The sequence below is a fragment of the Agromyces luteolus genome, from assembly GCF_009729855.1.
GTDB lineage: Bacteria > Actinomycetota > Actinomycetes > Actinomycetales > Microbacteriaceae > Agromyces > Agromyces luteolus.
This window is the reverse complement of record NZ_WODA01000007.1, coordinates 113,961-169,997: the sequence shown is the minus strand read 5'-3', so window position 1 is coordinate 169,997 and position 56,037 is coordinate 113,961. Positions and strand designations below refer to the sequence as shown.

Genomic DNA, 56,037 nt, shown 5'->3' with positions numbered 1-56,037 from the left:
CGTCGTCGGCGAGCGCACGGCGGAGCCCCTCGTTGATGGCCTTGCCGAAGGTGATGGTCGTCATCGGGCGCCCTCCGCGCTCTCGTCGAACATCGCCAGGTACCGCGCGTAGCGGTCGCGCTGGCGCTCGAGGTGGCTGTTCGGCTCGGCGTACACGTGGTCGAACACGCTCATGGGCTCCGGGTCGGGGATCGCGGTGATCCCGGCGCGCAGCTCGGCCGCGGCGCGGTCGGCGGCGGCCTTCGCGTCGGCGTCGACGGCCTCCATGTCGGCGCCGGATGCCGCGAGGAAGGCGTGCAACCGCGTGATCGGGTCGCGCTCGCGCCACTCGGCGAGGTCGTCGTCGGTGCGGTAGCGCTTCGGGTCGTCGGCCGTGGTGTGCGGGCCCATGCGGTAGGTGACGGCCTCGATGAACGCGGGGCCCTCGCCGCGGCGGGCGCGGTCGAGCGCCCAGCGGGTGACCGCGAGCACGGCGAGCACGTCGTTGCCGTCGACCCGGATGCCGGGCATGCCGAAGCCGTCGGCGCGGCGCGCGAGCGGCTGCTTCGACTGCAGGCCGACGGGCTCGGAGATCGCCCACCCGTTGTTCTGGCAGAAGAACACGACGGGCGCGTCGAAGCTCGAGGCGAACACGAGCGCCTCGTTGACGTCGCCCTCGCTCGTCGCGCCGTCGCCGAAGTACGCGATCGAGGCGGCGCTCGAGGCCTCCCACTTCGCGCCCATCGCCCAGCCGACGGCGTGCAGCGACTGCGCGCCGATGATGATGTTGGGGATCGCCATCCGCTTCTCGTACGGGTCCCACCCGGACGCCGCCGCGCCGCGCCAGACGCTCAGCAGCTCGTCGGGGCGGACACCGCGGAGCCATGCGATGGCGTGCTCGCGGTAGCTGGAGAACACGAAGTCGTCGTCGTGCAGGGCGCGCGCCGAGCCGATCTGCGCGGCCTCCTGTCCGGCGAGCGGGGGCCACAGGGCGAGCTCGCCCTGGCGCTGCAGGGCGGTGGCCTCGGCGTCGAGCCGGCGGACCACGACCATCTCGCGGTGCAGGTCGACCAGGGCATCGACGTCGACGTCGGCGACCCACGGATCGAACTCGGGGTTCGCGTGGCGACGGCCGGTCGCGTCGAGGAGTCGGACGAGGTCGTCGGGGCGGGTCAGCAGCCCGGTCGCCTCTCGGTCGGAAGGGGTCATCGTCGAACCTCCGTGTCGGCTCGGCCGCCTTGTGGGCAGCCTCGCACCGGCGCCGATGCCGGGTACTCGAAGGGTACGACGATCTGGCATTCGGCTCAAGCAACGATGATCGTGTTGAGCATGTTGCATGGTGACAGGCCGGATGTCGGTGCTAACGTGTGGCGGTATGACCGGCTACGACCCCGTCGACCGCGCACTGCTCAGGGCCCTCGCGGCCGATCCGCGGGCGACGGTCGTCGCTCTCGCCGAACGGCTGCGGATGAGCCGGAACACGGTCCAGGCGCGCATGGCGCGGCTCGAGGCATCCGGCGCCTTCCTCTCGTTCGAGCGGAGCATCGACCCGAGCCCGCTCGGCTACCCGCTCGAGGCGTTCGTCGCGGTGCACGCGCGGCAGAAGGTGCTCTCCGAGGTGGTCGCGGCGCTCGCCGAGATCCCCGAGGTGATCCAGGCGCACGGCCTCTCGGGGCAGATCGACCTGCTCGTGCGGGTCGTGTGCCGCGACGCGCACGACCTGTTCCGCATCGACGAGGAGATCCTCGCGATCGAGGGGGTCGAGCGCACCGAGACCTCGCTCGCGATGGGTGAGCTGATCCCCTACCGCGTGGGGCCGTTGCTCGACCGCTGACGCCTGCAAAGAAATCGCTGCAAAGAAACTCTTGCAAAGAGATCTTTGCAGAGATACCTTTGCATCATGGACGAGCAGACGAACGACGGCGAGCAGACGAACGACGGTGAGCGCACGAACGACCTCGAATCGTGGCCGAGCAGCACCCGGCACCCGGGCATCGACCACGTGCTCTCGTCCGAGAGCCTGAAGAGCCTGGCGCATCCGCTCAGGGTGCAGATCTACGACGAGCTCTCGACCTACGGCCCGTTCACGGCCAGCGGGCTCGCCGAGCGACTCGGCGAATCGAGCGGCGCGACGAGCTACCACCTCCGGCAGCTCGCCAAGGCCGGCCTCGTGCAGGAGGTCGAGGGTCGCGGCACGGGTCGCGAGCGCTGGTGGGAACGGCGGCCGGGCTCGATCGCGATCCCCGACGCGCGCAGCCTCCCACCGGGCAGCGCCGATCGGCTCGCGGTCAAGCTGGTCGAAGACGAGTGGTTCCGCTCGCGCGAGCAGAACTTCCGCGAGTTCCTGACCACGGGCGAGGAGGTGTTCGGCAGTGACTGGCTCGACATCGCGACCTCCGACACGATCAACCTCAAGCTCACGCCCGAGCAGCTGCACGGACTCGTGACCGACATCGACGTCGTGCTGAAGAAGTACATCGACGCCTACAAGAAGACGCCGTCGCCCGGGTCGCGTCCCGTGCAGATTCACATCAACGCCTTCCCCCTGGTTCGCGGGCAGGCGACCGACATCGACGGAGCGGAGGGATGATGAACACGCTCACCGTCTCCCCCGCGTCGGGCCGGCTCTCCGACCTGGCCGTGCGCACGGGCCTCGCGCTCGCGCGATGGGGTCGACGCCGCACCATCCGGCGCACCGATCGCGAGCGGATGCTTCGCGCCATCGCCGAGCGGTCGGCCGCGCGCGACGCGCACGCGGAGAACGCCCGCGCCCACTCGGCGGCACGCCTGACGCTCATGTGACCCGCACCCGAGCTGCGCCCGCGAATCGCTCGCACCGCTCGGGTTTGGATCGTCGCGCCTCACGTGTCAGGGTGTACTGCCCGAACACCCCCGCGAAGGAGCACCATGGCACGCCGACGTCCCCTGCAGCTCGACGGCCGGCTCGCCGTCGTCACCGGAGCCGGGAGCGGGATGGGCCGGGCTTCGGCCGAGCTGCTCGCCGGGCGAGGGTGCGCCCTGGCACTCGTCGACCGCGACGCGGCGGCGCTCGAGGGGCTCGCGAGCGCGCTGCGCGCCCGCGGCGCGTCCGCCAGCACCCACGTGATCGACCTCGCCGACCTCGGCGCGGTCGCCGCCCTCCCCGACGCGGTCGCCGCGGCCCACGATCGCGCCCCGAGCATCCTCCTCAACTGCGCGGGCGTCTCGATGCTCGGCAGCTTCGAGCAGGCGACGCTCGAGGAGTTCCGCTGGGTCGTCGACGTCAACCTGTGGGGCACGGTCGCGATGACGAAGGCCTTCCTCCCCGCCCTCATCGCGGCAGGCGACGCGCACGTCGCCAACGTGTCGAGCCTCTACGGTCTCGCCGCGCCGGCCGGCCGAGTGCCCTACGTCACGTCGAAGTTCGCCGTGCGGGGGTTCACCGACGCGCTCCGACACGAGCTCGAGGCGACGGATGTCTCGGTCTCGGCGATCTACCCCGGCGGCGTGCAGACCGGCATCATCCACCACGCCCGCGTCGCCGCCGCCGTCGCGCCGGGCGCCGCAGCCCGCGCCGCCGACGCGCAGGCGGCCCTGTACCGCACGACGCCGGCTCAGGCGGCCGAGCGGATCGTGGACGGCATCGTGCGGCGCCGCCCGCGCGTGTTCATCGGCCGCGACTCGCGACTCAGCGACCTCGTCACGCGCGTCGCACCCGTCGGGTACTGGAACGTCATGCGCGGCATCGTCGCGGCCGCGGCCGACACCCGCTCGTAGCCACCCGCGACCGAGGACCGGCGAGACGACGGATGCCCGCCCCGACGAATCGGGACGGGCATCCGGTGCCGGGATCGAGCGCTTACGCGTCGACGCCCTCGGCGGGAGCCTCGGCGTGCTCGCCGGTCGCGGCGCGGCCGTTGGTGTCGGCCTCCTCCGCGATGACGGGCGCGAGCGAGAGCTTGCCGCGGTCGTCGACCTTGGTGATCTCGACGAGGATCTTCTGGCCGACGCCGAGGACGTCCTCGACGTTCTCGACGCGCTTGCCGCCGGCGAGCTTGCGCACCTCGGAGATGTGCAGCAGGCCGTCCTTGCCGGGCAGCAGCGAGATGAAGGCGCCGAAGGCGGCGATCTTCACGACCGTGCCGAGGAACTGCTCGCCGACCTCGGGGTTGGTCGGGTTGGCGATCGCGTTCACCGCGGCACGGGCGGCCTCGGCCGTTGGGCCGTCGGTCGCGCCGATGTAGACGGTGCCGTCCTCCTCGATCGAGATCTCGGCGCCCGTGTCGTCCTGGATGCCGTTGATCGTCTTGCCCTTGGGGCCGATGAGCTCGCCGATCTTGTCGACCGGGATCTGCACGCTGATGACGCGCGGCGCGGTGGGCGCCATCTCGTCGGGGCCGTCGATGGCGGCGTTCAGCACCTGCAGGATCGTGGTGCGCGCCTCCTTCGCCTGGGTCAGCGCGCCCGCGAGCACCGAGGCGGGGATGCCGTCGAGCTTGGTGTCGAGCTGGATCGCCGTGACGAACTCCGACGTGCCGGCGACCTTGAAGTCCATGTCGCCGAGCGCGTCCTCCGCGCCGAGGATGTCGGTGAGCGCCGCGTAGCGGGTCTCACCGTCGACGGTGTCGGAGATGAGGCCCATCGCGATGCCCGCGACCGGCGCGCGCAGGGGCACGCCGGCGTTCAGGAGCGACAGCGTCGAGGCGCAGACCGAGCCCATCGAGGTCGAGCCGTTCGAGCCGAGCGCCTCGGAGACCTGGCGGATGGCATAGGGGAACTCCTCGCGCGTCGGCAGCACCGGCACGAGCGCACGCTCGGCGAGCGCGCCGTGGCCGATCTCGCGGCGCTTGGGCGAACCCACACGACCCGTCTCACCCGTCGAGTACGGCGGGAAGTTGTAGTTGTGCATGTAGCGCTTCTTGGTGACCGGGCTCAGCGAGTCGATCTGCTGCTCGAGCTTCAGCATGTTCAGCGTGGTGACGCCGAGGATCTGGGTCTCGCCGCGCTGGAAGATGGCGGAGCCGTGCACGCGCGGGATGACCTGGACCTCGGCGTCGAGCGGACGGATGTCGGCCAGGCCGCGGCCGTCGATGCGGACGCCCTCCGACAGCACGCGCGAGCGGACCACGAGCTTCGTGACCGACTTGTACGCGGCCGACACCTCGCCGTTGGCCGACTCGGGCAGCTCGCCCGCCTCGACCTTGGCGGCGACGGCCTCCTTGACGCGCGACTTGAGCGCGTCGTCGGCGTCCTGGCGCTCGACCTTGCCGGCGATCTGGTAGACGCCCTTGAGCTCGTCGTAGGCGAGCCCGGCGACGGCGTCGTAGGTCTCGCTCTGGTAGGGCGGGAACGTCGGGTAGTCGGCGGTGGGCTTCGCGGCGGTCGACGCGACCGACTGCTGCGCCTCGACGAGCTGCTTGATGAACGGCTTCGACGCCTCGATGCCCTGCGCGATCACGGTCTCGTCGGGCTTCACGGCACCGGCCTGGATGAGGTTCCACGCGTTGTCGGTGGCCTCCGCCTCGATCATCATGATCGCGACGTCCTGCGAGCCGTCGGCCTCGGTCACGACACGGCCGGCGACGACCATGCTGAAGACCGCGTCCTCGAGCTGCGAGTGCTTCGGGAACGCCACCCACTGGCCGTCGATGAGGGCCACGCGCACGCCGCCGACCGGGCCCGAGAAGGGCAGGCCGGACAGCTGCGTCGAGAGCGACGCCGCGTTGATGGCGAGCACGTCGTAGAGCTCGTCGGGCTCGATCGCCAGGACGGTCACGACGACCTGGACCTCGTTGCGCAGGCCCTCGACGAACGAGGGGCGCAGCGGACGGTCGATGAGGCGGCAGGTGAGGATCGCCTCGGTCGAGGGGCGGCCCTCGCGGCGGAAGAACGAGCCGGGGATGCGCCCCGCGGCGTACATGCGCTCCTCGACGTCGATCGTGAGCGGGAAGAAGTCGAAGTGCTCCTTCGGCTGCTTCGACACCGAGGTCGCCGAGAGCAGCATGGTCTCGTCGTCGATGTACGCGGCGGCCGAGCCCTGCGCCTGCTGCGCGAGGCGACCGGTCTCGAACCGGATGATGCGGGTGCCGAAGCGACCGTTGTCGATGGTCGTCTCGGCGAACGTGATTTCAGGACCTTCCAAGAGGTCTCTCTCCTTTGTTTCGGCTCGCACGCCCGTGTGGCGCGCGAGGTGAACACGGAGCAGGGAACAGGCAGATCTCAGCGCGTCGATGACCCGCCAGCGCTGGCCACCAGTAGAAGTCCACCAAGCTCTCGCTTGGTAAGCCACCACAGGGGACCAGCTTCCTGCCGGCCTGCTCCGGAGCGCCCGACAGCGGGCGCGAGCTCATGTTGATTTGAGCGGATGCCGCTCGGGCATCCTCGCCGAGCCTACCAGCCCGGCGTGTCGCGACCTAGCGGCGGCGGGTGCGGTGCCGGCGAGCGGATGCCGCGCCGCCGGCCGGTCACGCCCGCATTCCGCGCCGCGCGCGCTCGTCGGTGCGGCCCGGGATCTGCACCAGCTCGTCGTGCTTGGCGACGCGTCCGTCGCCCGCCGTGCGGCCGAGGAGCCGTCGTCCGGCCCACGGCACCGCGTGCCGGACCAGCCATTCGGCGTTCGGCAGCGGCGGCGCGTCGGGTTCGTCCGCATCTCCGTGGAGCACGGCGTCGAGCCCGGCGAGGGCCGCGGCATCCGGCACCCCCAGGACGTCGGCCGCCGCGTACGCGAGCGCGCGGTGCCCAGAGGAGTTGAGGTGCACGCGATCCTCCGCCCACATGCCGCGCGCCGTGAGCCCGCTGTGCGTCGAGGCGTCGAGGACCATGGCGCCGGCGTCATCGGCCCGTGCGACGAGCCGCTCGGCGAAGCGCTCGAACGACCCCCGCACCGACCCGAGCCGTGCGTGAGCCGGGAGGAACGGCGTCACCAGGAGCACGTCGCACCCGGACGCACGGAGCCCGTCGACGGCGTCGCCGACGCGATCGGCGAGCACGTCGGCGCGAGCGCCGACCCGGACCAGGTCGTTGCCCCCGATCAGCACGGTGACGAGGTCGGCCCCGAGCTCGACGGCGCGGGGCAGCTGGGATTCGACGGCGTCGACGACGCGCCGGCTCCGGACGGCGAGGTTCGCGTAGCCGATGCCGTCGCCCGACTGCGCGAGCAGCATCGCGAGCCGGTCCGCCCAGCCGCGGTACCCCCCCGCGGCCATGCGCGACGAGTCGCAGAGGCCCTCGGTGACGGAGTCGCCGACGGCCACGAACCGCCGCCAGGTCGGGCGGGAACGGGGCGCATCCGCCTCGCGCCGGGGCATCCGCTCGTCGCCGTCGGGTTCGCCCGACCCGTCCGCGCCGGCGGCGAGCGTCGCCGCCGTCGACGGCCGGATCCGCTCGACCACCGACGACGCGATGCCGACGTGGGGGCCCGAGCGTCCGACCCGGTGGAGCTCCCGCGCGTGCTCGTAGTGGCCGAGCAGCTCGTCGCCGAGCGCCGACCAGCTCCGGCCCGCGACGCCCTCGCGGGCGGCGCGACCGAACGCGCGGCGCTTCGCGTCGTCGCCGGCGAGGTCGCGCACGCGAGCCGCTAGCTCGTCGAGGTCGCCGGGCCGGTAGAGCCATCCGTCGCGGCTGGAGGTCACGAGGTCGAGCGGGCCGCCGCGGCCCGTGGCGACGACCGGCACCCCGCTCGCGAGCGCCTCCTGGACGGTCTGGCAGAACGTCTCGCTCTCACCCGGGTGGACGAACACGTCGAGGCTCGCCATCGCCTCGGCGAGCGCGTCGCCGCCGAGGAAGCCCGTGAACGCGGCATCCGGGAGCATCGCCTCGAGCATCGGCCGCGCGGGTCCGTCGCCGATCACGACCAGGCGGACGCCCTCGACCGCGGACAGCGCGCGGAGGTCCTCGACCTGCTTCTCGGGCGCGAGCCGGCCGACGTAGCCGACGAGCACCTCGTCGTCGGCCGCGTGGCGGCGTCGCCACTCGGGTGAGCGCCGCTCCGGTCGGAAGCGATCGGTGTCGACGCCGCGGGCCCAGCGCCGGAGGCGCTCCACGCCGTACCCCTCGAGTTGCGAGATCGCCGCGGAGGAGGGCGCGAGCGTGAGCGTGGCGCGCCGGTGCAGGCGGCCGACGTGGTTCGCGAGCATCGGGGCGGCCCCCGGCAGCCGGTAGCGCTCGGCATAGGCCGGGACATCCGTCTGGTAGACCGCGACGCTCGGCACGCCGATGCGCTCGGCGGCCACCACGCCCTGCCAGCCGAGCACGAACGGCGAGGCGAGGTGGAGGACGTCGGGCGCGAACTCGGCCAGCGTGCCGGCGAGGCGGCGGGCGCCCGCGAAGGTCACGCGGACCTCGGGGTAGCCGGGCATCGGCACGGAGCGGAGGAACTCCGCGCGAGCGCCGTGCAGCCCGTGTTCGACGGGGCCGGACCGGGGGGCGAGGACGAGCGCCTCGTGACCCTGCCGCTCGAGGTGCCCGAGCACCTGCAGCAGGGAGTGCGTGACGCCGTTCATGTGCGGGAGGAACGACTCGGCGAGCAGTGCGACTCTCACGCGGCCAGCATGGGGCGGGCTGCGCGCGCGACGCGAACCGAGACGCCGTCGTCCGCCGAGGGTTCACCGAGGCGACGGATGCCGTTCGCGCACCGGTCGCGAACGGGTCAACCCCTCGCGGCGCCGGGCGCACCGGCGCATGATGGGATCCGGGCGCATGCTCCGATGCGCCCGGGATCGTTCGAGGAGGAACGCCATGTCATCGGTCGCACGAGTCACCACCATCACCGCCTTCTCCGAGACGAGCTTCGAGGACGCCGTCGCGGTCGGCATCGCCCGCTCCGTCGAGACGCTCCGCGGCGTGAAGGGCGCGTGGGTGAAGGAGCAGAAGGTCAAGGTCGAGGGCGGCAGCGTCGTCGAGTGGTCGGTCACGCTCGAGGTCACGTTCGTGCTCGACGACTGACCGGGAGCGGACACCGCTGCGGGCCGGGGCGGACGGCAGGTGCCGTCCGCCCCGGCCCGCGGCGTGCGCGGCGGTCAGGGCGCGCTGAAGGTGCCCTTCAGCGTCGCCTGCCGTTCACCCGATGCGGCTAGACACGCCGGTGTGGACAGCGAGTGGATCGTCGCGGTGGCGGGGTCGGCGTGGCTGTTCCCCGTGCTGTTCGCGCTCGTCGTGGGCGACGCGTTCCTCGTCGTGCTGCCGAGCGAGACGGCCGTCGTGGCGCTCGGCGCGATCGCCGGCGCGACCGGGAACCCGGCGCTTCCCCTCGTCATCGCCACCGCGGCCGTCGGCGCACTCGTCGGCGACCTCGCGTGCTACGCGATCGGGCGCTGGGTCGGCGTCGATCGCTGGGCCTGGCAGCGGCGACCGCGCGTCGCGGCGGCGATCGACAGGGTCCGCGCGACGGTCGAGCGTCGCACGGCGGTCCTCGTCTTCACCGCGCGGTACATCCCGTTCGCACGCATCGCCGTGAACCTCGCGGCGGGCGCCGCGCGGATCCCGCTGGCGCGCTACGCGCCGCTCGCGGCGGCCGCCGGCATCGGCTGGGCGCTCTACAACGTCGCGGTCGGCGGGCTCGTCGGCGCCGCGCTCGGCGACCGGCCGCTGCTCGCGATCGCCGTGTCGGTCGCGGTGGCGATCACGCTCGGGCTCGCGGTCGATGCGTCGATCCGGTTGGTCTCCGCCCGCCGTCGCGAGTGAGTGCGGCAGACGCGGCGAAGCGGATGCCGCGTCCGGATCACCTCCGGTCGCGGCATCCGCTCGCGTGGAACCCTGCCGCCTACTCCCCCGCCAGGCCGCCCAGCAGGTGGCCCATCGGGCGGTCGAGCGCGAACGGGTCGCTCACCATCTCGCTGCGGTCGGTCCGCTCGACGAGGTCGGCGAACTCGGTCGCGCCGCGGAAGATGCGGTCGGGCAGCGACCGGACGCCGTCGCCGCCACCGCCCCAGTCGCCCGTCGCGGCGAAGACGCCGGTCGTGACCGGGATGGCGTGCAGGTACGTGAACAGCGGCCGGATCGCGTAGTCGATCGCGAGCGAGTGGCGCGGGGTGCCGCCCGTGGCGCCGATGAGCACCGGGAGGTCGGTCAGCGCCTGCGGGTCGATCACGTCGATGAACGACTTGAACAGTCCCGCGTAGCTCGTCGTGAAGATCGGCGTGACGACGATGAGGCCGTCGGCCGAGGCGACCGCGTCGAGCGCCTCCTCGAGCTTCGGCGGCGCGAAGCCCATGAGCAGGTGGTTGGTGATGTCGTGCGCGAGGTCGCGCAGCTCGAACACCTGCGCCTCGACCTCGACGCCTCGCTCCCGCAGCAGCCCGGCGCTGTCGGCGAGGAGCCGGTCGGCGAGCTGGCGGCTCGAACTCGGCGTGGAGAGGCCCGCGGAGATGACGACGATCCGCCTGGTGGTCATCGCGCACCTGCCGTCCGGGTCGCGGCCGGGCCGAACGCCGAGCCGGTCGAGGTGACCGCGGCCGGAGCCGGGCCGTCCTGGTAGGGCGAGCCGAGCGTGAGGTTGTCGCCGCGGTTCGCGTTCGGGGTCGCCTGGCGCGGCGCGTCATCCCCGTACTTCGCCTGCACGAGCGAGGCGTGCGTGGGCGCCTCGGGCACGTCGGCCGGACGGTCCTTCGCGAACTCGCGACGGAGCACCGGTACGACCTCCTCCCCGAGCAGATCGAGCTGCTCGAGCACGGTCTTCAGCGGCAGGCCGGCGTGGTCGATGAGCCACAGCTGCCGCTGGTAGTCCCCCACGTAGTCGCGGAACCCGAGGGTGCGGTCGATGACCTCCTGCGGGCTGCCGACGGTGAGCGGCGTCTGCTGCGTGAACTCCTCCATGCTCGGGCCGTGGCCGTAGACGGGGGCGTTGTCGAAGAACGGGCGGAACTCGTTCACGGCGTCCTGCGAGTTCTTCCGCATGAACACCTGGCCGCCGAGGCCGACGATCGCCTGTGCGGCGGTGCCGTGGCCGTGGTGCTCGTAGCGCTGGCGGTACAGCGCGATCATGCGCTGCGTGTGCGATGCCGGCCAGAAGATGTGGTTCGCGAAGAAGCCGTCGCCGTAGAACGCGGCCTGCTCGGCGACCTCGGGGGTGCGGATCGACCCGTGCCAGACGAACGGCGGCACGCCGTCGAGCGGGCGCGGCGTCGAGGTGAAGCCCTGCAGCGGCGTGCGGAACTTCCCCTCCCAGTCCACGACGTCCTCGCGCCAGAGGCGGTGCAGGAGCTCGTAGCTCTCGATCGCGATGGGCAGGCCCTGGCGGATGTCCTTGCCGAACCACGGGTAGACCGGGCCGGTGTTGCCGCGACCCAGCATGAGGTCGGCGCGGCCGCCGGAGACGTGCTGGAGCATCGCGTAGTCCTCGGCGAGCTTCACGGGGTCGTTCGTGGTGATGAGCGTGGTCGCGGTGGAGAGCTGCAGGGTGCTCGTCCGCCCCGCGATGTACGCGAGCGTCGTGGTGGGCGAGGACGACCAGAACGGCGGGTTGTGGTGCTCGCCGAGCGCGAAGACGTCGAGGCCGACCTCCTCCGCGTGCGTGGCGATGGCCAGCGTCGCCTGGATCCGCTCGGCCTCGCTCGGGGTGCGGCCGGTCGTGGGGTCCTGCGTGATGTCGCTGACGGTGAAGATTCCGAACTGCATGTCGCCCTCCTGGGCTCCTTCTCTCGTTCCATGCTTTTGCATGCAATTGACCAGAACGGATGACTCCGCGAAAGTATTCCCGGCCTCAGCCCGCCAGGTCCAGCACCGATCGCGCCGCCTCGGCGAGGGCGATCCCGTACCCGCGGCCGTGCCCGGCCGCATGCACGGCGAGCGGGTGGAGCCGGTGCAGCGGGAGGCGCTCGCGCCACCCGTCCCGGAGCGGCGCGGCGCGGTCGTACGCCGTCAGGATCTCCTCGAGGAACGGGCACCCGAAGAGCTCGAGCATCGCCAGGTCGGTCTCCCGATGGCCGCCGTGCGCCGCCGGGTCGATGAGGACCGCGCCGTCGTCCGACCAGAGGACGTTCCCCGTCCACAGGTCGCCGTGGAGGCGCGCGGGCGGCTCGTCGTCGTCGAAGCCGCCGGCGGAGACGACGTTGCACGCGCGCGCCACGAGCGCGGCCTCGGCCGGCGTGAGGTTCCCCGCCTCGACGGCGATGGGCACGAACGGCAGCACCCGGTCGCGCGCGTAGAAGACGCCCCAGGATGCCTCGCCGGCGGCGGGCATCGGCCGGCGCCCGATGAACAGGGGCCCGTGCCATCCGTCGGGCCGCGCGCCGAATGCGGCGGCGCCCGCGGCGTGCGTCCGCGCGAGGGCGGACCCGAACGCCTCGGCTGATCCGCGAGTCGGGCGGACCTCGTCGATGCGCTCGAGCTCGATCCGGCCGGGCCCGACGGCCGACACGCCCGCGACACGCGCGCCGCCCGCCGCGGCGAGCCACGCGAGCCCCGCCGCCTCGGCCTCGAAGAATCCGTCGGGCGCGTCGTCCCGTCGCTTGACGATCGTCTGCACCGACCCATCCTGACGTACGAGCGCGGGGCCCGCCGCTCACGCGACGGGCCCCGCTGGTGGATCGGACGAGACTTACTCGGTCTCGGTCGGGCCGTGGTGGTGGTCGTGGTCGTGACCGCCCACGAGGTCGGGGTCGAGGCCGCCGGCGTTGCCGCCGATCGTGCCCTCGGGTCCGGCCGGCGCGGGCAGCTTGAGGCCGCCGGGCACGTTCACGCCAGCGACGCCGTTGACCGACTCGGTCGAGTACGAGTACGCGAGCACCGCCAGGGCGATCGCGTCGACGTTCACGTCGAGCGCGTGCTCGTTGACGTTGTCGATCGTGTCGCACGCCTGGTGGTAGCACGGGTCGTACGACGCACCCGCAGTGCCGCCCCAGATGGACGCCTGCTCCTCGGTCTTGACGACCTCCGCGCCGGTGAAGAGACCGCCGGCGGGGATTCCGACGCGGATGAAGGCGTCGTAGTCGCTGCGACCGCTGAACTGCGCGTCGTCGTACGGCTCGCCGACCGAGGTGTAGTAGCTCTCGAAGAGCTTCTCGATCTCGATCGACCCGTCGGGGATCGGCACGCCCACCGGAGCGGTCCAGCCGGACTCGTCGCCGTCGTACACCATGAAGATGTAGTTCGGCGAGGCCACCATGTCGAAGTTCAGGTACAGCGCGATGCGGTCCTGCTCCTCCTGGCTGAGCTCGGCGACGTACTCCTCGGAACCGATCAGGCCGGACTCCTCGGCGCCCCACCACGCGAGGCGGATGGTGTTCTGCGGCTTGAGCTTCCCGAGGTTCTCCGCGAGCTCGATCAGCGCGGCGGAACCGCTGCCGTTGTCGTTGATGCCGGGGCCTGCCTGCACCGAGTCGAGGTGCGCACCGGCCATCACGACGTTGTCGTCGTTCACGCCCTTCTTCTCGGCGATGACGTTCTTCTGCGGACGCTCCTCCGGCGCCGGCACGAAGATGTTCGCGGTCGAGCCCGCCTGCGAGAGGGCCACGCCCTGCTCGTAGCTCGCGCCCACGACGGGGATCCCCACGACGTTCGATCCGCCGAGCGTGCCGACGATGAGGCCGTTGCGCGCGTCGGTCGTGTCGTTGCCCTGGTTGAAGATGATCACGGCCTCCGCGCCAGCGGCCTCCGCGTTCAGCGCCTTGGCCGCGAACGGGCAGGTTCCGCGCTGGATGAGCGCGATGTCGGCCGGACCGGAGAAGTCGAGGCCGGCGAAGTCGGCCGCCTCGCAGCCGCTCGTGCTCGTGTTGCCGAGGCCGAGCTGCAGGTCGACCGGGATGGTCGTGCCCGTCACGTCGCCCGCGCCGCTGCCCGTGTAGGGACCGGTCTCGTACACGGCGGAGATCGGCGTCAGCTGCGTCAGCGTCGACGGCCCGACGTAGGTGTACGGGAACTCGTCGATCGAGACGTCCCAGCCGGCGGCCTCGAGCGTCTCGACCACGTAGTCGACGCTCGCCTCGTAGCCGCTCGTGCCGGCGGCGCGGTTGTCGTCATTGGCATCCGCGATGGCCTGCAGCGCCGCGAGGTGCTCCATTGCACCGTCGGCGTCGACGCACTGCAGCAGCTTGGCGATCGTGTTGTTGTTCTGGTTGGCACAGGAGTTGCCCCCGGGCGCACCCATTGCGGCACCCGCCGGCACCAGGGCCAGCGCCGCGACCGTCGTCGCGCTGGTCGCGAGCACGGCGGCGCGGCGGGAAAGCCTCGTAGTTCGATACATCGTCTCTCCTTGTCGGAGGGCGCCCTCGGCGGCGCCCTCCCGGCGAGACTACGTGGAGCGTATCCCCCGGTAACAGTCTTGACTTCGGCTGCGCCGCCGACTATCACGCGCGAAGATTCGTCACGGCCCGTCGACGGATGCCTCGCCGCGGTCGCCCGCGATCGCCTCGAGTCCGCTCAGGTCGACGTCGACGCGGAACGGGCGGGCGGACCCCTCGATGGCCGCCGGAACCCTGACGTACGCGCCGCGCGCGGTCCGCAGCGCATCCAGCCCATCGCGCCAGCGCGCATCCGCCGCGTCGCCGAGGAACCCCGCGTGCCGCGGCCGGTCGCCGCCGACGAGCTGCACGCCGATGCGGTACCTCGGGGAGAGCCAGCGGCGCGCACGAGGAACGAGGATCGCGGGCTGCGACGCTCCCCCGTGGAGGCGGGCGAGGTCGATGGCGGGCTGGTGCCGGTGGACGTCGACGACCGGCACGACGCTGCGCACCTCGGCCGCGACCGGCGCCGCGTCGACGACCTCGATCCCGTCGAGGCTCGCGAGGTCGCCCATCGGGTCGGGATTGCGCATGCGTCGCTCGCGGACGAACGCGACCACGCCCCACGCCGCAGTCAGCGCGATCGCGACGAGGAGTGCCACCAGCCACCCCCCGCTGTCGGGGCGGACGAGACCGGTCAGCAGGAGGAGCGCCACCAGGACGAGATACGGAAGCGGCTCCCACCGGAGCGGGGAGACGAAGCGGGGCGCGGACACCACGACAGGCTACCCGGCGGATCCGACCGGGCGCGTCGGGCCACGAGCGGCCTCAGCGGAGCGCGGGCAGGCGCGCCCCGATCTCCTCGAGCACCGCCTCGCTGCCGGCGTACAGCCCGTGCTCTCGCGGGCGGTGCGCGACGACGTCGGTGAACCCGAGGTCGCGGGCCCGGCCGACGGCGTCCTCGAATGCCGCGACGCTCGCCATCGAGTACCGGGTGTCGCCGTCGAGCGAGAGCACGCGGTCGAACTCGTCGGGCGCTCGCTCCTCGGCCGCGAGGGCGTCGTCGAGGCGTGCGACCAGGTCGGCGAGGTGGGCCCACCACGCGGCATCCGTCGCGAGGTCGCCGCCGCCGGTGGTGACCCAGCCCGAGCCGTAGCGCGCGGCGAGCCGCATCGCGCGGGGGCCGTTCGCGGCCATGAGGAACGGCATCCGCGGCTCCTGCGCCGGCTCGCCGACCATGCGCGCGGAGACCGCCGAGAAGCGGTCGCCCGAGTACGAGATGCCCTCGCCGGAGCCGCGCTCGAATCGCAGCAGCACGTCGAGCGCCTCGGTGAACTCGCGGAACCGCTCGTACCGCTCGCGCGCGGAGAGCTCGGACTGCCCGAGCACGTAGGCGTCGAACCCGGTGCCGCCCGAGCCGAGCCCGAGGATCAGGCGTCCGCCCGAGACCTGGTCGAGCGTGGCGACGTCCTTCGCGAACGGAACCGGGTGGCGGTAGTTGGGGCTCGCGACGAACGTGCCGAGCCGGATCCGCTCGGTGACCATGGCCGCGGCCGTGAGCGTCGGGACCGTCGCGTGCCACCGCTCGCCCGCGAGCCCGCGCCACGAGAGGTGGTCGTACGTCCACGCGTGGTCGAACCCGAGCTGCTCGGCCTGACGCCATCGCCGTGCCGCCTCCGGCCAGTCGTACTGCGGGAGGATGACGAGGCCGAATCGCATGGCCCGAGCCTACGCCGAGGTGGAGACCGGAAGCGGCTCGGGAACGGCTTCGGATACCGCGTCCCGCGGTGCGCGCTCGAGCTTGACGAGCACGATCCCGCCGAGGATCAGGACGCCGCCGAGGACCTGCAGCGGTCCGAGCGCCTCGCCGAGGAGGATCCACCCGACGACGCCCGCGAAGATCACCTCGGACAGCCCGAGGAAGGAGGAGACGCGCGACCCCAGCAGGCGGATGGCGGCGATGCCCGCCGAGTACGCGAACGCCGTCGAGACGGCCCCGACGGTGAGGAGCGGGACCCACCACGGCGCGGTCCCGCCGAGGAAGTCGACGTCGACGAGGGCCGCCTCCATGGGCATGAGGCCGAGCAGCCCGGCGACGCCGAGGGCGATCGCGCCGACGACGAATCCGGCCGCGATGAGCGCGACGGGCGGCAGGTGCTCGGTGGCCCGCTCGCCGATCGCGTAGTAGACGCAGACACCGATCATGGCGACGGCGGCGAACGCGAGGCCGATCGGGTCGAGGTCGCCGCCGCCGGGGCCGATCACGAGCCAGAGCCCGGCCAGCGCGAGCGCGGAGCCGCCGAGGACGATGAGCTGGGGCATCCGCCTGGTGGTCGCCCATGCGAAGAGGACGAGCGCGATCGGCGCGAGGTACTCGATGAGGAGCGTCATGGAGACGGGGATGCGCTCGAGCGACGCGTAGAACGCGAACTGCACGCCCGCGACGGCGACGACGCCGTAGAGCAGCACGGTCCAGCGGGCGCGCCAGAGCGGCCGGAGGTCGAATCGGAGCGCGATCAGCGCCGGGACGACGAGGATCGCGGCCGCGATCGAGATGCGCGCGAGCACCGCCGCACCCGGCGACCAGCCCGCCTCGAGCAGGGGCTTGACGAACACGCCGCCGACGCCGAATGCCAGCCCGGCAGCGAGCCCGAGCGCGATGCCGACGATCCCCCGTGATGCACGCACGGCCGCCCTCCTCCACAGTCCGCACGCCGTCGGCCCCTGTGAGGACCGAACGTCGTTATGCTCGTGACAGTAGCCGAGCGGATGTCAGGAGTCAAATGATTTTCACCGATGACACGGTCGCGGCGCTCGGGTTCATGGCCGCCGTCGCCGACACGGTGCCCGGCGCGTCCGAATCCGGCGAGGACGAACTCGCCACGACCGGACAGCTGGCGGGCCTCCTCGACCACTGGGGCTTCTCCGGTCGACGCGACGGCGACGAGCGCGAACTCGGCGAGGTCCGCGCCGTTCGCGGTCGCCTGCGCGAGATCTGGACGCTCGAGCGCGACCCCATGGCGAGCGCCGTCAACGCGATCCTGGAGGAGTCGCACGCGATCCCCCGACTCGTGCGGCACGACGAGCTCGATTGGCACATCCACGCCGTCTCGCAGGAACGCCCGCTCGCCGAGCGCATGCTCGTCGAGGCCGCGATGGCGCTCGTCGACGTCATCCGCGCCGACGGGATCGGCCGGCTCGCGCGGTGCCAGGCCGACGACTGCACGGGCGTGTTCGTCGACCTCTCGAAGAACGCGTCGAAGCGGTACTGCAGCACGCGCTGCGGCAACCGGATGGCGACCCGGGCGTACCGGGCGCGGAGCGCCGACTGACGGGTGCCGCCGCCTCCCGGCATCCGGTGCGCCACCGGCCTCAGTGCACGACGGCCATCTCGTGCGGCGTGGTGTTCAGCCGACGACCCCCGTCCTCCGTGACGGTGACGATGTCCTCGATCCTCACGCCGAAGCGGCCCGGCAGGTAGACCCCCGGCTCGATCGAGAAGCACATGCCGGGCTCGAGCGGCGTCTCCTCGCCCTCGACCATGTAGGGCGGCTCGTGGGTGGTGAGCCCGATGCCGTGCCCGACGCGGTGGATGAAGTACTCGCCGTACCCGGCCTCCGTGATCACCGCACGGGCGACGCGGTCGATCTCCTGGCACGGCGCGCCGGGGCGGACGGCCTCGAAGCCCGCCTGCTGGGCGCGGACGACGAGGTCGTGCACCGCGCGCTCCTCGTCGGTCGGCTCGCCGACGTGGACCGTGCGGGTCGTGTCGGAGCCGTAGCCGTGCTTCAGGCCGCCGAAGTCGAGCACGACCATGTCGCCGTCCTCGATGACGCGGTCCCCCTGCTCGTGGTGCGGGTTCGCGCCGTTCGGACCCGAGCCGACGACCGTGAAGTCGACCTGCGAGTGGCCGTGGGCGATGAGCCCGGCGGCGAGGTCGGCGGCGACCTCCGCCTCGGTGCGACCGGCGAAGCCGGCGCCGAGGATCTCGTCGTACGTGGCGTCGGCGGCCGCGGCTGCGGCGGCGAGCCGTCCGAGCTCGTCGGCGTCCTTCACGGCGCGGAGCATGGGCAGTCCGGTCGTCATCGACACGTACGAGGTGCCCGCGAGGAGCTGCTGCAGGCCGAGCAGGTGCATGGCCCAGGCGGAGTCGGACATCGCGTACCGCCCGGGTGCGAGCAGCGGCGCGGCCGCGGCGTACGGATCGTCGCCGTCCATCCAGTCGACGAGGCGGAGGATCGGCGCGGCTGCGGCACGTTCGGCGTCGGGTCGTTCGAGCTTCGGCACGACGAGCGACGGGTCGCCCTCCGCCGGGATCACGAGCATCGTGAGGCGCTCGGTGATCGCCACCGGGAGGTAGCCCGTCAGGTAGCGGAGGTCGGGCCCCGGCGTCACGACGAGCCCGGCGAGGCCAGCGTCGGCGGCCGACCGTGCGGCGCGGCGCATGCGCGCGGCGAAGTCGTCGGCGGTGAAGGCGGCGGGCGTCGGTTCGGTCATCGCGGTCCTCCTCGTGCGGCCGCGGGCAGCCCTGCGCGCGGCCGATCGGAGGCTAGCGGCGGTGCGTCCGCGCGGTCGGGCCTTCCGGCCCTTGCGACCGGCGGGCGAGGCGTGCGCGTCGCCGGGTCCCGATCGGATGCCGCGGCGTCCGCTGCACGCATTCGGCACGCACGACGAAGGCCCCCGGCCGGCTCGTGGTGAGCGGGGCGGGGGCCTTCGCAAGAAGTTCGCGGTGTCATCGAGAGCCGCGCGGCCGCCGTGCGGCGGCGAGTGCGCTCAGCGACGCAGACCGAGACGCTCGATCAGCGAGCGGTAGCGGTTGATGTCGACGTCGGCGAGGTAGCCGAGCAGACGACGGCGCTGACCCACGAGGAGCAGCAGGCCACGACGCGAGTGGTGGTCGTGCTTGTGCTCCTTGAGGTGCTCGGTGAGGTCCTTGATCCGCTTGGTGAGGATCGCGATCTGGACCTCGGGGGATCCAGTGTCACCGGGGTGAGTCGCGTACTCTTCGATGATCGCCTTCTTGATGTCTGCATCCAGTGCCATAGATGGGATCCCTTCTTCTCGTTGCGCGCTGCCCGGGGCCTGATGCCTGGGCTCTCTTGATGCGCGGCCGATTCACGGCAACCTCAAGAGTCTAGCAGAGCGGATGCCGCGGGGCGGACGCCGGGCGACCCCGGACGGGAGCCCCTCTGCGGCGCATCCTCAGGCGTAGGCTCATGGCGACGGGATGTTCGAGCATGGCCACCGAGGACGAACGCGCGGCGCTCGAGGCGCGGGTCTACTCCCGCGCCGGGGCTGCCGATCCGCGTGTCGAGCGCGTCGATCCCCTGACCGGGCGGTCGGTGCTGGTCACCGAGAGCGAGTGGCGCCTGCTCGAGCTCGACCGGCGCGGCTCCGGGGCGGAGACCACCCCCGACCGGCGCGATGACGCCGGCACGGGCGACCACCCGGGCTCGCGCGACCACCCGGGCTCGCGCGACCACCCGGGCTCGCGCGACGACCCGGTGGGAGCACGCGCGGGTGCGCACCACCGCCGCGCGGGCGGTATCGCTGCGGGGATCCTCGTGGCGGTCGCGGCGATCGCGTTCGCGGTCGGGCCGACGCTCGGTGATCGGGGCGATGGATCGCAGTCACCTGCGAACCGACCCTCCGTGACCGTCAGCGTGGTCCCCGCCGCGCCACCCGCCGGCGGTGCGATCGCCGGCACGGCCGACCGGGATCGGACCCCCGGCACGATGGCCGCGTTCCGCGATCCGGAACTCGTCCCGGACGTGCGGGACGGTTGGGTCGAGGCGGCCTATCCCTTCGCGCGGTCCGCGATGATCCTCGGCCCCGACGGTCCGATCGCCGGTCTGGCCGTGTATGCGGTCGCGACGCCGGATCGGGTCGGCTGCCTCGTCGCCCGCATGGGGACCGCGGGAATGGCGTCGAAGTGCGCGACGCTCGACGTGCTCGCCACGGAGGGCCTGGCACTGCGGACGCGGATCCCGGTCGGGCTCGTCGCCGACGGCGTGCTCGCCGACGGGATCGCCGCGGAGGCCGCGGACACCGACCTCCTCGTCGCCGAATGGCATGCCGACGGCACCTTCCAGGTGGCCCGCGTACCCGATTGAGCGGATCGCCGGCGGCGGCCGCCGCAGCAGTGACTGGAATACCGGGGATGCCGGCGCGGTTCGGGCATGCGTGGATGCAGTTGCTGTCGACGTCGCCGTGATCGGCGCCGGTCAGGCGGGGCTCTCGGCCGCCCATCACCTCCGGCGGCGCGGCTTCGCGCCCGTCGGGCGGGATCCGGCGGCCGCCGACACCTTCGTCGTGCTCGACGCGAACCCCGCACCCGGCGGCGCATGGCAGCACCGCTGGGCGTCGCTCCGGATGGGGACGGTCAACGGCATCCACGAACTGCCCGGCCACCCGGTGCCTCCCGCCGACCCGGCAGCGCCGAGCCGCGAGGTGCTTCCGCCGTACTTCGCCGAGTACGAGCGGCGGTTCGACCTCGACGTGCAGCGTCCGGTCCGCGTGCGCGCGGTGCGCCGCGCCGACGAGGACCCGCACGGCCGGCTCCTCGTCGAGACGGATCGCGGCACCTGGGCGGCGCGCTCCGTCATCAACGCGACCGGCACCTGGACGCGCCCGTTCCGCCCCTACTACCCCGGCATCGACCGCTTCCGCGGGCGGCAGTTGCACGTCGCCGACTACGTGTCGGCCGAGGAGTTCGCCGGGAAGCGGGTGATCATCGTCGGCGCCGGGGTCTCTGCCGTGCAGCTGCTCGACGAGATCTCGCACGTCGCCGACACGACGTGGATGACGCGTCGCGAACCGCGGTGGGTCGAGGAGGACTTCGACCTGCCCGCCCGCACCGCGGCGATCGCCGGCGTCGAGGCGCGCGTGCGCGAGGGCCTGCCGCCCGGCAGCGTCATCGCCGTCACCGGCATGCACTGGACGCCGTGGGCACGCGCGGCACAGGCGCGCGGCGTGCTGGTGCGGCATCCGATGTTCGCCTCGATCGAGGAGGACGGCGTGCGCATGCCCGACGGGTCGTTCCTTCCAGCGGATGTGATCCTCTGGGCGACCGGGTTCCGGCCAGCGCTCGACCACCTCGCACCGCTCGGCCTGCGGACCCGCGCCGGCGGCTTCCGCGTCGCCGACACCCGTTCGCTCGACGACCCTCGACTGTTCCTCATCGGCTACGGACCGTCGCAGTCGACCGTCGGCGCGAATCGCGCGGGGCGGGCCGCGGTGCAGCAGATCGTGCTGGAGCAGCGGGCGGCGGTCGCGGCGTAGGTGCGCTGCCCGTTGCCGATGCCGTTGCCCGCCGGGCTCCGCGGGAGCACACTGGCCGCATGGCCATCGCGATCAAGCGCGTCTACGACGACCCCGAGGCATCCGATGGCGTCCGGATCCTGGTCGACCGCCTCTGGCCGCGCGGCATCTCGAAGGAGCGCGCCGAACTCGACGAGTGGGCGAAGGATGCCGCGCCCTCCCCCGAGCTGCGCACCGAGTGGCACCGCGCCGACGACGATCGGTTCGACGAGTTCGCCGTGCGGTACCGCACGGAGCTCGACGGCAACCCGGCGGCGCTGGCGCTGCTGGCGCTCGCGGGCGAGCGTGACCGCGTGACGCTGCTGTACGGCGCGCGGGATGCCGTGCGCAATCACGCGGCGGTGCTGCGCGACTGGCTCGGCGAGCACGGCGCTGCGGTCGAGCGCTGAGGGCGGATGCCTCCGGCTCAGGCCGGGCGATCGGTCGGGCGATCGACGCGCCCTCCACTCCGAACGGAGTGCAGGAATACAACGCTGACCGGCTGTTCTGCGGCGCGATCGATGTCGGCGGGTGCTGGTTGGATGGACCCGTGCCAGCGATCCTCGACCTCCCCGCCGAACAGGCGCTCGCGTTCGAGCTGGCCGCGATCGCGAGCGCCGAACAGCTGATCCGGCGGCTCCATGCCGACCGGTACCGGGCCGTCCAGCGTGCCCGCGAACTCGCCACCGACGTCGTCGGCGTCACCGCGTCGAGCACCGCGCGCGACCGCGACATGGCGACCCGGTCGTTCGTCGCCGAACTCGCGACGACGCTCGGCCAGCACGAGGCATCCGCTGCTCGCCTCGTCGCCGAGGCCGAACGCCTGACCGGGCCGCGCGTCGCGACGCTCGATGCGCTCGACACGGGCGAGGTCGCGCCGACGCAGGTGCGATCGGTGCTCGAACTCACGCGAGGCGCGCCGGCCGAGGTCGCCGATGCCGTCGAACGCGTCGCGCTCGATGCGGCGTCCGCCGCCGCGGCAGAGGGCGTCGTCTCGACGAACGCCGACGTGCGCCGCCGCATGCGGCGGCTGCGCGAACGTCTGCTGCCCGAACCGCTCGTCGACCGACGCGCCCGTGCCGCGGCCGACCGTCGCGTGTGCGTCGAGGCGGCGCCCGACGGCATGGCGTGGCTGAGCCTCTTCCTCGAGGCCGAGCGCGCGTTCGCGATCGAGCGGCGGCTCGACGTGCTCGCCGGCCGCGAGGCATCCGACGACCACCGCACGAGTGCGCAGCGCGCGACCGACCTCGCCGCCGACCTGCTGCTCTCCGGCACCCTCGTCGACGATGCGCCCACGCGCGACGCCGTCGCCGGGCCGACCGGCGCGGTGCAGCCACGGCTCAACGTGACCGTGCCGGTGCTCACGCTGCTCGGCCTCGACGACGAGCCCGCCGACCTCGAGGGCTACGGACCGATCGACGCGGAGACCGCCCGCATCATCGCGGCCCACGCGCCGTCGATGCGGCGCATCCTCATGCACCCCGAGACGGGCGCGACGCTCGGCTACGGGCGCGAGCACTACCGCGCACCGGCCGACCTCGACGGCTTCGTGCGCGTGCGCGACGGGCAGTGCCGCTTCCCCGGCTGCAACCGTCGCGCCGAACGTGCCGACCTCGATCACACCACCGCGTGGGCGCATGGCGGCGAAACCTGCGCCGCGAACCTCGCGGTGCTCTGCCGCCACCACCACCGCCTGAAGCACGAGGCGGGCTGGCGGGTCGCACTCGAGGCGAACGGCATCATGCGCTGGACCTCGCCTGCCGGCCACGTGCTGCGCACGCATCCCGAGCGCAGGTTCGAGCCGATCGGGGCCGGCGAGGGGGTGGGGCCACCCGTTACCGCGCCCACGCCCGACACGCTGAACCATCCACCGCACGTGACGCTCACGACACCCGACCCCGCGCCGCCACCCTTCTGACGTCTCCAACGACCGTCGTCGGCACCCGCCGACGCGCCGCGCACCCTACGGGGCGATCACGAGCTTCCCCTTCCCGGTCCCCGCACCGATCCGCGCGAGCGCCTCGGGCACGCGGTCGAGCGGCAGCACCTCCTCGATCACGGGGGCGAGGGCACCGGATGCCACGAGCTCGCCGAGTTCGTCGAGGCCGCCGTTCGGCTTCGCCGCGAGCATGCGGAACGTGCGACCCTCGGCATCGGGGCGCCCGGCCGTCGCCGCGACCCGCGCGATCGCGCCCAGGCGCCCGCCGACGATGACGAACCGACCGCCCGGCCGAAGGGCTCGGCGGTACTCGGCGAGCGGTCGACCCGCGATGAGGTCGACGATCACGTCGAACCGGCCCGAACCCGACCCGGTCGACCCGGTCGACTCGGTCGAGTCGGTCGGTCCGGCCGACTCGACGGCCTCTGCGAACAGCCCGTCAGCGGCATCCGCCTCGACCGCCTCGGTCGCCCCGAGGCCGCGCAGCAGGTCGAGCTTCGGAGCGCGGTCGACCGCCACCACCTCGCCCGCCCCGAGATGCCGGGCGAGCTGCACCGCGATCGTGCCCGCACCGCCGCCGGCCCCGATGATGAGCACGCGTTCGCCGGCGCTCAGCGCCGCCGCGTCGACGAGCGCCTGCCAGGCCAGCCCGCCCGCCTGCGGGATCGCCGCCGCCGCGACCGGACCGACACCAGCGGGCCGACGGCGGAGCGCAGCGGCATCCGTCGCGACGAACTCGGCGAACCCGCCCCAGCCCGCCGCGGAGAGGTCCCCCCAGACCGGGTCGCCGACGGCGAAGCCGGCAGACCCGGTAGCCCCGTCGCCGCCCGGGCCGACCGCGACGACCTCGCCCGAGACATCCGCCCCCAGCACCGGATGCGCCGGCCTGCGCGGCGCGGCGATGCGCGCCAGCACTCCACCGCGGAGCAGGTCCCAGTCCCACGAGTTGACCGACGAGGCCACGACCCTCACGAGCACCTGCCCGGGCCCGGGAACCGGGACCGGCGCGTCGACGAGCCGCAACCGGTCGGGACCGCCGTACCGCTCGTACCGCACCGCGCGCATGGCGCGAGCATATCCACTGCGTCCACTTCGGCGAGCGCGGCGACGGGGCGTGCGACCATGGAATCGAGAGACCCCGAGGATCGCGATCCCGATGGCCGATGTCCGACGACCGACCGACGAGCGCGCGGGCTACCCGCCGCGCCGGCTCACCGCGGCCGTGCTCGCGATCGGCGCGATCGCGCTCGGTGCGCTCGGCGTCGTGGCCATCGTCGAGACCGCCTCCCGGGCGATCACGTCGACCTCGCCGGTCGCGACGACCGTCGTCGGCGAGTACACCGAGGAACGCCTCGTCGCCGACCGTCGCGGCAGCCGGTACGCGCCGTTCCGGTACGTGATCGTCGAGCTGCCCGACGGGACCGCCGCCGACGTGCGCAGCGACGACCTCGACGTCGGGGCGGATGCCACGGTCTACCGCAGCGACTCCGGCGCCGTGTTCGAGACGCCGCCGAGCGCGCCCGGTCCGATCGAGTGGGCGGTCTGCGCGTCCGCCGTCGCCGGCGCGCTCGCCCTCGGAGTCGGCTCGGTGCGCGCCATGCGGCGGCCGACCCGGTCGTGAACCGGGCGCGGCGACCGCCGCCCTAGCCCGCCGGCACCAGCGGGAAGATCGCCGGCCAGCCGTTGTGCGCGTACACGATCACGCAGAACACGACCGCGTCGAAGAGCAGGTGCACGACCAGCACGTAGGTCAGCGACTTGGTGAGCTTGAACGTGTAGCCCTGGATCAGCGCGAACGGGATCGTGAGCAGCGGCCCCCAGGACTGGTAGCCGAGCTCCCACAGGAACGACACGAACACGATCGCCTGCAGCAGGTTCGCCTGCCACGTCGGGAAGTGCCGACGGAGGAGCGCGAACACCGTGCAGATGAAGAAGAGCTCGTCCCACGTGCCGACCGCGTTCACGCCGACGAAGAGGCGCGCGATCTCGTTCGGCTCGGTCACGGTCGGCCAGTTCTGGTAGACGCCCGAGGTGATGAAGTAGAAGGGCAGGATGAGCCATCCGGCGAAGGTCACGAAGATCAGGTAGAGCCACTGCGTGCGCGTCCACCGCCGGCCCGTGCGCCACGGGAACCGGATGGTCCGCTCGCGGTAGAGGAACCGCGAGATGAGGAACGGCACCGCGACCGCCGCGCCGAGCACGACCGCGAACCGCACCATCGCCTCGTTCGAGAGCTCGGCCTCGAGCGAGATCGTCGAGATGATCGCCTGGCCGATCGCGATGAGCGCGAGGTCGGGCAGCAGTCGCTCGGTGCGGCCCGACCGGTCGACGAGCCACGCCGCGACCAGGCCGACGACGAGGAGCGCGTATCCCGGGAGGCGCAGCTGGAACCCGAACAGCAGTACCGCGGCCGAGCACACGAGCACGGCCGGGACGAGGGCGATCGGGTGGGTGCGCACCTCGGAGGGGGCGGCGACGGCGGCGGTCACCCCTCAAGCTTCGCATGCGCCTCCGCGCTTCCCGGCGGGGCATCGCGCCCTGTCGGCGGCGCGTGCCAGCATCGAGCCATGACCCGGATGCCGCAGCCGCCCGCTCCACGCGACCCCCGCGCCGTCGTGTTCGCCCGCGCGCGCGCCCGCGCGGGCATCGTCCCGCCCTACCTGCTGCTGCGGATCGCGGCCGCCGAGGAGTACTACGACGTCGCCGCCGAGGCCGCCCGTCGATCGCTGCTGCGCGACGAGCCGATGCGCGAACTCCGCCTCGGTGGTGCGCACCCGGGGCTGCTGCCGCACGAGCACACGCGGTCGACCACCGAGCGCGAGGGCGCTGCGACCGGGGCCGGAGCGGCGACCGAGGCCGCGGCGCCGACCGATGCCGAGCGCGTTCCGGAAGCCGGCACGGCGGAGCCCGTCCTCGCCGAGCCCGCCCCCGACCGTCGCGTCTCCGACGCCGAGGGCGCCGAATCGCTCCCCGGCCGTCTCGCGCGCGTCGAGGGTCAGCCCGCGACGGGCGACGCCGCCGTCGACCAGGCGTACGACGGCCTCGGCGAGGTCTGGGCGCTCTTCGAGCGCGTCTACGGGCGCGACGCGATCGATGGAGAGGGCTCGCCGCTGGAGGCGACCGTGCACTTCGGCGACCGCTACGACAACGCCTTCTGGGACGGCGAGCGGATGGTCTTCGGCGACGGCGACGGCGAGGTGTTCCGCGGGTTCACGCAGTCGCTCTCGGTCATCGGGCACGAGCTCGCGCACGGCGTCACCGAGATGACGGCGCGGCTGCGCTACCGCGACCAGTCGGGCGCGCTCAACGAGCACGTCTCCGACGTCTTCGGCGCCCTCACCGAGCAGTACGCCATGGGGCAGGATGCCGACGCCGCCACGTGGCTCATCGGCGAGGGCATCTTCACCGAGCTCGTCCAGGGTCGCGCGCTCCGCTCGATGCTCGAGCCCGGCACCGCGTACGACGACGACGTGCTCGGGCGCGACCCCCAGCCCGCCCACCTGCGCGACTACATCGTCACCGACGCCGACAACGGCGGCGTGCACCTGAACTCGGGCATCCCGAACCGGGCGTTCGCGCTCGCCGCCGTCGAGGTCGGCGGGTTCGCGTGGGAGCACGTCGGGCGGGTCTGGTACGACACCCTCACGGGCGGCACCCTCCGGCCGAACGACGGGTTCGCGGTGTTCGCGACGGCGACCCTCGCCGCCGCTCGCGATCGCTACGGCGAGGGCTCCCGCGAGGTCCGGGCCGTCGCGAACGGCTGGGACGCCGTCGGCGTCGAACCGGAGTAGCATCCGGAGCATGGAGGTCGAGGTCTCGCGGAGCGGCGGGCTCGCCGGACTGCGGCTCACGTGGACCGTCGAGGTCGAGGACCAGCCCGACCCCGAGGAGTGGGTGCTCCTCGTCGAGCGCCTGCCGTGGAGCGAGACGCCGCCGGCGCCGCCCGAGCCCGACCGCTACACCTACCGCATCCGGTGCGAACCGCACGAGGCCACCCTGGCGGAGCGCCAGGTGACCGGGCCCTGGCGCGACCTCGTCGACCGGGTCCGGGACGTCGCCGAACCCTCGCGAGGGCGGCCGAACGCCGACGGGCGTGCTGCACCGAGCCGCGCGCCGGGCCCCGTCACCGAGACGGACGCACCGCCCGCCGAGTGAGCACGCCGAGTGCGATGAGTCCCTGCGCAGTCAGGTAGCTCGACATCACGACGAGGTCGTGCGCGGCGAACTCGTAGCCGGGCAGGAACCGGCCCAGCGCCAGCACCGAGTCGGAGACCACGAACAGTGCGCCGCCGAGCGCCACGAGCCCGCCGAGGCCTCCCGCGAGCGCGGCCATCGTGCCGAGCACCGCACCGTAGACCGCGACGGGGACGAGCAGTCCGCCGAGTCCTGGGGCCAGCAGGGCCAGGAAGGCGGCGAACCACGCCGCGTAGCCGAGCGTCCACCAGGGAAGCCGGCGACCGGCGGCGGGCAGCCGCAGGAACAGCACGACGTAGGCGAGGTGCGCGGCGAGGAACGAGAGCAAGCCGGCCACGAACCATCCGTCGCCCGAGCCGGTCAGCAGCGCGTCGCCGACCCAGGACAGCGCGATCGCCGCGATGAGCATCACGGTCGCCGAGGTCGCGCGCGGGCGCGCGACCACCACCGCGACGACGAGCGCGGGCATCAGCAGCAGCTTCGTCGCGGTCACCGCGGCGGCGTCGAGGTCGCCGACGAGCACGACGAGGTGCACCAGGCTGAGCACCACGTAGGGCGCGAAGGCGGCGATCAGCCGTCGGCGATCGGCCCGGGCCGGCGGTTCGGGGACGGGCGCCTGGTCGCGCAGCGGTGCGGGGGCTGAAGGGGTCACGTCGTCGTGCCTCTCTGAGCGGGGGTGGGCGGGTCGGGTCGGGTCGGGTCGGGTCGGGTCGGGTCGGGTCCCACGCAATCTACCGGTTCGCCACGTCAGCGCCCCCGATCCCGGCCTCGCCCTCGGCCTCCGGCGTGTCAGGCGGCGCTGAGCTCGCCCCGCACGATCGAGTCGCCGGAGTGCGCGGGATCGCCGTCGACCGGTTCGGCCGAGACGTCCACCAGGGGGTACTCGTCGAGGTCGATGCCGGCCGGGACCACGAGCCGGGCCGAGTCGCCGTCCATCAGGCCGAGGCTGACGAGGCCCGACGCGTCGGAACGGATGAGCCACACCTCCCGCACCTCACCCTCGGGCACCTCGGCGGACAGGTCGACGAGGAGGGTGCGCTCCCCGGCCGCGTCCTCCTCGACGGTCGCCGTGCCCACGGCGTCCCAACCCGGGAACGCGTCGAGTTCGGCGCTCGCGAGCACCGTCGTCGCCTCAGGCACCGTTCCCCGGCCGCCGACCGCCACGCCGATGCCGATGCCGGCGAGCAGGCCGACGATCGCGGCGGCTGCCGCGACCGGCCACCACCTGCGGCGGCTCGCCCGCGCGGCCGGCGCCGCGATCGCCGGGGTGCGCGGTCGGCTCGGCGGGACGTGGCGCGCCGGGGTCGCGAGGTCGGGCGCGCGGCGTGGCGCGTCCGATCCCCCGAGCGGATCGGCGGCGAGCTCCGGTGCCAGGCCGAGCTCGGAGTGGATGCCCGCCCAGACCGCGGCCGGCGGCGCCTCGAGGCCCTCGAGACCCTCGAACGAGGCGTCGCGACCGAGCTCGACGGTCCGCGCGAGCGAGGCGTACTCGGCCGCGCAGGGTCCGCAGGAGTCGAGGTGGGCGCGGACCGCCCCCTCGGGCTCGCGGCCGTCGAGGGCCAGCACGGCCAGTTCGTCAGGCTCGATGTGGTCCATCCTCCACCTCCCATCGTGATCTCAGCCGGCTCAGGCTGCGTCGGACATGACTCTTCACGGTGCCGATCGGCAGGTCCAGCGCCTCGGCGATCTGCGAATGGCTGAGCTGGTCGTAGAACGCCAGCTGCATGACCCGGCGCGGCACGGGCTCGAGCCGCCCCAGCTCCTCCTGGACCATGACCCGTTCGGCGAAGTCGTCGTCGACCTCGGTCGCGGCGACGGATGCCTCGGCGACGAGGCTCTCCTCCAGGCGCCGCGAGCGTGCGCGCGCCTCGTGCGCGTCGGCGATGCGGTGCTTGGTGATGCCCACGATCCAGGCGCTCAACGTCGAGCGGGAGAGGTCGAAGGTGGCGCGACCGCGCCACGCCGCGAGGTAGACCTGCTGGGTCACGTCCTCGGCATCGGTCCGATCGCCGAGCGACCGCAGCGCGAGCCGGAACACGAGCGGCGACCAGCGAGCGTACGCCTCGCGGAGCGCGCGCTCGTCGCCCGCGGAGAACTCCTCCGCGAGGGCGCGGTCGTCGAGGGTGTCGAAGGCGATCGGGCTCACCGTTCGGGGTTCATCCCTTCGTCGGCTCGGACGGGACCGCACGTCGACCATGACGAGCGGCGCCGCGATCGTCGATTGCGGCGTGGACATCAGCATATCGAGCACCCCCTCCCGTCCGGTCGTCGTGCACGGTCATCTCGGCGTGGCGGTCACGACGAGGTTGCTGAGGTACCGCCGCGCCTCGTAGTCGAACGCGCCGCCGCACGTCACGAGCGTCAGCCGCGGCGCCCCGGAACGATCGAACGCGGCATCCCAGTCGACCGCCGCCTTCTCGGTGACCTGGAGCGACTCGACGGCGTACGCGTGTCGCGTGCCCGCGGCATCCGTCACGAACACCGCCGTGCCCGGCGCCGCGTCCTTCAGCCTCGCGAAGGGCAGGACGCGGTACTCGAGCGAGTCGACGTGCGCTGCGACGACGGTCGACCCGGCATCCGACCCGGGCGCCGGCCCCCACCGGTACCAGGCCGCGACCGCCGGATCGTCGAAGAGTCCCATGTTTCCGTCGGCGTCGAGGCCGACGGGGTCGATGCGCATGTCGATGCCGAGGTCGGGCACCTCGATCCGCACGGGCGGCGGCGGCGCGGCCGCCCGGTTGGCCTCGAGCGACGCCGACCGACGCGGGATGTCCGGAACCGCGACGGGCGGAGCCGCAGCCGCCGGCCGGGCGCCCGAGGCCTCGGACGGGGTCGGATCGGGGGCCGCAGTGGATGACGCGGCGAGGTCGGGCCCGTCGCGCCCGTCCGGGGCGACCGCGCACCCGACGAGCAGCGCGAGCACGGCGGCGGCCGCGACCGGGGACCCGAACACCCCGGCCGCGACCGCCTTCCCCCGCATGGCGATCAGCGCTCGGCCTTCGCCGCCACGACCTTGCGGGCCGCGGCAGCCGCCAGTGCGATCGCCGAGAGGACCGCGATTCCCCCTGCGGTCCACAGGCCGAACACGCGCTCCGGCGAGTTCGTCGCGACGAGGCCCGCGGCTCCGGCCGGGACGCCGTCGGGGCTCGAGTGCATGCCGGTCACGGTCTGCACGGCGAGCGCGAGCGTGTCGTCCTCGAGGCTGCCCCACGCGTAGGCGATGGTCAGCGTGCCCTCGGCGACGTCGACGGGTGCGGGCCCGAGCACCGGGTCGGTCGTGCCGGCGGCCGCGACCGAGGCCTCGACGGTGCCCGCGGGCAGGTCGAGCGACTGCTCGTTCGGGTTCTCGAGGCCCGTGATCACGGCCTCGCCGCCGGCGAGCACGTCGACCGCGGGTGCCGCGGCGACGTGACGCACGGTCAGTCGGCCCTCGCCGGCCGCGATCTCGGAGACGTCGTTCGTGAAGAGGTTGGCGGTGGGGTTGCCCTCGGCATCGAGGTTCGCGACGGCCGTGTAGTTCCCGCCGGCCTCGAGCGGCAGGTCGACGGGCCCGATCACGGGCTCGGAGGCATCGTCGGCGTCGGCCGCGGTGATCGCGACCGAGTACGTGCCCGCGGCGAGCTCGAGCGGGCCGGCGAGGTCGCCGGGCTCGAAGTCGTCGAGCGTCAGCTCGTCGTTCACGTACACGTCGACCGTGAGGCCGGGGACCCCGTGCAGCACGGAGAGCATGGCCGCGTCCTCGGCGGCGTTGGCCGGCGCGAGCCCGCCGAGCGCGACGAGCGCTCCGGCGCCGATTCCCGCGGCGATGATCTTCTTCATGGTGTCCTCCTGGTCGTTCCCGCGGTTCGCGGGGCGGATCTTGCCTGACACCACTTCCTTCCGGTCGAAGCGCCCGATCGGATGCACACGCATGGAACATTCGCCGGTACCGGACACCGCGACGGCCGGCGCCCCGTGCGGGAGCGCCGGCCGTCGCGTCGGATCGTACTGGGGCTCGGGTCAGCTGACGCCGAGCAGGTCGATCACGAAGATCAGGGTCTTGCCCGAGAGCGGGTGACCGCCGCCGGCGGGGCCGTAGGCCTGCTGCGGCGGGACGGTGAGCTTGCGTCGCCCGCCGACCTTCATGCCGGGGATGCCCTCCTGCCAGCCGGCGATGAGCGCCTGCAGCGGGAAGTTGATCGACTGGCCGCGGCTCCACGACGAGTCGAACTCCTCGCCCGAGTCGTACTCGACGCCGAGGTAGTGCACGTCGACCGTCGAGCCGGGCGCCGCCTCGGGGCCGTCGCCGACGACGATGTCCTCGATCACGAGCTCGACGGGAGCCGGACCCTCGGGAGCCTCGACCTCGGGCTTGCTGTTCGTATCAGTCATGGGTCCATCCAAACGGATGCCGCGTGCGCGTTCAATCCGGGACACCCGTCCATGCGGGTCTTGTGCTGACGGCGAACACGTTGCAGTCTGTAGCCCTAAGAGCTCGTCGCCCCGGAGCGCTGTCGGCTGAGGCCACACCGCGGGGCGACGAGTTTCTTCGTGCGCGACGGCCTCGGCCGTCCCGACGAGGAAGGGGCAGGCGGCGGAAACGCCGCCCCGCGGGGTGGAGCTGTGGGGAGCCTCACTCCCGGCGCTCACTCCTCCATGAGCCGCGAGCGGATGAGGAAGCGGACGCCCTCTGGCGCCTCGAGCGAGAAGCCGCTCCCCCGCCCCGGCACCACGTCGACCGTGAGGTGCGTGTGCCGCCAGTACCGGAACTGCTCGGCCGACATCCAGAACTGCACGACCCGCCCCGAGCCGAGGTCGAGTTCGCCGAGCAGCACGTCGGCCGCGCTCGTGGCGAAGTCGCCCGCCGGGTAGCACATCGGGGCACTGCCGTCGCAGCATCCGCCCGACTGGTGGAACATCAGCGGCCCGTGCGTCGCCCACAGCGTCGCGAGCAGGACGCTCGCCGCGGGCGTGAGCTCCACCCGCGGCGAGACGTCACCCGGCACCGTGACCGACGCGACCATGCGTGCGGCGAGCGCCGCGACATCCGTCGTCTCGATCGTCATGGCCGGCTCCCGATCAGAAGTACCCGAGCGGGTTCTCGCTGTAGCTGACGAGGAGGTTCTTGGTCTGCTGGTAGTGCGACAGTGCCTCCTTGTTGTTCTCGCGGCCGATGCCGGAGGACTTGTAGCCGCCGAACGCCGCACCCGCGGGGTACGCGTGGTAGTTGTTCACCCACACGCGGCCCGCCTGGATGTCGCGGCCCGCGCGGTAGGCCTCGTTGCCGTTGCGGCTCCAGACGCCCGCGCCGAGCCCGTACAGGGTGTCGTTCGCGATGCGGATGGCGTCGTCGTAGTCCTGGAAGCTCGTGACCGCGACGACGGGGCCGAAGATCTCCTCCTGGAAGAGCCGCATGCGGTTCTCGCCCTCGAAGATCGTCGGCGCGACGTAGTAGCCCTCGCTGAGGTCGCCGCCGAGGTCGACGCGCTCGCCGCCGAGCAGCAGCTTCGCGCCCTCCTTCTTGCCGATGTCGATGTAGCTCAGGATCTTCTCGAGCTGGTCGTTCGAAGCCTGCGCGCCGACCTGCGTCTCGGTGTCGAGCGGGTTGCCCTGCCGGGCGAGCTTCGTGCGCTCGATCGCGTCGTCGAGGAAGGTGTCGTAGATCGACTTCTGGATGAGCGAGCGGCTCGGGCAGGTGCAGACCTCGCCCTGGTTGAACGCGAAGAGGCTGAAGCCCTCGAGCGCCTTCTCGTAGAACGGATCGCGGCGGTCGGCCACCGACTCGAAGACGATGTTCGGGCTCTTGCCGCCGAGCTCGACGGTCGAGGGGATGATGTTCGCCGACGCGTACTGCAGGATGAGCCGGCCGGTCGTGGTCTCGCCCGTGAAGGCGATCTTCCGGATGCGGTTCGACGAGGCGAGGGGCTTGCCGGCCTCGACGCCGAAGCCGTTCACGACGTTGAGGACGCCCGCCGGCAGCAGGTCGGCGATGAGCTCGACGAGCACGAGGATCGACACGGGCGTCTGCTCGGCGGGCTTCAGCACGACGGCGTTGCCCGCGGCGAGGGCCGGGGCGAGCTTCCACACGGCCATCAGCAGCGGGAAGTTCCACGGGATGATCTGGCCGACGACGCCGAGCGGCTCGTCGAAGTGGTAGGCGACGTTGTCCTCGTCGAGCTGCGTGAAGCTGCCCTCCTGCGCGCGGATGAGGCTCGCGAAGTAGCGGAAGTGGTCGCTCGCGAGCGGCAGGTCGGCGTTCAGGGGCTCTCGGATCGACTTGCCGTTGTCCCAGGTCTCCGCGACCGCGAGCAGCTCGAGATTCGCGTCGATGCGGTCGGCGATGGCGTTCAGGATGGCGGCGCGGTGCGCGGTGCTCGTGCGGCCCCAGGCCGGGGCGGCCTTGTGCGCCGCGTCGAGCGCGGCCTCGATGTCGGCCGCGGTGCCGCGGGCGACCTCGGCGAACGGCCTGCCGTTCACCGGCGAGATGTCGTCGAAGTAGGCGCCCTCGACGGGCTTCGTCCACTCGCCGCCGATGAAGTGCTCGTAGCGCGGCTTGAACTGGATCAGTGCGCCGGCGGTGCCGGGCGCGGCGTACACGGTCATCGTGTCTCCTCGTGACGTCGTCGTCATGCCCTCGGAGTGGGGCGATCGTCACGGTACGGTCGCGCGCGTTGCGGCCCGGTTGCCCGAGGGTTGCAGGAGGGTTGCAGTCAGCGCAGGGTTGCAGTCAGCGCAGCGCCGCGTCCATGCGCTCGAGGTGCGCGACGACCGATGCGCGGCGCGGCGAGCGCGGCGGCAGCACCTCGAGGAGCGCGCGCCAGAGCTCGGCGTCGTAGCGGTGCTCGTCGCGCTCGGCGAACTCGGCGAGCAGCTCGGGCGGGGCGTCGGCGAGCATCGACTCGCGGAGGCGGCTCGCGAGTTCGTCGCGGAGGTCGACGATGCCGGGCGCGACCGAGGACGGCAGGATCGGCCCCGGATACTGCTCGAGCGCCTTGCGGAGCGACCCCTGGCCGGCGAGCTTCGCGACCCGGGCGGCGTCGACGTCGAGCTCGCGCGCGAGCCTGTACGGTCGCGACTCCAGCGCCGGTTCGCCGGCTGCGTCGAGCACGCGCCGCAGGCGCGTGACCTCGGCGCGGAGCGTCACGGGCGAGGCATCCCCCTCGTAGACGAGCGCGGCGAGCCGTTCGGCGCCGATGCCGTTCGGGTGCCAGGCGAGCAGCGTCAGGATCTCCGCGTGCCGCGGGCTCAGCTCGTGCGCGCCGAGGCGCGGCCGCTGCACGCCGAGCACGGTGAGCGGCGTGCGCGGGGTCGGCACGGGTCGCATCCGGGAGCGGCGGATGGTGGCGTGCACGCTCGATTCGAGGTTCGCGATGCGCAGCTCGGCCTCGACGGCGGCGACCGTCGCCGACACGAGCGAGAGCGTGTGCGGAGCGACGGCGAGGTCGGTGCCCGTGATGTCGATGACCCCGAGGAGGGCCCCCGTCGCGGGGTCGTGCACGGGCGCCGCGGTGCAGCTCCAGGGGTGGACGATGCGGTTGTAGTGCTCGGCGCCGCGGATCTGCACCGCCCGATCGAGCTGCAGCGCGGTTCCCGGGGCGCTCGTGCCGATGCTCGCCTCCGACCAGTCGGCGCCCGCGACGAAGAGCATGTCCTCCGCACGGCGCCGCAGGTGCGCGTCGCCCTCGACGAAGAGCAGCCGCCCCTGGGCGTCGCCGACGGCGACGACGAGCCCGGCGTCCTCCGTGCCGTCGACCAGCAGTCGACGGATGACCGGCATCACGGGTGCGAGCGCGTGCGAGGCGCGGTAGGCGCGGAACTCGTCCTCGTCGAGCTCGATGCGCGGCAGCGCCCGATCGGGGTCGATGGCCCCGCGGATGGCGCGTTCCCACGATTCGCGCACGACGGGGCGGAGGCTGAGCGGGACGACGCCCGTGGCGAGGGCGTCCTCCTGGGCGCGCAGCAGCCGATCGCGCAGGGCGCCGGGGTCGCCCTGCGGCACCTCGTTCGGCTTGGGCACGCCGTCTCCGATCGCCGTCGATCACCTCGCGGTTGCGGCAAGCATAGACCGGTCGGTGGTGCGGCGCCCGTGCTCAGGCCGAGATCGCGGCGCGGTCGCGGGTGACCGCTTCCAGGAGGGCGCGTTCGTCGGCGTGCCGGCGCACGTCGGCGCGGCCGGTCGCGATGATGTTCCGGGTGAACGCCAGCCGCGTGGCATCCGCGATGAACCGCTGCACCTGCGCGGTGCGCGGCGGATGCTGCGCCCGGGCCCATGCCAGCGCGGCCCGTCGGCCGGGCCACGTCGAGAGGCCCTCGACCTCGTCCCGGTTGAACCAGCCGGCGTCGGCGTACTCGGACAGCCGGGCCCGCGTCATGCGCTGCTCCTCGCGGCGGAGCAGGACGGTCACGACGATCGCGGCGATGAAGATCGGCACCTGCACGGTGAAGTAGAGCGCGAAGGCGTCGGCGAAGGCGAGCGACCCGTTCCAGAACGCGTGCAGCAGGATCGCGGCGCCGAGGCCGACGAGGAACCAGGCCATGACCCCGGCACCGCGCCCCCGGCGGGCGGCGAAGCCGATCGCGACCCCGGTGCACGCGGTGAACAGCACGTGCGCGAACGGCGAGAACAGCCCGCGGACGATGAACGTCGTGCCGAGCTCGCCCGCACCGCCCTCGATGAGCGCGACGCCGAAGTAGAGGATGTTCTCGGTGAAGGCGAAGCCCGCGGCGACCGTGGCCCCGTACACGAGCCCGTCGACCGGACCGTCGAAGTGCGACCTGGCGAGGAGGTAGATGAGGAGCACGCCGGCGCCCTTGGCGACCTCCTCGACGATCGGCGCCTGCACGACGGCCTGGAGCGCCTCGTCGGTGCTCGCGCCGTCGGGCGAGGCGAAGGCCGCGAAGAGCTGCACGCCGAGGTCGACGATGAGCGCGATCGCCACCGACACGGCCGCACCCCAGAGGAACGCGAGCCAGAGCGCCCACCGCGGCTCGGGCTCCCAGCGGTCGATCCAGCGGATCGCGAACAGCACGATCCCGAGCGGCACCAGTGCGACGAGCGTGCCGACGGCGACGACGGATACGCCGAGCGAGACGGCCAGGTAGCCCGCCACGAGCAGCGCGACGAGGCCCGCGACGGCGATGAGCACGACGATCGCGGCGCCCGCGCCCAGGCCGGAGCGCGCGCGCCCCGCGGTGCGATGCGAGAAGGCGGGGTCGCCGGAGGGCGGTCCGGCCGGGTTCAGGTGCCCGTACGGATCGGCGGGCGGTGGAGGCGTCAGGCTCACGGCGGAAGCCTAGCGACCGGCACCGTCGTCGGGCGGGAACATCACGCCCGGATTCAGGATGCCGGCCGGGTCGAACACCGCCTTGATCCGGCGCTGCAGGTCGACCGACGCGTCGCCGAGCTCCTCGGCGAGCCAGCGGCGCTTCAGCACGCCGACGCCGTGCTCGCCGGTCAGCGTGCCGCCGAGCCGCACCGCGGCGCGGAACAGCTCGTCGGCGGCGGTCCAGACGTGCTCGGGCACGTCGTCGCCCTCGAACACGAAGTTGGGGTGCAGGTTCCCGTCGCCCGCGTGCGCGAGCGTCGGGATCTCCACGTCGTGGTGCGCGCCGATCCGGGCGATCTCGCGGAACATCTCCGGCAGCTTCGAGCGCGGCACCGCCACGTCCTCGATGAGCACGTTCCCGCGCGATGCGAGTGCCGGGTGCATGGCGCGGCGGATGTCGAGGAGGCGCTCGCCCGTCTCGGCATCCGTCGACCGCTCGACGCGCCCGCCCGCCTCGGCGAACACGCGCGCGATCACGTCCGCCTCGGCCGCGGCATCCCCCGCGTCGCACTGGGCGAGGAGGAACGTCTCGCCGGGCGCGAAGTCGGCGAGCGGAGTACCCGCGAGCGCGTCGGCGCCGAGGTGCTCGGCGACGCGCGCGAGCCCGACGGGGTCGATGAGCTCGAGGATCGCGGGGCGCACGCGCGCCGCGGCGACACCGCCGACCGCGACGCCCGCCGACTCGACGTCGGGGAAGGCCGCGGCGACGGTCTCGACCGTTCCGTGCACGACCGGCCGGAGGCGGAGGGTCGCCTCGACGATCACGCCGAGCGTGCCCTCGGATCCGGTCAGGAGCGCGGTGAGGTCGTAGCCCGTCACGCCCTTCACCGTGCGGTGCCCGGTGCGCAGCAGCGAGCCGTCGGCGAGGACCGCGGCGAGTCCGAGCACGCTCTCGCGCGTCACGCCGTACTTGGCGCACAGCAGGCCGCCGGCGTTCGTGGCGATGTTGCCGCCGATCGACGAGATCGCCCGGCTCGCTGGGTCGGGCGCGTACCAGAGGCCGCGCTCGCGGGCGGCACGGTCGAGGTCGCCGTTCAGCACGCCGGGCTCGACGACCGCGAGCTCGTCGATGTCGTCGATCTCGAGGATCCGGTCCATGCGCGAGAGGTCGAGCACGATCGAGCCGCGGCTCGAGATCCCGCCGCCGGCGAGGCCGGTGCCCGCGCCGCGCGGGACGACGGGGGTGCCGGTGGCGGACGCGATGCGCATGAGCGCCCGGACGTCCTCGACGGATGCCGCGTGCACCAGCGCCGCGGGCGCCGCGTCGCTGCGCCATCCGGATCGGTCCTCGCGCACGGCCTCGAGGGCGGGGCCGTCGAAGGCGACCCGGTGGCCGAACGCCTCGGCGAGCCTCGAGCGGACGTCGGCGGTCGACGGGTCGGGGGAGCCGGAGGCGGGCGACGGCGCGTCGGTGGGCATGGGGTCCAGCGTAGTCGCGCGGCCATGTCCGATTTCCGCTATGCAACGTCGTGGGCGGATGCGACGCTGGAGGGGTGACCACGACCGCCACCGCCGATCCGCTCGCCGACCCCGTCTTCGCCGAGCGGTACCGGGCGATGCTCGCGCGCGACGCCCGCTTCGACGGCCAGTTCATCACGGGCGTCCATTCGACGGGCATCTACTGCCGACCGAGCTGCCCGGCCGCGCCGCCGAAGCCGCGCAACGTCACCTTCTACCGCACCGCCGCGGCCGCGCACGAGGCGGGCCTCCGCGCCTGCAAGCGGTGCCTGCCCGACGCCGTGCCGGGCTCCCCCGAGTGGGACCTCGACGACGACCTCGCCGCACGCGCCATGCGACTCATCGCCGACGGCGTCGTCGAGCGCGAGGGCGTGCCCGGCCTCGCGGGGCGCCTCGGCTACACCCCCCGCCACCTCACGCGGGTGCTCACGGCCGAGCTCGGCGCCGGCCCGCTCGCCCTCGCCCGGGCCCACCGCGCGCAGACGGCGCGCGCGCTGCTCACCTCGACCTCGATGCGCGTCTCCGACGTCGCGTTCGCGGCCGGCTTCGGCAGCATCCGCCAGTTCAACGACACCGTGCGCGCCGTCTACGAACGCAGCCCGCTCGAGCTGCGCGCGACGGCGCGCGCCCGGCGCGGCGGTCGCATCGCGACGGCGACCGCAGCGACGCCTGCGGCGGCGGCGACCGCAGCGGCGACGAACGGCGCGGGCGAGGCGGATGGCCCGGAGCCCCGCCTCGGCGACGCCGGCGTCGTCCGGCTCCGCCTGCCCGCGCGAGCGCCGTTCGACTCGGGCGGCGTGTTCGCCTGGCTCGCCGCCCGGGCGCTGGAGGGCGTCGAGGTCGCCGGAGCCGACCGCTACGAGCGGACGCTCTCACTGCCGACCGGCCCGGCACTCGTGCGCCTGGCCGCGGTCGACGACGCCCCCGCGCTCGACGTGGAGGCGCACCTGGCGAGCCTCGCCGACCTCGCACCCCTCGTCGCCCGCGTCCGACGGCTGTTCGACCTCGACGCCGACGCCGAGGCGATCGACGCCGCGCTCGGAGCCGACCCGGTGCTCGCCCCCGCGATCGCCGCGGTCCCCGGGATCCGCATGCCGGGTTGCCTCGACCCCCACGAGCTGGTGGTGCGCGCGCTCGTCGGCCAGCAGGTCTCCGTCCCCGCGGCGCGCACCGCGCTGACGCGGCTCGCCGCCGACCTCGGCGAACCCATCGTGGTCGGCGAGCGCACGCGCACGCTGTTCCCGACCGCGGCGGCGATCGCCGAGCACGGCGCCGACGTCCTGCGGGGCCCCGCCGCCCGGATCCGCACGATCCTCGACGTGTGCGCCCGGCTCGCGTCCGGGGACCTCGTCGTCGCGCCGGAGCGCGAGCGCGGCGACCTTCGCGCCGAGCTGCTCGCCGTGCCCGGCATCGGGCCCTGGACGGCCGGCTACCTCGCCATGCGCGTGACGCGCGAACCCGACGAGCTGCTCGTCTCCGACCTCGCGCTCCGGAACGGCGCCGCGCGGCTCGGACTGCCCTCCGACCCGAACGCGCTCGCCGCACGCGGCGCGGCATGGGCGCCCTGGCGGAGCTACGCGTCCATGCACCTCTGGCGCGTCGCGGCATCCGCATTGTCGACGTGACGGAGCATCCCGCCCGGTTCGTTGTACGTTCTGCACAGCGCCCGCGCGAGGCCGGCCGATAGCCTAGACGGGTGAAGTTCGCGCACCTCCGAGTCGAAGGCCAGACGACCCCCCGACTCGCGGTGGTCCACGACGAGCGGGCGATCTTCCTCGACGAAGTGATGCCGAGCGCTCCGCGCGACCTGCAGGAGCTCATCGAGCAGGGCCCCGACGCCCTCGCCGACGTGCGCGCGGTCGTCGACGCAGCGCTCGCCTCGGGCGCACCGACCACGCCGGTCTCCGAGCTCCGCCACGACTCGGCCGTGCTGCGGCCGTCGCAGGTGCTCGCCATCGGGGCGAACTACGCCGCCCACGCCTCCGAGCTGAAGCTCCGCTCCGAGTCGGCCATGACCATCTTCTCGCTCTGGCCGAACTCGCTGGCCGCGCACGGCGCGACGACCACGTGGGCCGGCGACGTCGCCACGCAGGTCGACTACGAGGCCGAGCTCGGCGTCGTCATCGGCACGCCGGCGCGCGACGTCTCGCCGCAGGAGGCCCTCGACCACGTGTGGGGCTACACCGTCGTGAACGACATCACGGCGCGCGACATCCAGTTCAGCGAGGCGCAGTGGTCTCGCTGCAAGTCGTTCGACGGCTTCACGCCGACCGGACCCGTCGTCGTCACCGCCGACGAGATCCCCGATCCGCAGGACCTGTGGCTCACGACCAACCTCGACGGTCACATCCTCCAGGACGCCTCGACCAACGAGATGGTCCGCAGCGTCGCCGAGATCATCTCCTACCTCTCGAAGACCGCGACCGTGCCGGCCGGCACGCTCATCTCCACCGGCAGCCCCGGCGGCGCCGGGTACTCGCGCAACCCGCAGGTCTTCCTGCACGACGGCTCGACCGTGACGGTCACCATCGAGGGCATCGGCTCGCTCACCACGCACTGCCGCGTCATCTGAGGCGCCGGCGCGCGGCGCCGGACTCAGTCGCTCGGCTCGGCCTTCAGCTCGACCACGTTGATCGCCTGCGTGATCGGGTGCACGCCCGACAGTCGCGACGGCATGAGCTGCCGCGTCACGTCCTCGCGGGTCATCAGGCCGGCCTCGACGACGAGGTCGGCCACCGGTCGCCCGGTCGCGAGCGCGGCCTTGGCGAGCTTGGCGGCCTCGGCGTAGCCGATGAACGGGATGAGCGCGGTGATCACGCCGACGCTCGAGGCGACCTGCGCCTCGAGGTGCTCGGTGTTCGGCGTGATCCCGTCGACGCAGTTCACGCGGAGGGTCCAGCACGCCTGGCGCATCCACGTGATCGACTGCAGGAGGGAGTGCGCGATGACCGGCTCGAACGCGTTGAGCTGCAGCTGGCCGTTCTCGGCGGCCATCATGACCGTGACATCCGCGCCGGCGACCGCGTAGGCCACCTGGCTGACCGCCTCGGGGATCACCGGGTTCACCTTGCCCGGCATGATGCTCGAACCCGCCTGCTTCGGCGGCAGGTGGATCTCGCCGAGGCCCGCCTGCGGGCCCGAGGAGAGCAGTCGGAGGTCGTTGCAGATCTTCGAGAGCTTGATCGCGCTGCGCTTCAGCGCGCTCGAGAAGGTCATGAAGACGCCCGTGTCGCTCGTCGCCTCGACGAGGTCGGGCGCGGTCTCGAGACGCTGGCCGGTGATCTCGCTGAGGTGGCGCACGACCGCGGCCGCGTAGCCGGGGTCGGCCGTGATGCCCGTGCCGACGGCGGTGCCGCCGAGGTTCACCTCTGAGAGCAGCTTGATCGTCTCGCGGAGCCGGGCGATGTCCTCGCCGAGCGTCGTCGCGAAGCCGTGGAACTCCTGGCCGAGCGTCATCGGCACCGCGTCCTGCAGCTGCGTGCGGCCGACCTTCAGCACCTCGTGGAACTCGCGGCCCTTGCGGCCGAACGAGATGCGGAGCAGGTCGAGCTCGGTGAGCATCGTCGTGAGCGACGCGGTCATCGCGAGCTTCAGCGCGGTCGGGTACGTGTCGTTCGTCGACTGGCTGCGGTTGACGTCGTCGATGGGGTGGATGAGGTCGTAGCGCGCCTTCGGGTAGCCGGCGATCTCGAGCGCGACGTTCGCGATGACCTCGTTCGCGTTCATGTTCGTCGAGGTGCCCGCGCCGCCCTGGATGACGCCGACCACGAACTGGTCGTGGAACTCGCCGTCGATGATCCGCTGGCACGCCTCGTCGATCCACGCCTGCTTGCGCGGATCGAGCGCGCCGAGCTCCTTGTTCGCCCGGCACGCCGCCTGCTTCACCTGCGCGAGCGCGACGACGAGTTCGGGGTAGACCGAGATCGGTCGCTTGGAGATCGGGAAGTTCTGGAGCGCACGCATGGTGTGCACGCCCCAGTAGGCATCTGCGGGGACCTCGACCGAGCCGAGCGAGTCGGTCTCGGTCCGGGTCTCCGACGTGTTCGTGGGGATCACCTCGTCCTCCGATCGGACGCTCTCGACGGTGTTGGGATGCGGTCGGGTCATCGACACTTCGGCTCCATCGCCTCGGGGACACGCGCGGGATCGCCGCGCTCGGTACGTCCCCGAGCCTACTCGCGGGCTCGCGGCGATTCGTGCTGCAGCGTGTACGTTCCATGCGCGTCGGCTGTACACGGCGTCCGATTCGTGCGTCCGGCGGGTCAGCCCGGACCGGTCACCTCGAACAGCCGCCACTCGCCGGGGACGCCCTTCAGCACGTGGATGCCGCGGTCCTCGAACCCGATGCCCGACCCGACCACGAGATCCTTCACGGTGCCCGAGGCGAAGACGGTCCCGGCCGACGCATGCGACATGACGCGGGAGGCCAGGTGCACCGCGATCCCCGCGACGTCGTCGCCCTGGAACTCGACCTCGCCGCTGTGCACGCCGGCCCGGACCTCGAGGCCCAGCGTCCGCACCGCCGAGGCGATCTCCCACGCGCACCGCACGGCGCGCGCGGGCCCGTCGAACAGGGCGAGGAACCCGTCGCCGGTCGATGAGACGTCGGTGCCGCGGTAGCGCTCGATGCGCGAGCGGACGAGCTCGTCGTGCGCGAGCTTGAGGTCGAGCCAGCGCTGGTCGCCGAGGCGGGCCGCGAGGTCGGTCGACCCGACGATGTCGGTGAACAGCACGGTCGCGAGGACGCGGTCGTCGACGGACGCGGCGCGCTCGCCCGTCATGAACTCCTCGACCTCGTCGAGGAGCCGGTCGGACTCGACGAAGGGCGGATACCAGGCCGTGCCTGGCAGCTCGACGAGCCGAGCGCCCGGGATGTGCTCGGCCAGGTAGCGCCCCATCGGGATCCGGTAGTGGCGGTTCCGCGCCTTGTGCAGGACCAGCGTCGGCACCTGGATGCTCGGCAGCACCGACCGCACGTCGAGCTGGAGCACCCACTCGTACATCCGGGTCGCCGCGGCCGGGGATGCCGACAGGCGCATGTAGCGGCCCACCCAGCGCTGCAGCTGGAGGTCGTCGGCGACGTCAGGGGCGGTGAGCTGCAGGACGGCCCCCGTGCCCCAGTTGCGGCGCCACTCCCCGAGCAGCAGCTCCGCCGTCGGCTCGGGGATGCCGATCGGGTAGTCGGGTGCACGGAGCAGCCGCGCGAAGGTGTTCACGAGCACGAGGGCGTCGGTGCGCTGCGGATGGCTCGCCGCCAGCATCATCGCCATCGGGCCGCCCTCCGCGTCGCCGACGAGCGTCGCGGAGGCGGAGCCGGCGGCGTCGAGCACCGCGCGCGCGTCGTCCATCCAGTGCTCGAGCGTCGGCAGCGCACCCATGGCGACGGGATCCGACAGCCCGGCGCCGCGCTTGTCGAAGCAGATCACGCGGGCGAACCGGGCCAGCCGCTCGAGGTAGCGCACCATCGACGGGTGCTCCCACATCACCTCGATGTTGCTCGCCCAGTTGCCGATGAACAGCAGGTCCCGAGGGCCGGCGCCGAAGACCTGGTAGGCGACGGCGCCGTCCTCGGTCTCCGCGTAGCGGGGCTCCGGCGCACCGGACCCCCACGTCGAGATCCCCTGCCCGTGCTCACCGTCCATCCGCTCCCCCGCGCCTGTGCCCTCACGCGTCAGGGTAGACCCGGCGGCGGACCCGACGCAGGCCCGGACGCGGGCGAGGCCCCCGACCGGCAGGTCGGGGGCCTCGTGGGCTCGGTGGGTCAGACGAACGCGAGCGGCGCGAACGGCAGCAGCAGCAGGCCGAAGGCGAGGAACGCGAGCGTCGCGATGACGACGCCCGCGAGCATCACGCCGTTCAGCACGATGCCCCAGATCGCCATCGTGCGGGCCGACGGCTCGCGACGCAGCGCGAGGATGCCGAGCACGAGGCCGGCGACGGGCACCACGAAGGTGAAGCCGGCGACGAGCGAGACGATGCCGAGCACGAGGCTCGACACGGCGAACCCGCGCGTCTCGACGTCGGTCGCCGGTGCGGGGGTGACGGTGGTCATCAGTTGGATCTCCTGTCCATCGGGATGATCCGAGACTACGGACGGCGCGCGGCCGTCGACATGGGGCGAACCCCCGGATCGGCGGGGCGGTCACCGCCCGCCCGGAGGGCGGGCCGGCCCTCGGCGAGCCGCCCGGACCGGCTACGCGACGTGGTTCGCCTCGTCGACCACGGTCGCGAGATCGTCGCCGAACACGTAGGTGCGACGCACCGTCCCACCGGCCAGCACGCCGGGGAGCCACCTGCGCGCGTCGTCCCACATCTCGGCGAGCGGCACGTCCTCGAGCGCGAACCACTCGGGGTCGAGCTCGTCGGACGGCCCCGGAGACCCCGCGAACGTCCGCACCACGAACACGTTCGAGACCTGGCTCCAGGCCTCGCGATGCGGGAAGAGGTAGGTCAGCCGCCCGCGCGACTCGAGGTCGACGGCCGCGACCACGAGCCCCGACTCCTCCTCGACCTCGCGCACCGCGGCGTCGACGGCCGACTCCCCCGGTTCCAGCTTGCCGCCGAGGCCCACGTAGTTGCCGGCGCCGAGGCCGTGCTTCTTCCGGCCGAGGAGGACCTCGGTGCGCCCGCCGGACTCGCGGAGCACGTAGCAGACGCAGACCTCGGGAAGCGGCATCCGCTCAGCCGAAGAGGATCCGCGCCTCGTCGTACCGCGACTGGGGCACGACGTTCAGCCCGCCCGTCGCGTCCGCGATCGAGACGCGCGCGATGTCGGTGCCGCGGAGGGTGACCATGCTGCCCCACGCGCGGTCGAACGCGGCGTCGACCGCGGCCATGCCGAGGCGGGTCGCGAGCACCCGGTCGTACGCCGACGGCGCGCCGCCGCGCTGGATGTGCCCGAGGACCGTGTGCCGCGACTCGATGCCGGTCCGCTCCTCGATCAGGGGCGCGAGCTTCTCGGCGATGCCGCCGAGGCGCGGCCGGTTGAACGCGTCGAGGCCGAGGTGCGAGTGCGCCTCCTCCATCGTGTCGAGCTTGAAGCCCTCGGCGACGACGATGAGCGGCGCGCGACCGCGGTCCCGCACCGACTCCACGTATTCGCAGATCTCGTCGATGCCCATGGGCTGCTCGGGGATGAGGATCGCGTGCGCGCCGCCCGCCATGCCGGAGTGCAGCGCGATCCAGCCGACGTGACGGCCCATGACCTCGAGCACGATCGCCCGGTTGTGCGATTCGGCCGTGGTGCGCAGGCGGTCGATCGCCTCGGTCGCGATCTCGACGGCCGTGTCGAACCCGAACGAGTAGTCGGTCGCGGCGAGGTCGTTGTCGATCGTCTTCGGGACGCCGATCACGGGGATGCCGCCCTCGTCCCACAGCCGGCGGGCCGCCGTGAGCGTGCCCTCGCCGCCGATCGCGACGATCGCGTCGATGCCCTCCTCGTCGAGCATGCGGCGGATGTTCTCGGGGCCGCCCTGCTCGCCCTCGAACGGGTTCGTGCGGCTCGAGCCGAGGATGGTGCCGCCCTGCTTGGAGAGTCCGCGCACGTCGTGGCGCGTGATGGGCATGATGTCGCGCTCGACGACGCCGCGCCAGCCCCAGCGGAACCCGACGAACTCGGCGTCGTGCGAGATGACGCCCTTCAGCACCGCGCCGCGGATGACCGCGTTCAGTCCGGGGCAGTCGCCGCCGCTCGTCAGAATGCCGATCTTCATGCCTGGTGACTCCTCAAGAGGTGGACGTTCGCGGGGGTGCCGCTTCGTCGAGGCGCGAACGTGGGGAGTCTAGCGGGGCGCGCGGCATCCGGTCGCCTCCGCGACGCCGCCGTCGGGGCGGCGCGAGGCGACGACGGATGCCGCGCGCCGACGCTACAGGGCGCCGTCGAGCGCCTGCCGCAGCAGGTGCTGCAGCGCGTCCAGCTGGACGGAGTCGGCCGAGCCGGGCTCGACGTCGCTGCCGTCGAGCGCGCGGAGCGCGAGGCCCTGCTTCTGGTCGATGAGCTCGGCGATGCGTGCGTCGACCGTGTGCGCGGCGATGATGCGCCACGCCGTGACGGGCTCGTCCTGGCCGATGCGGTGCACGCGGTCGATCGCCTGCGTCTGCTCGGCCGCGGTCCAGCTGAGCTCGGCGAGCACCACGTTCGACGCGGACTGCAGGTTCACCCCGACGCCCGCGGCCGTGAGCGAGCACACCGCGATCGAGACGTCCGCCTCGGTGTTGAACGCGTCGATCGCCTGCTGGCGGGCGACCGCGGTCTGGTCGCCGCGGATCGACACCGTGCGGAGCTCGCGCGCCGCGAACGCGGCTTCGGCCTGGTCCATCACGTCGATGTGCTTGGCGAAGAACACGACCTTGCCCGCCGATCGGGCGAGCTGGGCGGCGTAGTCGGCCGCGAGGCCCGCCTTCGCCTGGCCGATGCGGCGCACCATGGTGAAGACGTTCTCGCCGGACTTCGACGACTTCGACTCCTCGAGCTCGGAGAGGGCGACCGCGCGGATGTACTGGTCGCGCTCGAGCTCGTCGAGGTCGCCGACGCGGAGCTTCCGCGACTCCACGAGCGCCCGGAACCGGTTCGCGAGCCGGTTGCCGAGCTCGCGCTCGGCGGCGCGGATCGAGCGGCCGAGCTCGTCGTCGAGCTCCACGTGGAGGTCGGCGATGCGCTTGTCGGGCAGGTCGGCGGCGACGTCGACCTTGCGGCGTCGCACGATGCCGAGGTCGATGACCGTGCGTCGCGCCTCGGCGTAGAACCCCGGCTCGGCCGGCGTCAGGCCCGTCTCCTCGAGCTTGCCCAGGAGCTCGGGCGACGGCCGGTCGCCGACGATCCAGCCGAGGAACTGCCAGATCGCGCGGAAGTCGTCGACGTCGTTGATGAGCGGCGTGCCCGTCAGGGCGAGCAGCAGCGGGTCGCCGCCCGGCGTGTTGGCCCTGATGCGCTCCGCGAGCGCGAGCACGTTCCGCGAGCGCTGCGACTGGAGGTTCTTGATGAAGTGCGCCTCGTCGACGACCATGCCGCGGAAGCCCATGGTCGACAGCCACGTCATGTGGCGGTCGAGGATGTCGTAGTTGACGACGACCACGTCGGCGAACGCGTCGACCGTGTCGCCGTCGCCGTGGATGACGGTCGCCCGGCGGTGCGGCGTCCACCGCTCGACCTCGCGCGCCCAGTTCATCTTGACGACGTTCGGCACGACCGCGAGCAGCGGGTAGGCGTCGGCGACGGATGCCGCGAGCACCGACTGCGCGGTCTTCCCGAGTCCCGGCTCGTCGGCGAGCAGGAACGTGCGGTGGCCCTCTCGCGCCGACTCGATGAAGCGCGCCTGGTGCGGCATGAGCTCCAGCCCGCGCGGTGCGAGCCGGTCGACCCGGGGCACCTCGGGGAGGTCCATCGACGCGGCCTGGCCTCCGGACCCCGACTCGAACGACTTGAACAGCGGTCCGAGCAGCTCCCAGTTCGCGAGCCGGCGGACGGGCACGACCTGGTGGTCGCCGCGGCTGAAGTCCGGCGCGAGGAACGGGTTCGCGAGCTGTCGGGACTTCACCGACGGCGGGACGACCTGGTTCACCGCGATCTCGGGAGCCGGTGCCGGTTCGCGGACGATGATCAGCTCGTCGTCGGTGAGTTCGGCGCCCGACTCGAGCAGCCAGTCGCGGCGGAACCGCTGCGCGACCGTCGAGATCGAGGCATCCGGCTCGAGCAGCGAGATGAGGCTCGTGTCGCGCGCCGCGGTCTTCGCGAGGATCTGGGCGATCCCGTCGAGTCGCTTGAGCAGCTCGGCGCGGGCGCCGTCGGCGAGGTCGCCGTCGGCCTTCACCCGGGCGCGCTCCTCGCGCATGAGCAGCGCGATGACCTGGAACTTGGTGCGGTTCGTGGGGCCCAGCTTGTTCTTCTGGGCCTTCTGCTCGACCTCGCGGACCTTGCGCGCGAGGATCGGGATGATGGGCGCGTCGTCGTCACGCGAGCGCGTGCGCTGTCGCTGCCTCGTCTGGGCCAATGGTCCTCCCCTGTCTGGGCCCGATGCGATCGGGCGCTCGGCACCACGGGCGAGTGGTCGGCACCGGGATGACGGGATCGGACGTCGAGGCCGTCGCGGTGCGCCGGATCCGGAGAGGCCGAGCATGGCGGAGCGAGTTCCCCCAGCCGTCGGTCCGTGGATGGATCCGTCGAGCGCCGCGGCCATTCTACGCGCCGTGGCGCGATCGGCGCGAATGCGAGCGATGGGGTGCGCCCGGCGTGCCGGGACCTCGGCCCTGTCGGAGGGCCGCGCGCTGGGGCTACGCTCGTGCCATGGACGAGTCGACGGGGGTCGGCGGAGGCATCGCCGACGATCACGAGTTCCAGGTCGCGCAGGACGGCGAGCTCCCGCCCGAGCCCGCACCCGACGAGGACGAGGACGAGCGTCCGACCGGCGAGGACTCCGACGACGACGTGGTCGGCATCGACGCCGAGCGCCGCGTGGTGCTGCCGGACGAGCGCGCTCCCGCCGCCGACGAGGTCTGAGCGGGCGGGGTCAGACGCCGCCGCCGCCCCCGCCGCCGCCGCCTCCACCGGACGACCCGCCGCCGCTCGAGCCGCCCGACGACGAGTTCGAGGAGGATCCCGACCAGTTCGTGCTGGACACGCTGCTGAAGGAACTCACGCTCGCGGCGAAGTACCCGGCGTGGAAGCCGCTCCGACCCGAGTACCAGTCGGGCTCGCGGCCCTGCTGGGCGTACAGCGCGGCGAGCACCTGGCTCCACTCGCGCTCCATCCCGAAGAGCACCGAGTACGGCAGGAGCCGCTCGTTCAGGCGCAGCACGGCCTCGGGGTCCGGGGTCCCGTCCGCCCGGATCGGCCGGCTCCCGATCGGCGCCGGCCGGCCGGTCGGGATCGTGCCGGGCGCAGGCGGCGGGATGTCGAGCGCCGGCATCGGCGTCCGCTCCGCTCCGGTCGGCGACTGGAGCACGCGGAGGCGATCTGCCTCGGCGAGCCGGATGTACTCCCGGAGGCCCTCGAGGTGGTCGCGCAGCGCGCGGCCGCGCTCCGTGAGCGGTCGTACGACGCCGACGAGGCCGAAGGTGACGAACACCGCGGCGCCGGCGACGAGCATCGTGAGCCACGGCCATCCGCCGCCCATGCGCTCGTCGAGGGCGATGAACCCGAAGATGGCGGCGAGCACCGCGGCCCCGATCGCGAGCAGCGACAGCAGCCCGCGCAGGCCGCGATCGGGCTTGCGCCGCAGTCCCTCCCGCTCGACCCGGGAGTGCACCGAGGTCCGCAGCCGGGCGAGCTTCGTGCCGAGCGCGGCATCCCGCGACCTCAGGTCGCGTCGCGACCCGATCGGCGCCATCGGCCCGAAGAGGGCCCGGAGGACGGCGGTCGCGTCGCGGTCGGCGCCCTCGATGGGCGCCGCGAGCTGGACCGAGTACTTGCGCGAGCCGGACTCGATGACCCGGACGCGGCGATCGACGGCCTCGGCGAGGAGCGTCGCCGTGATGCCCTTCGACGCCGCCTTGACGAGGTCGGCCGCCTCCATGAGCGTGAGCCGCTCGGGCGGCTCGTACTCGGCGATGATCAGGCCCCGGCCGGGGTGGTCGCGCCAGCGCGTGGCGCGCATGACGCCCGCGGTGATCGCGACCGCGACGGCCGCGAGCGCGCCCACGAGCGAGGTCATGGCCGCCGGAGACGACGTGAACCGCTCGTCGCGCGGCTCGAACGTGCCCGGCCGGAAGCCGAGCGCGACGGTCAGGTTCTGGTACGGGCCGAGCGCCTCGGCCCGCGCGAGCACCACGGGCTCGCCGTCGGGCTGCACCTCGAGGCTCGCGCACGGCGTGCCGGAGCCCTCGTAGCCGCTGTAGCACGCCACGTCGCCCGTGAACGCCTCGACCAGGTCGGGCTCCAGGCGCACCTCGGCCCGGACGACGCCGAACGGCTGGCGCCAGCCGGTGCCGTTGACGTCCCAGTAGAACTCCTGCAGGTCGAGGTCGTCGGGGTCGAACGTGACGTTGCGCTGGTCGTAGGTGATCACGTAGGTCTGCTCGCCGTGGACGAAGTCGTCGGCGGCGATCGTGACGAGCTCGAACTCCCCGTCCTCGCTCCGCTCGGTCTCGAAGGAACGCGACGCGCCGTCCTCGTCGAACACCGACCGGACGCGGACGTCGGTCGGATGCCCGTCGTAGTTGCGCGGGATGGCGCGACGGATGCCGCGGTTCTGGTCGATCTCGGGGAAGACGGCGACCAGCGTCTCGGTCGTCCGGAGCGTGGATCGGCCGCCGTCGTCGCGGCCGAGCTCGTACACGGCGTCGAAGCTCGCGAACACGAAGTCGTCGACGTCGGCGCGGATCGCAGCGACCGGTTCGGCGATCGACCGCATCGGCGAGTCCGCGACCGCGGCCGCGGACGCCGCAGGGCCGATTCCCAGCACGAGCGCCGCCAGTGCGCTCGCTGCGACGAGGAGCGGTCGCCGACCGGTCGGACGCGGGGTCGTCATGCGCACACGCTAGCGAACGGGGCGCCTCCGCGTCATCCGTCCCCGCACCCCGACGAGGTCGGCACGGCCCGGCCGCGACGCCGCCGGGCGGATACGGCGCAGGGTATGGCGGCCGGGCGTATCCTGACGGGGTGATCGAGGACATCAAGAAGCGGGCGCTGCACCGCACGAAGATCATCGAGGGCCAGCTCAGGGGCATCGAGAAGATGATCGAGAACGACGACTACTGCATCGACATCATCACGCTGTCGCTCGCGGTCCAGAAGTCCCTCGGGTCGCTCAACAAGCTCCTCGTCGAGAACCACCTGCGCACCCACGTCTCGCACATGTACGAGCAGGGCGGCGACCAGCGCGAGGAGGCCGTCGCCGAGCTGGTGCGCATCTTCGAGCTCTCGAACAACCGGGGCTGATCGCCCCGTGACGCGCATCGAGCTGGTCACGGGCGACCTCACGCTCGAGCGCGTCGACGCGATCGTGAACGCGGCCAACTCGTCGCTGCTCGGCGGCGGCGGGGTCGACGGCGCCATCCACCGGGCGGGCGGCCCGGAGATCCTCGCCGAGTGCCGGCGGCTGCGGGCGACGACGCTGCCCGACGGCCTGCCGACGGGCCGGGCGGTGGCGACGACCGGCGGGCGGCTCGCCGCCCGCTGGGTCGTGCACACCGTCGGGCCGGTGTGGCCGGGCGAGGGCCCCGAGGCGGTGCGCCGACGGGCGCTCCTCGAGGACGCGTACCGCAACTCGCTCGCGCTCGCGGCCGAGCTCGGCGCGGCATCCGTCGCCCTCCCCGCCGTGTCGGCGGGCGTCTACGGATGGCCGGCGCACGACGCGGCCGAGGTCGCCGTCGCCACCGCCACGGCCGCGGCCGCCGCGCCGGGCCTCGTGCGCTTCGTCCTGTTCTCCGAGCGCATGCACGCGACGTTCGCGGAGGCCGCAGCGCGCCTCGGCGCCGACGTGGTCGTGCTCCGCTGACGGCCGTCGGCGATGCGGACGCGGCGGGTCACGTGCCCGGCGCGGTCGAGGCGATCCACGCGTCGAGGTCGCTCGGCTGGTCGGTGATGATCCCGTCGACGCCGAGCGCGCTGACCTCCTGCCAGCGATCCTGGCTGTTGAGGGTGTAGCAGAGCACGGCGATGCCGGCCTCGTGCGCGGCGTCGATGGCCTCGGGCGCCGCGGTGACGGATGCCGCGGTCGTGCCGAACCCGATGAGGCCGAGCTGCTCGGCGAGGGGCACCGGGTCGGCCGGGAGTTCCCGGATCAGCATGATCCGCGGGGTGGTCGGCGAGACGCGCTGGATGGACTGCAGGGTCTCGATGCTGAAGCTCTGCAGGACGACCCGGCCGCGGAGCCCGTGCCGTTCGACGAGGTCGAGCACGGTCCGGACCTCGCCCGGGGTCCAGTCGGCCTTGAGTTCGACGAGCGCGCGCGCGTCCTCGCGCTCCGCGAGCGCCACCAGGAACGCCTCGAGGGTGGGGATGCGCTCGCCCGCCCACTCGGACGAGTACCAGGCGCCGGCGTCGATGCGCTCGAGCCGTTCCAGGTCGAGGTCCTCGACCCGGGCGTCGCGCCCGGCGATCCGCTCGAGGTCGGTGTCGTGGAAGAGCACCGGCACGCCGTCGCGGGTGAGTCGCACGTCGGTCTCGACGTAGGCGAGTCCGTCCATCGCGAGCTCCAGTGCGGGCATCGTGTTCTCGGGCGCCTGGGATCGGTCGCCGCGGTGGCCGATGATCGCGGCGGCGTCGCCGGGCTGGCGGAGCGCGCCGAACACGTCGATCGCGTAGACGTCCGCCGGCGTCGAGACGCCCCACAGCGCGGCGGCGATCGCGACCATGCCCGCCACCGCGAGCGGGACGCGGACGAGCGGGCGGGGCGGACGGGCGAGGGTGCGGGCATCGGGTCGAGCGGGGGTCGCGGTCGCTGGGTCGACCGCGTCTCGGGTGGGACGCACGGAGGGGGCCTTTCCACGACCCGCGCCTCCTTGCGCGGGACCGTGCAGGCCACCCTAGCAAAGGCCGTTACCGATTCGTTACTTTTCCGGCTCCGTCGCGTCACGGCCCAGGGGCCGCGATGCCGACGCGGGCGCGGCCTCCGCCTCCGCCGTGATGCGGTTCGCCATGCCCGCGAACACGATCCCGTGGAACGGGAAGACCGCCCACCAGTAGAGCCGCCCGGCGAGCCCCTTCGGGAAGTACACGGCGCGCTGGCGGTAGCGCGAGCCCGCGCCATCCGGTTCGGCCGACAGCTCGAGCCAGGCCCGCCCGGGCACGCGCATCTCGGCCCGGAGGCGCAGGAAGCGCGGACGCTCGATGCGCTCGACGCGCCAGAAGTCGACCGCGTCACCGGGGTGGAGCATGTCAGGGTCGCGCCGGCCGCGGCGGAGTCCGACGCCGCCGAAGAGCTTGTCGATCCAGCCCCGGACGGCCCACGCGAGCGGGAACGAGTACCAGCCGTTCTCGCCGCCGACGCCCTCGATGACCGCCCACAGCGCCTCGACGGGCGCGCTCGAGCGCCGCTCCCGATGGTCGGTGTACACGGTGTGCCCGGCCCAGTCCGGGTCGCTCGGCAGCGGATCGCTCGGCGCCCCCTCGACCTCGGCGTTGCGCCAGCTCGTCTCGACCTCGCCCGCCTGCTCGCGCTCGAGGGCGAGCCGGACCGCGCGACGGTAGGGCGTCAGTCCCTCGTCCGGCGGCGGGATGACCCGGTCGATGTCGTGCTCCCGCGTCACGCAGTCGAACTGGAGCGACTCGATGATCGGCACCGCGATCCTCCGCGGGATCGGCGTGACGAGGTTCACCCACTGCCCGGCCAGCCACGGCGTGAGGACCGGGAGCGCGGCGATCGGACGCTGGTGGAGTCCGGCCTCCACGGCGTAGCCGTTCATGAGCTGGCCGTAGCGGAACACGTCGGGCCCGCCGATGTCGAACGCGCGATTCACCTCGGGCGGGACCTCGGCCGCGCGGATCAGGTAGTGCAGCACGTCGCGCACGGCGATCGGCTGGATGAAGTTGCGCACCCAGCGGGGCGCGGGCATGTACGGCAGCACCTCGGTCAGGTGCCGGATCATCTCGAACGACGTCGAGCCCGACCCGATCACGACGCCCGCCTGGAGGACGATCGTCGGCACGCCGGACGCGAGCAGGATCTCGCCCACGCGCACGCGCGAACGGAGGTGCCGCGAGAGGCGGCCCGACGCCGGATGCAGCCCGCCCAGGTAGACGATCCGTCGCGCGCCGCCGCGCGCGGCGCCCTCGGCGACGTTGCGCGCGATCGAGAGCTCCAGGTCCTCGAAGTCCCCGCGTCCGCCCATCGAGTGCACGAGGTAGTACACGACCTCGACGTCGCGCATCGCGCGATCGACGGCCGCGGCATCCGTCAGGTCGCCGGGGACGACCTCGACGTCGCCGGCCCACGGCACGTCGCGGAGCCGCTCGGGCCTGCGCACGATGACGCGGACGTCGTGTCCCGCCTCGACGAGCCGCGGCACGAGGCGACCGCCGATGTAGCCGGTCGCCCCCGTCACCAGGACCCGCACGGCGGTCCTCCCCTCGCCAGGCGTCGCACGGCGTCAGCCGTGCTCGTTCCCCCGACGATAGTTCCCGCTCGCCCGGGCGAGGAGGTGCTGCGCCTGTGAATCGTCCGCACGTTGCAGCGCCGCCACGAGCTTCGCGGCCGAGCGCCCGCCCACGGTCATCACCGCACGGCCGCCGCGCAGCACGATCACCGCGCCGTGCCCGGTCACCCGGTAGTCGAACGGATCGGCGACCAGCCGGCCGCGTTCGTCGGAAGCCCCCTCGCGTCCGGACATGCGCGGCCGCCTACCGCAGGCTCTTCGTGTGCCAGACCGTCTTCGTCTCGGTGAACGCGGCGATCCGGTCGAGCGCGGGCGCCGCGGCATCCGGGCCCGGCTCGGGGCGCAGCACCCGCTTCAGCGTGTCGGCCGCCGCGATCTCGAGGTCGACCCAGTCGAGCTCGCCCGCGCCGACCAGGTCGAGCGCGTTGACGTCGGCGTGGCTCGCGAGCCACGGCGCGATCTCGGCGGGCGACCCCGTGAGCACGTTGACGACGCCCTTCGGCACGTCGCTCGTCGCGAGCACCTCGGCGAGGCTGATCGCCGAGAGCGGGAAGCGCTCGCTCGCGACCACGACCACCGCGTTGCCGGCCACGAGCGCCGGGGCCACCGCGGAGACGAACCCGACGAGCGAGGAGTCCTGCGGTGCGACGATGGCGACGACGCCGGTCGGCTCGGGCACGGAGATGTTGAAGTAGGGCCCCGCCACCGGATTCGCGTTGCCGGCGGCCTGGGCGAACTTGTCGGCCCAGCCGGCGTACCAGACCCAGCGGTCGACGGCCTCGTCGACCTGCGCGCCGGCCTGGGCGCGCGTCAGGCCCTCCGCCTCCTCGATCTCGGCGACGAACTGGGCGCGACGGCCCTCGAGGAGCTCGGCGATCCGGTACAGCACCTGCCCGCGGTTGTACGCGGTGGCGCCGGCCCACCCGGCGACCGCGCCGCGCGCGGCCACGACGGCGTCGCGGGCGTCCTTGCGCGACGCCTTCGCGGCGTTGGCGAGGAACCCGCCGTCGGCCGCGCGCACCTCGTAGGTGCGACCGGACTCGCTGCGCGGGAACGCGCCGCCGATGAACAGCTTGTAGGTCTTGGGCACGGCGAGGCGGCTCACTTCGCGGCTCCCTTCTTCGCGGGGCGGGCAGGTCGGCGCGTGCGGCGGGCCGGCTTCTCGTCGGCGGATGCCGCGGATGCCGCGGCCTCGACGGCGCGGGGCGTGCCGCGACCGGCCGAGGTGACCGACGCGGGCGAGAGGTACGCGCCGAGCCCGTGCCGGCCGCCCTCCCGGCCGTACCCGGACTCCTTGTAGCCGCCGAAGGGGCTCGACGGGTCGAAGCGGTTGAACGTGTTGGCCCAGACCACGCCGGCGCGCAGCTGGTCGGCGACCGCGAGGATGCGGCTGCCCTTGTCGGTCCAGATGCCCGCCGAGAGGCCGTACGGCGTGTTGTTCGCCTTCGCGATGGCCTCCTGCGGCGTGCGGAAGGTGAGCACCGAGAGCACCGGCCCGAAGATCTCCTCTCGCGCGATGCGGTTGGAGGTCTGCACGTTCGTGAAGATCGTCGGCGCGTACCAGAAGCCGTTCTCGGGGATCTCGCACGGCGCGCTCCAGCGGTCGGCGCCCTCGGCGACGCCAGCGTCGGAGAGCTCCCGGATGCGATCGAGCTGCTCGCGCGAGTTGATCGCGCCGATGTCGGTGTTCTTGTCG

The 56,037-nt window shown here is 73.1% G+C and carries 57 protein-coding genes (2 of these 57 running past the window's edge); 19 read left to right on the top strand and 38 right to left on the bottom strand.

Translation table 11 applies throughout. From position 1 onward, the window contains the following. Both GLX25_RS05625 and pdhA read right to left on the bottom strand, forming a co-directional pair. Positions 1–64: the beginning of an alpha-ketoacid dehydrogenase subunit beta gene (locus tag GLX25_RS05625; RefSeq protein ID WP_155841316.1), read on the bottom strand. It extends 947 nt beyond the left edge of the window; 64 of the gene's 1,011 nt are visible here — the first part of the coding sequence; its start codon is at positions 62–64; its stop codon lies off the left edge, out of view. Then, positions 61–1,188, bottom strand: a complete 1,128-nt coding sequence (pdhA, locus tag GLX25_RS05620) for a pyruvate dehydrogenase (acetyl-transferring) E1 component subunit alpha (protein WP_155841315.1) — start codon at positions 1,186–1,188, stop codon at positions 61–63. Before pdhA ends, GLX25_RS05625 begins: the two co-directional genes overlap by 4 nt. Positions 1,189–1,354: 166 nt before the next feature. Between pdhA and GLX25_RS05615 the strand changes: the two genes are divergently transcribed. From GLX25_RS05615 to GLX25_RS05600, 4 genes are all read left to right on the top strand, one after another. Beyond that, positions 1,355–1,813 carry an Lrp/AsnC family transcriptional regulator gene (locus tag GLX25_RS05615; protein WP_155841314.1) on the top strand — a complete coding sequence of 153 codons (459 nt, stop codon included), beginning with the start codon at positions 1,355–1,357 and terminating at the stop codon, positions 1,811–1,813. A 66-nt stretch (positions 1,814–1,879) separates the two neighbouring features. Then, the gene (locus tag GLX25_RS05610; RefSeq protein WP_155841313.1) at positions 1,880–2,569 is read left to right on the top strand and encodes an ArsR/SmtB family transcription factor; all 690 of its coding nucleotides are present in this window, start codon (positions 1,880–1,882) and stop codon (positions 2,567–2,569) included. Next, entirely contained in the window at positions 2,566–2,781 is a 216-nt protein-coding gene (locus tag GLX25_RS05605) for a hypothetical protein (protein ID WP_155841312.1), read from the top strand. Before GLX25_RS05610 ends, GLX25_RS05605 begins: the two co-directional genes overlap by 4 nt. Positions 2,782–2,886: 105 nt before the next feature. Next, positions 2,887–3,735: an SDR family NAD(P)-dependent oxidoreductase gene (locus tag GLX25_RS05600; RefSeq protein ID WP_155841311.1), complete on the top strand. Its 849-nt coding sequence runs from the start codon at positions 2,887–2,889 to the stop codon at positions 3,733–3,735. Positions 3,736–3,817: 82 nt separating this feature from the next. On the opposite strand, the gene GLX25_RS05595 is transcribed toward GLX25_RS05600, so the two are convergent. Together GLX25_RS05595 and GLX25_RS05590 are read right to left on the bottom strand one after the other, a co-directional pair. After that, positions 3,818–6,100 carry a polyribonucleotide nucleotidyltransferase gene (locus tag GLX25_RS05595; RefSeq protein WP_155841310.1) on the bottom strand — a complete coding sequence of 761 codons (2,283 nt, stop codon included), beginning with the start codon at positions 6,098–6,100 and terminating at the stop codon, positions 3,818–3,820. Between the two features lie 322 nt (positions 6,101–6,422). Then, entirely contained in the window at positions 6,423–8,498 is a 2,076-nt protein-coding gene (locus tag GLX25_RS05590) for a glycosyltransferase (RefSeq protein WP_166548481.1), read from the bottom strand. Positions 8,499–8,694: 196 nt separating this feature from the next. Here GLX25_RS05590 and GLX25_RS05585 point away from each other — a divergent pair, with 196 nt between their 5' ends. Beyond that, entirely contained in the window at positions 8,695–8,901 is a 207-nt protein-coding gene (locus GLX25_RS05585; RefSeq protein ID WP_155051744.1) for a dodecin family protein, read from the top strand. A gap of 141 nt (positions 8,902–9,042) precedes the next feature. Continuing rightward, positions 9,043–9,639, top strand: coding sequence for a DedA family protein (locus GLX25_RS05580; protein ID WP_166548480.1), 597 nt, complete (start codon positions 9,043–9,045; stop codon positions 9,637–9,639). A 79-nt stretch (positions 9,640–9,718) separates the two neighbouring features. Here the strand turns inward: GLX25_RS05580 and GLX25_RS05575 are convergent, their stop codons facing one another. The 7 genes from GLX25_RS05575 to GLX25_RS05545 form a co-directional block, all read right to left on the bottom strand. Then, positions 9,719–10,348, bottom strand: a complete 630-nt coding sequence (locus GLX25_RS05575; RefSeq protein WP_155841309.1) for a CE1759 family FMN reductase — start codon at positions 10,346–10,348, stop codon at positions 9,719–9,721. After that, entirely contained in the window at positions 10,345–11,571 is a 1,227-nt protein-coding gene (locus GLX25_RS05570) for an LLM class flavin-dependent oxidoreductase (RefSeq protein ID WP_205719834.1), read from the bottom strand. Before GLX25_RS05570 ends, GLX25_RS05575 begins: the two co-directional genes overlap by 4 nt. Positions 11,572–11,656: 85 nt before the next feature. Further along, a complete protein-coding gene (locus GLX25_RS05565) occupies positions 11,657–12,421 on the bottom strand; it encodes a fructosamine kinase family protein (RefSeq protein WP_166548479.1) in 765 nt (254 codons plus the stop codon). 72 nt (positions 12,422–12,493) lie between these two features. After that, positions 12,494–14,137 carry a M28 family metallopeptidase gene (locus tag GLX25_RS05560; protein WP_155841307.1) on the bottom strand — a complete coding sequence of 548 codons (1,644 nt, stop codon included), beginning with the start codon at positions 14,135–14,137 and terminating at the stop codon, positions 12,494–12,496. Between the two features lie 120 nt (positions 14,138–14,257). Further along, positions 14,258–14,890, bottom strand: coding sequence for a hypothetical protein (locus GLX25_RS05555; protein WP_155841306.1), 633 nt, complete (start codon positions 14,888–14,890; stop codon positions 14,258–14,260). Between the two features lie 52 nt (positions 14,891–14,942). Then, positions 14,943–15,833 carry an LLM class flavin-dependent oxidoreductase gene (locus GLX25_RS05550; protein WP_155841305.1) on the bottom strand — a complete coding sequence of 297 codons (891 nt, stop codon included), beginning with the start codon at positions 15,831–15,833 and terminating at the stop codon, positions 14,943–14,945. A 9-nt stretch (positions 15,834–15,842) separates the two neighbouring features. After that, positions 15,843–16,802, bottom strand: coding sequence for an EamA family transporter (locus GLX25_RS05545; RefSeq protein WP_166548478.1), 960 nt, complete (start codon positions 16,800–16,802; stop codon positions 15,843–15,845). A gap of 95 nt (positions 16,803–16,897) precedes the next feature. Between GLX25_RS05545 and GLX25_RS05540 the strand changes: the two genes are divergently transcribed. Beyond that, positions 16,898–17,446, top strand: a complete 549-nt coding sequence (locus GLX25_RS05540) for a CGNR zinc finger domain-containing protein (RefSeq protein ID WP_155841303.1) — start codon at positions 16,898–16,900, stop codon at positions 17,444–17,446. Between the two features lie 40 nt (positions 17,447–17,486). Here GLX25_RS05540 and GLX25_RS05535 read toward each other — a convergent pair whose 3' ends face one another. Next, positions 17,487–18,611, bottom strand: a complete 1,125-nt coding sequence (locus GLX25_RS05535; protein ID WP_155841302.1) for a M24 family metallopeptidase — start codon at positions 18,609–18,611, stop codon at positions 17,487–17,489. A gap of 276 nt (positions 18,612–18,887) precedes the next feature. After that, positions 18,888–19,157 (bottom strand): 30S ribosomal protein S15, encoded by a 270-nt coding sequence (rpsO, locus tag GLX25_RS05530; RefSeq protein WP_127793104.1) that lies wholly within the window; start codon positions 19,155–19,157, stop codon positions 18,888–18,890. 194 nt (positions 19,158–19,351) lie between these two features. Between rpsO and GLX25_RS05525 the strand changes: the two genes are divergently transcribed. The 4 genes from GLX25_RS05525 to GLX25_RS05510 all read left to right on the top strand — a co-directional run bounded on the left by GLX25_RS05525 (position 19,352) and on the right by GLX25_RS05510 (position 23,331). Beyond that, on the top strand, positions 19,352–20,227 hold the full coding sequence (locus tag GLX25_RS05525) for a hypothetical protein (protein WP_155841301.1): 876 nt from the start codon (positions 19,352–19,354) through the stop codon (positions 20,225–20,227). 70 nt (positions 20,228–20,297) lie between these two features. Continuing rightward, positions 20,298–21,395 (top strand): NAD(P)-binding domain-containing protein, encoded by a 1,098-nt coding sequence (locus GLX25_RS05520; protein WP_271192586.1) that lies wholly within the window; start codon positions 20,298–20,300, stop codon positions 21,393–21,395. A 59-nt stretch (positions 21,396–21,454) separates the two neighbouring features. Continuing rightward, entirely contained in the window at positions 21,455–21,823 is a 369-nt protein-coding gene (locus tag GLX25_RS05515; RefSeq protein WP_155841299.1) for a DUF488 domain-containing protein, read from the top strand. Positions 21,824–21,963: 140 nt separating this feature from the next. Next, positions 21,964–23,331, top strand: coding sequence for an HNH endonuclease signature motif containing protein (locus tag GLX25_RS05510; protein ID WP_166548477.1), 1,368 nt, complete (start codon positions 21,964–21,966; stop codon positions 23,329–23,331). Between the two features lie 45 nt (positions 23,332–23,376). Here the strand turns inward: GLX25_RS05510 and GLX25_RS05505 are convergent, their stop codons facing one another. Beyond that, positions 23,377–24,417, bottom strand: a complete 1,041-nt coding sequence (locus GLX25_RS05505) for an NAD(P)-dependent alcohol dehydrogenase (RefSeq protein ID WP_155841297.1) — start codon at positions 24,415–24,417, stop codon at positions 23,377–23,379. Between the two features lie 91 nt (positions 24,418–24,508). On the opposite strand from GLX25_RS05505, the gene GLX25_RS05500 reads away from it, so the two are divergent. Then, positions 24,509–24,973 (top strand): hypothetical protein, encoded by a 465-nt coding sequence (locus tag GLX25_RS05500; RefSeq protein ID WP_155841296.1) that lies wholly within the window; start codon positions 24,509–24,511, stop codon positions 24,971–24,973. A gap of 22 nt (positions 24,974–24,995) precedes the next feature. On the opposite strand, the gene GLX25_RS05495 is transcribed toward GLX25_RS05500, so the two are convergent. Continuing rightward, positions 24,996–25,841: a CPBP family intramembrane glutamic endopeptidase gene (locus GLX25_RS05495; protein ID WP_166548476.1), complete on the bottom strand. Its 846-nt coding sequence runs from the start codon at positions 25,839–25,841 to the stop codon at positions 24,996–24,998. An 87-nt stretch (positions 25,842–25,928) separates the two neighbouring features. On the opposite strand from GLX25_RS05495, the gene GLX25_RS05490 reads away from it, so the two are divergent. After that, positions 25,929–27,143 (top strand): M4 family metallopeptidase, encoded by a 1,215-nt coding sequence (locus GLX25_RS05490; RefSeq protein WP_420837642.1) that lies wholly within the window; start codon positions 25,929–25,931, stop codon positions 27,141–27,143. A 10-nt stretch (positions 27,144–27,153) separates the two neighbouring features. Further along, positions 27,154–27,507 (top strand): protealysin inhibitor emfourin, encoded by a 354-nt coding sequence (locus tag GLX25_RS05485; RefSeq protein WP_205719833.1) that lies wholly within the window; start codon positions 27,154–27,156, stop codon positions 27,505–27,507. Here the strand turns inward: GLX25_RS05485 and GLX25_RS05480 are convergent. The 11 genes from GLX25_RS05480 to GLX25_RS05430 form a co-directional block, all read right to left on the bottom strand. Next, complete coding sequence (locus GLX25_RS05480; RefSeq protein WP_271192587.1) at positions 27,476–28,198, bottom strand: lysoplasmalogenase; 723 nt, start codon at positions 28,196–28,198, stop codon at positions 27,476–27,478. The genes GLX25_RS05485 and GLX25_RS05480 overlap by 32 nt on opposite strands. A 137-nt stretch (positions 28,199–28,335) precedes the next feature. Beyond that, complete coding sequence (locus GLX25_RS05475; protein ID WP_155841294.1) at positions 28,336–29,142, bottom strand: anti-sigma factor; 807 nt, start codon at positions 29,140–29,142, stop codon at positions 28,336–28,338. Next, positions 29,123–29,692, bottom strand: a complete 570-nt coding sequence (locus tag GLX25_RS05470; protein ID WP_271192589.1) for an RNA polymerase sigma factor — start codon at positions 29,690–29,692, stop codon at positions 29,123–29,125. The genes GLX25_RS05475 and GLX25_RS05470 overlap by 20 nt, the downstream gene beginning before the upstream one ends. Positions 29,693–29,824: 132 nt before the next feature. After that, on the bottom strand, positions 29,825–30,526 hold the full coding sequence (locus GLX25_RS05465; RefSeq protein WP_155841293.1) for a class F sortase: 702 nt from the start codon (positions 30,524–30,526) through the stop codon (positions 29,825–29,827). 5 nt (positions 30,527–30,531) lie between these two features. Continuing rightward, positions 30,532–31,365: a DUF4397 domain-containing protein gene (locus GLX25_RS05460; protein WP_155841292.1), complete on the bottom strand. Its 834-nt coding sequence runs from the start codon at positions 31,363–31,365 to the stop codon at positions 30,532–30,534. A 180-nt stretch (positions 31,366–31,545) separates the two neighbouring features. Continuing rightward, complete coding sequence (locus tag GLX25_RS05455; protein ID WP_155841291.1) at positions 31,546–31,917, bottom strand: FKBP-type peptidyl-prolyl cis-trans isomerase; 372 nt, start codon at positions 31,915–31,917, stop codon at positions 31,546–31,548. A 254-nt stretch (positions 31,918–32,171) separates the two neighbouring features. Next, positions 32,172–32,591, bottom strand: coding sequence for a DUF779 domain-containing protein (locus GLX25_RS05450; RefSeq protein ID WP_240898168.1), 420 nt, complete (start codon positions 32,589–32,591; stop codon positions 32,172–32,174). 13 nt (positions 32,592–32,604) lie between these two features. After that, the gene (exaC, locus tag GLX25_RS05445; RefSeq protein WP_155841290.1) at positions 32,605–34,128 is read right to left on the bottom strand and encodes an acetaldehyde dehydrogenase ExaC; all 1,524 of its coding nucleotides are present in this window, start codon (positions 34,126–34,128) and stop codon (positions 32,605–32,607) included. Positions 34,129–34,252: 124 nt separating this feature from the next. After that, positions 34,253–35,542 carry a GAF domain-containing protein gene (locus tag GLX25_RS05440; protein ID WP_271192591.1) on the bottom strand — a complete coding sequence of 430 codons (1,290 nt, stop codon included), beginning with the start codon at positions 35,540–35,542 and terminating at the stop codon, positions 34,253–34,255. Between the two features lie 73 nt (positions 35,543–35,615). Continuing rightward, the gene (locus GLX25_RS05435; RefSeq protein ID WP_155841289.1) at positions 35,616–36,809 is read right to left on the bottom strand and encodes a PrsW family intramembrane metalloprotease; all 1,194 of its coding nucleotides are present in this window, start codon (positions 36,807–36,809) and stop codon (positions 35,616–35,618) included. A 9-nt stretch (positions 36,810–36,818) separates the two neighbouring features. Continuing rightward, on the bottom strand, positions 36,819–38,270 hold the full coding sequence (locus tag GLX25_RS05430) for an FAD-binding oxidoreductase (protein WP_155841288.1): 1,452 nt from the start codon (positions 38,268–38,270) through the stop codon (positions 36,819–36,821). A gap of 74 nt (positions 38,271–38,344) precedes the next feature. Between GLX25_RS05430 and GLX25_RS05425 the strand changes: the two genes are divergently transcribed. Beyond that, on the top strand, positions 38,345–39,934 hold the full coding sequence (locus tag GLX25_RS05425) for an AlkA N-terminal domain-containing protein (RefSeq protein ID WP_271192592.1): 1,590 nt from the start codon (positions 38,345–38,347) through the stop codon (positions 39,932–39,934). A 71-nt stretch (positions 39,935–40,005) separates the two neighbouring features. Beyond that, positions 40,006–40,881, top strand: coding sequence for a fumarylacetoacetate hydrolase family protein (locus GLX25_RS05420; RefSeq protein ID WP_271192593.1), 876 nt, complete (start codon positions 40,006–40,008; stop codon positions 40,879–40,881). 23 nt (positions 40,882–40,904) lie between these two features. On the opposite strand, the gene GLX25_RS05415 is transcribed toward GLX25_RS05420, so the two are convergent. The 6 genes from GLX25_RS05415 to GLX25_RS05390 all read right to left on the bottom strand — a co-directional run bounded on the left by GLX25_RS05415 (position 40,905) and on the right by GLX25_RS05390 (position 48,298). Then, complete coding sequence (locus GLX25_RS05415; RefSeq protein ID WP_155841375.1) at positions 40,905–42,416, bottom strand: aspartate ammonia-lyase; 1,512 nt, start codon at positions 42,414–42,416, stop codon at positions 40,905–40,907. Positions 42,417–42,571: 155 nt separating this feature from the next. After that, the gene (locus tag GLX25_RS05410; RefSeq protein ID WP_155841287.1) at positions 42,572–43,951 is read right to left on the bottom strand and encodes an adenylate/guanylate cyclase domain-containing protein; all 1,380 of its coding nucleotides are present in this window, start codon (positions 43,949–43,951) and stop codon (positions 42,572–42,574) included. 119 nt (positions 43,952–44,070) lie between these two features. Next, positions 44,071–44,361 (bottom strand): hypothetical protein, encoded by a 291-nt coding sequence (locus tag GLX25_RS05405; RefSeq protein ID WP_155841286.1) that lies wholly within the window; start codon positions 44,359–44,361, stop codon positions 44,071–44,073. Positions 44,362–44,502: 141 nt separating this feature from the next. Continuing rightward, positions 44,503–44,985 (bottom strand): 8-oxo-dGTP diphosphatase, encoded by a 483-nt coding sequence (locus tag GLX25_RS05400; protein WP_155841285.1) that lies wholly within the window; start codon positions 44,983–44,985, stop codon positions 44,503–44,505. 4 nt (positions 44,986–44,989) lie between these two features. Further along, positions 44,990–46,021, bottom strand: a complete 1,032-nt coding sequence (locus tag GLX25_RS05395) for a 6-phosphofructokinase (protein WP_155841284.1) — start codon at positions 46,019–46,021, stop codon at positions 44,990–44,992. Positions 46,022–46,174: 153 nt separating this feature from the next. Then, entirely contained in the window at positions 46,175–48,298 is a 2,124-nt protein-coding gene (locus tag GLX25_RS05390; protein WP_240898167.1) for a DEAD/DEAH box helicase, read from the bottom strand. A gap of 293 nt (positions 48,299–48,591) precedes the next feature. Here GLX25_RS05390 and GLX25_RS05385 point away from each other — a divergent pair, with 293 nt between their 5' ends. Continuing rightward, positions 48,592–48,804: a hypothetical protein gene (locus GLX25_RS05385; RefSeq protein WP_155841282.1), complete on the top strand. Its 213-nt coding sequence runs from the start codon at positions 48,592–48,594 to the stop codon at positions 48,802–48,804. Positions 48,805–48,814: 10 nt separating this feature from the next. On the opposite strand, the gene GLX25_RS05380 is transcribed toward GLX25_RS05385, so the two are convergent. Further along, a complete protein-coding gene (locus GLX25_RS05380; RefSeq protein ID WP_155841281.1) occupies positions 48,815–50,773 on the bottom strand; it encodes a DUF2207 family protein in 1,959 nt (652 codons plus the stop codon). Positions 50,774–50,904: 131 nt separating this feature from the next. Between GLX25_RS05380 and GLX25_RS05375 the strand changes: the two genes are divergently transcribed. Further along, on the top strand, positions 50,905–51,183 hold the full coding sequence (locus tag GLX25_RS05375; protein ID WP_129236061.1) for a metal-sensitive transcriptional regulator: 279 nt from the start codon (positions 50,905–50,907) through the stop codon (positions 51,181–51,183). A 7-nt stretch (positions 51,184–51,190) separates the two neighbouring features. Continuing rightward, positions 51,191–51,742 (top strand): O-acetyl-ADP-ribose deacetylase, encoded by a 552-nt coding sequence (locus GLX25_RS05370; protein ID WP_166548475.1) that lies wholly within the window; start codon positions 51,191–51,193, stop codon positions 51,740–51,742. Positions 51,743–51,770: 28 nt separating this feature from the next. Here GLX25_RS05370 and GLX25_RS05365 read toward each other — a convergent pair whose 3' ends face one another. The 5 genes from GLX25_RS05365 to GLX25_RS05345 all read right to left on the bottom strand — a co-directional run. Beyond that, a complete protein-coding gene (locus GLX25_RS05365) occupies positions 51,771–52,718 on the bottom strand; it encodes a glycerophosphodiester phosphodiesterase (protein WP_155841280.1) in 948 nt (315 codons plus the stop codon). Positions 52,719–52,796: 78 nt separating this feature from the next. After that, positions 52,797–54,302, bottom strand: coding sequence for an SDR family oxidoreductase (locus GLX25_RS05360; protein WP_166548474.1), 1,506 nt, complete (start codon positions 54,300–54,302; stop codon positions 52,797–52,799). Positions 54,303–54,335: 33 nt separating this feature from the next. Then, positions 54,336–54,575 carry a hypothetical protein gene (locus tag GLX25_RS05355; RefSeq protein WP_155841279.1) on the bottom strand — a complete coding sequence of 80 codons (240 nt, stop codon included), beginning with the start codon at positions 54,573–54,575 and terminating at the stop codon, positions 54,336–54,338. A 10-nt stretch (positions 54,576–54,585) separates the two neighbouring features. Then, positions 54,586–55,446 carry an aldehyde dehydrogenase family protein gene (locus GLX25_RS05350; protein ID WP_166548473.1) on the bottom strand — a complete coding sequence of 287 codons (861 nt, stop codon included), beginning with the start codon at positions 55,444–55,446 and terminating at the stop codon, positions 54,586–54,588. Next, on the bottom strand, positions 55,443–56,037 hold the 3' portion of the coding sequence (locus GLX25_RS05345) for an aldehyde dehydrogenase family protein (protein WP_155841278.1). The gene runs 971 nt beyond the window's last position; the window shows 595 of its 1,566 coding nt (coding positions 972–1,566); its start codon lies off the right edge, out of view — the gene reads right to left on this strand; it ends in the stop codon at positions 55,443–55,445. The genes GLX25_RS05350 and GLX25_RS05345 overlap by 4 nt, the downstream gene beginning before the upstream one ends.

Excerpts from the sequence above, each read along its gene's own strand:
- GLX25_RS05450 (WP_240898168.1), bottom strand. The coding sequence starts at position 32,591 with ATGACGATCGAGACGACGGATGTCGCGGCGCTCGCCGCACGCATGGTC.
- GLX25_RS05465 (WP_155841293.1), bottom strand. The coding sequence starts at position 30,526 with ATGCGGGGGAAGGCGGTCGCGGCCGGGGTGTTCGGGTCCCCGGTCGCG.
- GLX25_RS05415 (WP_155841375.1), bottom strand. The coding sequence starts at position 42,416 with ATGACCCGACCGCATCCCAACACCGTCGAGAGCGTCCGATCGGAGGAC.
- GLX25_RS05385 (WP_155841282.1), top strand. The coding sequence starts at position 48,592 with ATGGACGAGTCGACGGGGGTCGGCGGAGGCATCGCCGACGATCACGAG.
- GLX25_RS05485 (WP_205719833.1), top strand. The coding sequence starts at position 27,154 with ATGGAGGTCGAGGTCTCGCGGAGCGGCGGGCTCGCCGGACTGCGGCTC.
- GLX25_RS05550 (WP_155841305.1), bottom strand. The coding sequence starts at position 15,833 with ATGCGATTCGGCCTCGTCATCCTCCCGCAGTACGACTGGCCGGAGGCG.
- GLX25_RS05540 (WP_155841303.1), top strand. The coding sequence starts at position 16,898 with ATGATTTTCACCGATGACACGGTCGCGGCGCTCGGGTTCATGGCCGCC.
- GLX25_RS05615 (WP_155841314.1), top strand. The coding sequence starts at position 1,355 with ATGACCGGCTACGACCCCGTCGACCGCGCACTGCTCAGGGCCCTCGCG.
- GLX25_RS05570 (WP_205719834.1), bottom strand. The coding sequence starts at position 11,571 with ATGCAGTTCGGAATCTTCACCGTCAGCGACATCACGCAGGACCCCACG.
- GLX25_RS05610 (WP_155841313.1), top strand. The coding sequence starts at position 1,880 with ATGGACGAGCAGACGAACGACGGCGAGCAGACGAACGACGGTGAGCGC.
- GLX25_RS05430 (WP_155841288.1), bottom strand. The coding sequence starts at position 38,270 with ATGCCCACCGACGCGCCGTCGCCCGCCTCCGGCTCCCCCGACCCGTCG.
- GLX25_RS05460 (WP_155841292.1), bottom strand. The coding sequence starts at position 31,365 with ATGAAGAAGATCATCGCCGCGGGAATCGGCGCCGGAGCGCTCGTCGCG.
- GLX25_RS05405 (WP_155841286.1), bottom strand. The coding sequence starts at position 44,361 with ATGACCACCGTCACCCCCGCACCGGCGACCGACGTCGAGACGCGCGGG.
- GLX25_RS05355 (WP_155841279.1), bottom strand. The coding sequence starts at position 54,575 with ATGTCCGGACGCGAGGGGGCTTCCGACGAACGCGGCCGGCTGGTCGCC.
- GLX25_RS05600 (WP_155841311.1), top strand. The coding sequence starts at position 2,887 with ATGGCACGCCGACGTCCCCTGCAGCTCGACGGCCGGCTCGCCGTCGTC.
- GLX25_RS05400 (WP_155841285.1), bottom strand. The coding sequence starts at position 44,985 with ATGCCGCTTCCCGAGGTCTGCGTCTGCTACGTGCTCCGCGAGTCCGGC.
- GLX25_RS05475 (WP_155841294.1), bottom strand. The coding sequence starts at position 29,142 with ATGGACCACATCGAGCCTGACGAACTGGCCGTGCTGGCCCTCGACGGC.
- GLX25_RS05395 (WP_155841284.1), bottom strand. The coding sequence starts at position 46,021 with ATGAAGATCGGCATTCTGACGAGCGGCGGCGACTGCCCCGGACTGAAC.
- GLX25_RS05525 (WP_155841301.1), top strand. The coding sequence starts at position 19,352 with ATGGCCACCGAGGACGAACGCGCGGCGCTCGAGGCGCGGGTCTACTCC.
- GLX25_RS05560 (WP_155841307.1), bottom strand. The coding sequence starts at position 14,137 with ATGTATCGAACTACGAGGCTTTCCCGCCGCGCCGCCGTGCTCGCGACC.
- GLX25_RS05585 (WP_155051744.1), top strand. The coding sequence starts at position 8,695 with ATGTCATCGGTCGCACGAGTCACCACCATCACCGCCTTCTCCGAGACG.
- GLX25_RS05605 (WP_155841312.1), top strand. The coding sequence starts at position 2,566 with ATGATGAACACGCTCACCGTCTCCCCCGCGTCGGGCCGGCTCTCCGAC.
- GLX25_RS05575 (WP_155841309.1), bottom strand. The coding sequence starts at position 10,348 with ATGACCACCAGGCGGATCGTCGTCATCTCCGCGGGCCTCTCCACGCCG.
- rpsO (WP_127793104.1), bottom strand. The coding sequence starts at position 19,157 with ATGGCACTGGATGCAGACATCAAGAAGGCGATCATCGAAGAGTACGCG.
- GLX25_RS05410 (WP_155841287.1), bottom strand. The coding sequence starts at position 43,951 with ATGGACGGTGAGCACGGGCAGGGGATCTCGACGTGGGGGTCCGGTGCG.
- GLX25_RS05515 (WP_155841299.1), top strand. The coding sequence starts at position 21,455 with ATGGCCATCGCGATCAAGCGCGTCTACGACGACCCCGAGGCATCCGAT.
- exaC (WP_155841290.1), bottom strand. The coding sequence starts at position 34,128 with ATGACCGTGTACGCCGCGCCCGGCACCGCCGGCGCACTGATCCAGTTC.
- GLX25_RS05535 (WP_155841302.1), bottom strand. The coding sequence starts at position 18,611 with ATGACCGAACCGACGCCCGCCGCCTTCACCGCCGACGACTTCGCCGCG.
- GLX25_RS05500 (WP_155841296.1), top strand. The coding sequence starts at position 24,509 with ATGGCCGATGTCCGACGACCGACCGACGAGCGCGCGGGCTACCCGCCG.
- pdhA (WP_155841315.1), bottom strand. The coding sequence starts at position 1,188 with ATGACCCCTTCCGACCGAGAGGCGACCGGGCTGCTGACCCGCCCCGAC.
- GLX25_RS05505 (WP_155841297.1), bottom strand. The coding sequence starts at position 24,417 with ATGCGCGCGGTGCGGTACGAGCGGTACGGCGGTCCCGACCGGTTGCGG.
- GLX25_RS05455 (WP_155841291.1), bottom strand. The coding sequence starts at position 31,917 with ATGACTGATACGAACAGCAAGCCCGAGGTCGAGGCTCCCGAGGGTCCG.
- GLX25_RS05380 (WP_155841281.1), bottom strand. The coding sequence starts at position 50,773 with ATGACGACCCCGCGTCCGACCGGTCGGCGACCGCTCCTCGTCGCAGCG.
- GLX25_RS05490 (WP_420837642.1), top strand. The coding sequence starts at position 25,929 with ATGCCGCAGCCGCCCGCTCCACGCGACCCCCGCGCCGTCGTGTTCGCC.